This window comes from Allobosea sp., assembly GCF_017308075.1.
GTDB lineage: Bacteria > Pseudomonadota > Alphaproteobacteria > Rhizobiales > Beijerinckiaceae > Allobosea.
On the sequence record NZ_JAFKFX010000027.1, the window covers coordinates 170195 to 226587 of the forward strand.

The 56393-nt window shown below is 68.7% G+C and carries 54 protein-coding genes and 1 riboswitch (1 of these 55 cut by a window edge); of the genes, 15 read left to right on the forward strand and 39 right to left on the reverse strand.

The genetic code is table 11. The features are described from left to right. Positions 1–83 precede the first annotated feature (83 nt). The 12 genes from J0J10_RS08910 to J0J10_RS08965 form a co-directional block, all read right to left on the reverse strand. The gene (locus tag J0J10_RS08910) at positions 84–797 is read right to left on the reverse strand and encodes an ABC transporter ATP-binding protein (protein WP_291646150.1); all 714 of its coding nucleotides are present in this window, start codon (positions 795–797) and stop codon (positions 84–86) included. Further along, a complete protein-coding gene (locus tag J0J10_RS08915; RefSeq protein WP_291646151.1) occupies positions 797–1558 on the reverse strand; it encodes an ABC transporter ATP-binding protein in 762 nt (253 codons plus the stop codon). The genes J0J10_RS08910 and J0J10_RS08915 overlap by 1 nt, the downstream gene beginning before the upstream one ends. Next, a complete protein-coding gene (locus J0J10_RS08920; protein ID WP_465247179.1) occupies positions 1555–3441 on the reverse strand; it encodes an ABC transporter permease in 1887 nt (628 codons plus the stop codon). The genes J0J10_RS08915 and J0J10_RS08920 overlap by 4 nt, the downstream gene beginning before the upstream one ends. Before the next feature lie 102 nt (positions 3442–3543). Continuing rightward, the gene (locus J0J10_RS08925) at positions 3544–4758 is read right to left on the reverse strand and encodes an ABC transporter substrate-binding protein (RefSeq protein WP_291637998.1); all 1215 of its coding nucleotides are present in this window, start codon (positions 4756–4758) and stop codon (positions 3544–3546) included. 255 nt (positions 4759–5013) lie between these two features. After that, positions 5014–5853: a phosphonoacetaldehyde hydrolase gene (gene phnX / locus J0J10_RS08930; RefSeq protein ID WP_291646153.1), complete on the reverse strand. Its 840-nt coding sequence runs from the start codon at positions 5851–5853 to the stop codon at positions 5014–5016. After that, complete coding sequence (locus J0J10_RS08935) at positions 5850–6977, reverse strand: TIGR03364 family FAD-dependent oxidoreductase (protein ID WP_291646154.1); 1128 nt, start codon at positions 6975–6977, stop codon at positions 5850–5852. Before J0J10_RS08935 ends, phnX begins: the two co-directional genes overlap by 4 nt. A 247-nt stretch (positions 6978–7224) precedes the next feature. Further along, positions 7225–7434 carry a cold-shock protein gene (locus J0J10_RS08940; protein ID WP_291638004.1) on the reverse strand — a complete coding sequence of 70 codons (210 nt, stop codon included), beginning with the start codon at positions 7432–7434 and terminating at the stop codon, positions 7225–7227. A 120-nt stretch (positions 7435–7554) separates the two neighbouring features. Continuing rightward, on the reverse strand, positions 7555–8310 hold the full coding sequence (locus J0J10_RS08945) for an SDR family NAD(P)-dependent oxidoreductase (RefSeq protein ID WP_291646155.1): 756 nt from the start codon (positions 8308–8310) through the stop codon (positions 7555–7557). Beyond that, positions 8283–9326, reverse strand: coding sequence for a ketopantoate reductase family protein (locus tag J0J10_RS08950; RefSeq protein ID WP_291646156.1), 1044 nt, complete (start codon positions 9324–9326; stop codon positions 8283–8285). Before J0J10_RS08950 ends, J0J10_RS08945 begins: the two co-directional genes overlap by 28 nt. Before the next feature lie 148 nt (positions 9327–9474). After that, positions 9475–10422, reverse strand: a complete 948-nt coding sequence (locus J0J10_RS08955) for an isoaspartyl peptidase/L-asparaginase family protein (protein ID WP_291646157.1) — start codon at positions 10420–10422, stop codon at positions 9475–9477. Positions 10423–10574: 152 nt separating this feature from the next. Then, positions 10575–12176 carry an ABC transporter substrate-binding protein gene (locus tag J0J10_RS08960; protein WP_291646158.1) on the reverse strand — a complete coding sequence of 534 codons (1602 nt, stop codon included), beginning with the start codon at positions 12174–12176 and terminating at the stop codon, positions 10575–10577. After that, positions 12173–12724, reverse strand: coding sequence for a MarR family winged helix-turn-helix transcriptional regulator (locus J0J10_RS08965; protein WP_291646159.1), 552 nt, complete (start codon positions 12722–12724; stop codon positions 12173–12175). Before J0J10_RS08965 ends, J0J10_RS08960 begins: the two co-directional genes overlap by 4 nt. Before the next feature lie 95 nt (positions 12725–12819). Here J0J10_RS08965 and J0J10_RS08970 point away from each other — a divergent pair, with 95 nt between their 5' ends. The 11 genes from J0J10_RS08970 to thiE all read left to right on the forward strand — a co-directional run bounded on the left by J0J10_RS08970 (position 12820) and on the right by thiE (position 24884). Then, the gene (locus J0J10_RS08970; RefSeq protein WP_291646160.1) at positions 12820–13521 is read left to right on the forward strand and encodes a creatininase family protein; all 702 of its coding nucleotides are present in this window, start codon (positions 12820–12822) and stop codon (positions 13519–13521) included. 151 nt (positions 13522–13672) lie between these two features. Next, entirely contained in the window at positions 13673–14644 is a 972-nt protein-coding gene (locus J0J10_RS08975; RefSeq protein ID WP_291646161.1) for an ABC transporter permease, read from the forward strand. Continuing rightward, positions 14644–15522 carry an ABC transporter permease gene (locus J0J10_RS08980; protein ID WP_291646162.1) on the forward strand — a complete coding sequence of 293 codons (879 nt, stop codon included), beginning with the start codon at positions 14644–14646 and terminating at the stop codon, positions 15520–15522. Before J0J10_RS08975 ends, J0J10_RS08980 begins: the two co-directional genes overlap by 1 nt. A 184-nt stretch (positions 15523–15706) precedes the next feature. Further along, positions 15707–17416 carry a dipeptide ABC transporter ATP-binding protein gene (locus J0J10_RS08985; RefSeq protein ID WP_291646163.1) on the forward strand — a complete coding sequence of 570 codons (1710 nt, stop codon included), beginning with the start codon at positions 15707–15709 and terminating at the stop codon, positions 17414–17416. Positions 17417–17429: 13 nt separating this feature from the next. Next, a complete protein-coding gene (locus tag J0J10_RS08990) occupies positions 17430–18323 on the forward strand; it encodes a polysaccharide deacetylase family protein (protein ID WP_291646164.1) in 894 nt (297 codons plus the stop codon). A 133-nt stretch (positions 18324–18456) separates the two neighbouring features. After that, entirely contained in the window at positions 18457–20505 is a 2049-nt protein-coding gene (locus J0J10_RS08995; protein WP_291646165.1) for an OmpA family protein, read from the forward strand. A gap of 135 nt (positions 20506–20640) precedes the next feature. Continuing rightward, the gene (locus J0J10_RS09000) at positions 20641–20934 is read left to right on the forward strand and encodes a hypothetical protein (protein ID WP_291646166.1); all 294 of its coding nucleotides are present in this window, start codon (positions 20641–20643) and stop codon (positions 20932–20934) included. 75 nt (positions 20935–21009) lie between these two features. Next, on the forward strand, positions 21010–21210 hold the full coding sequence (locus J0J10_RS09005; protein ID WP_291646167.1) for a hypothetical protein: 201 nt from the start codon (positions 21010–21012) through the stop codon (positions 21208–21210). 106 nt (positions 21211–21316) lie between these two features. Continuing rightward, a riboswitch (TPP riboswitch) is annotated at positions 21317–21421 on the forward strand. A gap of 81 nt (positions 21422–21502) precedes the next feature. After that, complete coding sequence (thiC, locus tag J0J10_RS09010) at positions 21503–23380, forward strand: phosphomethylpyrimidine synthase ThiC (RefSeq protein WP_291646168.1); 1878 nt, start codon at positions 21503–21505, stop codon at positions 23378–23380. After that, positions 23377–24126, forward strand: coding sequence for a hydroxyethylthiazole kinase (locus J0J10_RS09015; RefSeq protein WP_291646169.1), 750 nt, complete (start codon positions 23377–23379; stop codon positions 24124–24126). The genes thiC and J0J10_RS09015 overlap by 4 nt, the downstream gene beginning before the upstream one ends. Before the next feature lie 89 nt (positions 24127–24215). After that, on the forward strand, positions 24216–24884 hold the full coding sequence (thiE, locus tag J0J10_RS09020; RefSeq protein WP_291646170.1) for a thiamine phosphate synthase: 669 nt from the start codon (positions 24216–24218) through the stop codon (positions 24882–24884). Positions 24885–24902: 18 nt separating this feature from the next. Here the strand turns inward: thiE and J0J10_RS09025 are convergent, their stop codons facing one another. The 8 genes from J0J10_RS09025 to rimP form a co-directional block, all read right to left on the reverse strand. Continuing rightward, a complete protein-coding gene (locus J0J10_RS09025) occupies positions 24903–26612 on the reverse strand; it encodes a hypothetical protein (RefSeq protein WP_291646171.1) in 1710 nt (569 codons plus the stop codon). A gap of 83 nt (positions 26613–26695) precedes the next feature. Beyond that, entirely contained in the window at positions 26696–27739 is a 1044-nt protein-coding gene (locus J0J10_RS09030; protein ID WP_291646172.1) for a proline racemase family protein, read from the reverse strand. Between the two features lie 91 nt (positions 27740–27830). Beyond that, positions 27831–28808: a tRNA pseudouridine(55) synthase TruB gene (gene truB / locus J0J10_RS09035; RefSeq protein WP_291646173.1), complete on the reverse strand. Its 978-nt coding sequence runs from the start codon at positions 28806–28808 to the stop codon at positions 27831–27833. Then, the gene (rbfA, locus tag J0J10_RS09040; protein ID WP_291646174.1) at positions 28795–29241 is read right to left on the reverse strand and encodes a 30S ribosome-binding factor RbfA; all 447 of its coding nucleotides are present in this window, start codon (positions 29239–29241) and stop codon (positions 28795–28797) included. The genes truB and rbfA overlap by 14 nt, the downstream gene beginning before the upstream one ends. A 147-nt stretch (positions 29242–29388) precedes the next feature. Beyond that, complete coding sequence (infB, locus tag J0J10_RS09045; protein ID WP_291646175.1) at positions 29389–32226, reverse strand: translation initiation factor IF-2; 2838 nt, start codon at positions 32224–32226, stop codon at positions 29389–29391. Then, a complete protein-coding gene (locus J0J10_RS09050) occupies positions 32223–32951 on the reverse strand; it encodes an RNA-binding protein (RefSeq protein ID WP_291642241.1) in 729 nt (242 codons plus the stop codon). Before J0J10_RS09050 ends, infB begins: the two co-directional genes overlap by 4 nt. A 37-nt stretch (positions 32952–32988) precedes the next feature. Continuing rightward, positions 32989–34581 (reverse strand): transcription termination factor NusA, encoded by a 1593-nt coding sequence (gene nusA / locus J0J10_RS09055; protein ID WP_291642239.1) that lies wholly within the window; start codon positions 34579–34581, stop codon positions 32989–32991. Positions 34582–34586: 5 nt separating this feature from the next. After that, positions 34587–35303: a ribosome maturation factor RimP gene (gene rimP, locus J0J10_RS09060; protein ID WP_291642237.1), complete on the reverse strand. Its 717-nt coding sequence runs from the start codon at positions 35301–35303 to the stop codon at positions 34587–34589. A gap of 250 nt (positions 35304–35553) precedes the next feature. Between rimP and J0J10_RS09065 the strand changes: the two genes are divergently transcribed. Beyond that, positions 35554–36642 (forward strand): DUF2336 domain-containing protein, encoded by a 1089-nt coding sequence (locus tag J0J10_RS09065; RefSeq protein WP_291646176.1) that lies wholly within the window; start codon positions 35554–35556, stop codon positions 36640–36642. Here the strand turns inward: J0J10_RS09065 and trmB are convergent. The 15 genes from trmB to murJ form a co-directional block, all read right to left on the reverse strand. Continuing rightward, positions 36617–37309: a tRNA (guanine(46)-N(7))-methyltransferase TrmB gene (trmB, locus tag J0J10_RS09070; RefSeq protein WP_291646177.1), complete on the reverse strand. Its 693-nt coding sequence runs from the start codon at positions 37307–37309 to the stop codon at positions 36617–36619. The genes J0J10_RS09065 and trmB overlap by 26 nt on opposite strands. Positions 37310–37385: 76 nt before the next feature. After that, complete coding sequence (gene metK, locus J0J10_RS09075; protein ID WP_291646178.1) at positions 37386–38591, reverse strand: methionine adenosyltransferase; 1206 nt, start codon at positions 38589–38591, stop codon at positions 37386–37388. 159 nt (positions 38592–38750) lie between these two features. Continuing rightward, on the reverse strand, positions 38751–39161 hold the full coding sequence (locus J0J10_RS09080) for a helix-turn-helix domain-containing protein (RefSeq protein WP_291646235.1): 411 nt from the start codon (positions 39159–39161) through the stop codon (positions 38751–38753). Positions 39162–39280: 119 nt separating this feature from the next. After that, complete coding sequence (gene lnt / locus J0J10_RS09085) at positions 39281–40879, reverse strand: apolipoprotein N-acyltransferase (protein WP_291646179.1); 1599 nt, start codon at positions 40877–40879, stop codon at positions 39281–39283. Then, positions 40876–41856, reverse strand: coding sequence for a hemolysin family protein (locus J0J10_RS09090; protein ID WP_291646180.1), 981 nt, complete (start codon positions 41854–41856; stop codon positions 40876–40878). Before J0J10_RS09090 ends, lnt begins: the two co-directional genes overlap by 4 nt. Further along, positions 41853–42449 (reverse strand): rRNA maturation RNase YbeY, encoded by a 597-nt coding sequence (gene ybeY, locus J0J10_RS09095; protein ID WP_291646181.1) that lies wholly within the window; start codon positions 42447–42449, stop codon positions 41853–41855. The genes J0J10_RS09090 and ybeY overlap by 4 nt, the downstream gene beginning before the upstream one ends. Next, complete coding sequence (locus J0J10_RS09100; protein WP_291646236.1) at positions 42446–43600, reverse strand: PhoH family protein; 1155 nt, start codon at positions 43598–43600, stop codon at positions 42446–42448. Before J0J10_RS09100 ends, ybeY begins: the two co-directional genes overlap by 4 nt. 98 nt (positions 43601–43698) lie before the next feature. Next, the gene (gene miaB / locus J0J10_RS09105; RefSeq protein ID WP_291646182.1) at positions 43699–45051 is read right to left on the reverse strand and encodes a tRNA (N6-isopentenyl adenosine(37)-C2)-methylthiotransferase MiaB; all 1353 of its coding nucleotides are present in this window, start codon (positions 45049–45051) and stop codon (positions 43699–43701) included. Positions 45052–45175: 124 nt separating this feature from the next. Further along, positions 45176–45985 carry a lysophospholipid acyltransferase family protein gene (locus J0J10_RS09110; protein ID WP_291646183.1) on the reverse strand — a complete coding sequence of 270 codons (810 nt, stop codon included), beginning with the start codon at positions 45983–45985 and terminating at the stop codon, positions 45176–45178. Between the two features lie 99 nt (positions 45986–46084). After that, entirely contained in the window at positions 46085–46582 is a 498-nt protein-coding gene (locus tag J0J10_RS09115) for a GNAT family N-acetyltransferase (RefSeq protein WP_291646184.1), read from the reverse strand. Between the two features lie 2 nt (positions 46583–46584). After that, entirely contained in the window at positions 46585–47268 is a 684-nt protein-coding gene (gene tsaB / locus J0J10_RS09120; RefSeq protein ID WP_291646185.1) for a tRNA (adenosine(37)-N6)-threonylcarbamoyltransferase complex dimerization subunit type 1 TsaB, read from the reverse strand. 173 nt (positions 47269–47441) lie between these two features. Next, positions 47442–48008 (reverse strand): NifU family protein, encoded by a 567-nt coding sequence (locus tag J0J10_RS09125; RefSeq protein ID WP_291641082.1) that lies wholly within the window; start codon positions 48006–48008, stop codon positions 47442–47444. Positions 48009–48104: 96 nt separating this feature from the next. Then, the gene (locus tag J0J10_RS09130) at positions 48105–48599 is read right to left on the reverse strand and encodes a universal stress protein (protein WP_291641080.1); all 495 of its coding nucleotides are present in this window, start codon (positions 48597–48599) and stop codon (positions 48105–48107) included. Positions 48600–48743: 144 nt separating this feature from the next. Then, positions 48744–49814, reverse strand: coding sequence for a tryptophan--tRNA ligase (gene trpS, locus J0J10_RS09135; RefSeq protein WP_291641078.1), 1071 nt, complete (start codon positions 49812–49814; stop codon positions 48744–48746). A gap of 52 nt (positions 49815–49866) precedes the next feature. Further along, entirely contained in the window at positions 49867–51462 is a 1596-nt protein-coding gene (gene murJ, locus J0J10_RS09140; RefSeq protein WP_291646186.1) for a murein biosynthesis integral membrane protein MurJ, read from the reverse strand. Between the two features lie 60 nt (positions 51463–51522). Here murJ and J0J10_RS09145 point away from each other — a divergent pair, with 60 nt between their 5' ends. Then, positions 51523–52059 (forward strand): Panacea domain-containing protein, encoded by a 537-nt coding sequence (locus J0J10_RS09145; RefSeq protein WP_291646187.1) that lies wholly within the window; start codon positions 51523–51525, stop codon positions 52057–52059. Positions 52060–52329: 270 nt separating this feature from the next. On the opposite strand, the gene hslU is transcribed toward J0J10_RS09145, so the two are convergent. Genes hslU through hslV form a run of 4 tightly spaced genes read right to left on the reverse strand, consistent with a single transcriptional unit; the run spans position 52330 to position 55416 of the window. Further along, complete coding sequence (gene hslU / locus J0J10_RS09150) at positions 52330–53637, reverse strand: ATP-dependent protease ATPase subunit HslU (RefSeq protein ID WP_291646188.1); 1308 nt, start codon at positions 53635–53637, stop codon at positions 52330–52332. After that, on the reverse strand, positions 53637–53756 hold the full coding sequence (locus tag J0J10_RS27095) for an N-acetyltransferase (RefSeq protein ID WP_465247176.1): 120 nt from the start codon (positions 53754–53756) through the stop codon (positions 53637–53639). Before J0J10_RS27095 ends, hslU begins: the two co-directional genes overlap by 1 nt. After that, positions 53753–54850: a hypothetical protein gene (locus tag J0J10_RS09155; RefSeq protein WP_291646189.1), complete on the reverse strand. Its 1098-nt coding sequence runs from the start codon at positions 54848–54850 to the stop codon at positions 53753–53755. Before J0J10_RS09155 ends, J0J10_RS27095 begins: the two co-directional genes overlap by 4 nt. Next, on the reverse strand, positions 54847–55416 hold the full coding sequence (gene hslV, locus J0J10_RS09160) for an ATP-dependent protease subunit HslV (protein ID WP_291646190.1): 570 nt from the start codon (positions 55414–55416) through the stop codon (positions 54847–54849). The genes J0J10_RS09155 and hslV overlap by 4 nt, the downstream gene beginning before the upstream one ends. Before the next feature lie 308 nt (positions 55417–55724). Here hslV and hisB point away from each other — a divergent pair, with 308 nt between their 5' ends. Beyond that, the gene (hisB, locus tag J0J10_RS09165; RefSeq protein ID WP_291641064.1) at positions 55725–56312 is read left to right on the forward strand and encodes an imidazoleglycerol-phosphate dehydratase HisB; all 588 of its coding nucleotides are present in this window, start codon (positions 55725–55727) and stop codon (positions 56310–56312) included. A gap of 11 nt (positions 56313–56323) precedes the next feature. Beyond that, a protein-coding gene (locus J0J10_RS09170; RefSeq protein WP_291646191.1) for a DUF2628 domain-containing protein crosses the window boundary here: on the forward strand, positions 56324–56393 show its 5' end (the start). The gene runs 416 nt beyond the window's last position; 70 of the gene's 486 nt are visible here — the first part of the coding sequence; it begins with the start codon at positions 56324–56326; its stop codon lies beyond the right edge, outside the window.

Here is a 56393-nt window from a genome sequence, read left to right on the forward strand (position 1 = left end):
TCGGGTCAAGCCCGACCATGACGGGAAGCGTGGTGTGCATGTTTCCAAGGCGCTGCCGCTCAGCGCCCCGGACTGACGAAGCCTCACACCGACAGATACTGCGAGCGCACCGCGTCGTTGGCCTTGAGCTCGGCCATGGTGCCGGTAAAGCGGATCAGGCCCTTCTCGATGATCGTGGCGCGGTCGGCGACCGAGCCGGCGAAATGCAGGTTCTGCTCGGAGATCAGCACCGAGAGCCCCTCGCTCTTCAGCGCCAGGATGGTCTTGGCCATGTCCTCGACGATGACCGGGGCGAGCCCTTCCGAGGGCTCGTCGAGCAGGACGAGGCTGGGATTGCCCATCAGGGTGCGGGCGATGGTCAGCATCTGCTGCTCGCCGCCCGACATCGCCCCGCCCGGCCGGTCACGCATGCGGCCGAGATTGGGGAAGAGCTCGAACAGGCGCTCCGGCGTCCAATAGGGCACGTTATCGCGGCGCGGCCGGCGCCCGACGGCTAGGTTCTCCATGACGCTGAGCTCGGAGAAGACCCGCCGGTCCTCGGGGACATAGCCGAGGCCGAGCCTTGCGATCTCGAAGGGCTCGCGCCCGGCGATCGGCTGCCCGTCGAAGACGACGCGGCCCGATTGCGGCGCAACGAGCCCCATCACCGCCTTCATCGTCGTCGACTTGCCGGCGCCATTGCGGCCCATCAGCGCCAGTACCTCGCCGCGGTCCATCGAGAAGCCGACGCCCTGCAGGATATGGGCGCGGCCGTAATAGGCGTTCAGCCCTTCGATCTCGAGCATGGTGGCGCTCATCAATGGCCTCCCGAAGTCGCGCCGGAGCCAAGATAGACGGCGCGTACCGCCGGGTCGTTGCGGACCTCCTCGGCCTTGCCCTGCGCGATCAACCGGCCGCGGTCGAGCACCAGCACGGCATCGGAATGGGCGAAGACGACGTCCATGTCGTGCTCGGTGAAGAGCACGGCGATGCCGCGCTGCCGGGCGATTTCGGCGGTCAGCGCCATCAGGGCGATGCGCTCGCGTGGCGCCATCCCGGCCGTCGGCTCGTCCATCAGGAGAAGTTTTGGCTGGTTGGCGATGGCGACGGCGAGCTCGACGCGCTTCAGATCGCCATAGGCGAGTACGCCGCAGGCGCGCTCGGCCTGATCGAGCATGCCGACTTGGCTGAGCAGCGCATCGGCTTCGGTGACATGGCGATCCTTGGCCCGGCCGAACAGTTTCCAGATCTCGCCGGCATGCGAGATCAGCGCCATCTGGACGTTCTCGCGCACGCTCATCGAAGCGAAGGTGGCGGTGATCTGGAAGGTGCGGCCGACGCCGAGCCGCCAGACCTCGCGCGGCTTCAGCCCGCTGATGCGGCGGCCGGCGAGGATGACCTCGCCGCGATCGGAAAGCAGCTGGCCGTTCAGCATGTTGAAGCAGGTGGTCTTGCCGGCGCCGTTCGGGCCGATCAGAGCGAGCAGCTTGCCGGCCTCGACCTCAAAGCTGACATCGTCGACGGCGCGGACGCCGCCGAAGGACTTGCCGAGATTGCGGACTTCGAGGACCGGGGTCATCGGGCTGGCTCCGGCGTGGCGGCAGGCGCGGCGCCGCCATCCTCGCGGCGGCGCTCGGCGAGGGCGAGCGTGGTGCCGACCAGCCCGCGCGGGAACAGGATGACGAGCAGTACGATCGAGGCGCCGAGCACGAAGCGCCAGTACATCGTCGCCTTGGCGAGCTGCTCCTGCAGGCCCATGAAGGCGAAGGCGCCGACGATCGGGCCCGAAACCGTCTGGACGCCGCCGAGCAGCACCATCAACAGCGCGTCGACCGAGCGCGGGATCGCCATATAGGTCGGGAAGACCGAGCCCTTGAAGAAGGCGAAGAGCGAGCCGGCAATGCCCGCCGCGAAGGCGGCGATGATGAAGGCGAGCCACTGGATGCGCATCACCGGCAGGCCGATCGCCTCGGCCCTGAGCGGGCTGTCGCGCCCCGCCCGCAGAGCATAGCCGAAGGGCGCGAAGACGAAGACCCGCAGCAGCAGCACGAAGGCGACGCAGATCACCAGCGTGAGATAATAGAAGACCAGCTTCGAGTTCGCCCAGGCAGCCGGCCAGACGCCGAGGATGCCGTTGTCGCCGCCGGTGAGATCGACCCATTGGAAGGCGGTCGCCCAGGCGATCTGGGCGAAGGCCAGCGTCAGCATAGCCAGATAGACGCCCGAGAGCCGGACGCAGAACCAACCGAAGACGAAGCCGGCAATGCCCGCCAGGAAGGGCGCGAAGGCGAGCGCCGGCAGCATCGGCAGAGCGAGCCATTTCACGGCGAGTGCCGCGCCATAGGCGCCGAGGCCGAAATAGGCGGCGTGGCCGAAGGAGGCCATGCCGCCGGGCCCCATCATCAGGTGCAGCGACGCGGCGAAGAGCGCGAAGATCGAGAGCTCGGTCAGGGTCAGCAGCCAGTGATCGGCGACGATGAAGGGCGCAACCAGGAGCAGCGCCAGCGCCAGCAGGCCGAGGCCCTTGGCGGCCGGGCTCGCCGGCAGCAGCAGCGGCTCGACCGGGCCATGGGCATGGGCGCTGCCGACCGGCCGCCTGCCCATCAGCCCATAGGGCTTGACCATCAGCACCACCGCCATGACCAGGAAGACCAGAACGAGCGTGATCTTCGGGAAGATCAGGATGCCGAAGGCGTGGATCACGCCGATCAGCACGGCGGCGAGATAGGCACCGGTGACGCTGCCGAGCCCGCCGACGACGACCACGACGAAGGCCTCGGCGATCATCGACAGGTCCATGTGCAGGTTGACCGCCTCGCGCGGCAGCTGCAGCGCGCCCCCGAGACCTGCCAGCCCCGCGCCGAAGGCGAAGACCGAGGTGAAGAGCAGGCGCTGGTTGACGCCAAGCGCGCCGACCATCTCGCGGTCCTGCGTCGCGGCGCGTACCAAAGTGCCCCAGCGCGTCTTCTGGAACAGGAACCAGAGCAGGGCGAGCATGATCGGCCCGACCACGATCAGGAAGAGCTCATAGGTCGGGAAGCGGCTGCCCATCAGTACGACGAAGCTCTTGAAGCCCGGCGCGCGCGGACCGAGCTTGTCCTCCGCTCCCCAGATCGCGAGTGCGATGTCCTGCACCATCAGCACCAGGCCGAAGGTGGCGAGCAGCTGGAAGAGTTCCGGCGCCTGATAGATCCGGCGCAATACGGTGATCTCGACCAGGGCACCGATCGCCGCGACGATCAACGCGGCGAGCACGACCCCGCCCCAGAAGCCGAGCGCTTCGGAGCCGCCGAAATAGGAGACCAACGTGAAGGCGAGATAGGCGCCCAGCATGTAGAAGGAGCCATGCGCGAAGTTCACGATCCGCGTCACGCCGAAGATGATCGAGAGCCCGCAGGCGACGAGGAACAGCGACGAGGCCGAGGCCAGACCGTTCAGCGTCTGTGCGAAAATCAGGTCGATCATACCGACATCCATCGAACCGGGCGAAAAGGGCGCACTCTTCCAGCGGCCGCAACGCAATGTCGCGGCCGGGATCTAGTCAATATCAGATTGAAGCGGGTTTCAGCCCGCCGGGCGCAGCGCCTTCACCTCGGCATCCGAGGGCAGGTATTTGGCACCGTCGGCATAGCGCCAGTCGACCATCACGCCCTTGCCGTTCTTGACCGCGGTCTTGCCGACATAGGCGCCGAGCGTCGCCTGATGGTCGGAAGCGCGGAACTCGACCGGGCCGAAGGCCGAGGTGAACTTCAGCCCCTTCAGCGCGTCGACGAGCTTCTCATTGTCGGTCGTGCCCGCCTTGGCGAGGCCGGCGGCGATGGCGTTCATGGTGTCGTAGCCGACGACCGAGCCGAGCCGCGGATAGTCATTGTACTTGGCGCGATAGGCTTCGCGGAACTTGACGTGGTCCGGCGTCTGGATGTCGGCCTGGGGATAGCCGGTGACGATCCAGCCGACCGGGGCCTCGGCGCCGAGCGGGTCGAGATATTCCGGCTCGCCGGTCAGCATCGAGGCGACGGCGCGGCCCTCGAACAGCCCGCGCGTATTGCCCTGGCGGACGAAATTGGCGAGATCGGCGGCGAAGGTGACATTGAAGATCGCGTCGGGCTTAGCCGCCTCGAGCGCCTGCACGGTGGCGCCCGCATCGATGCGGCCGAGCGCCGGGAACTGCTCGGCGACGAACTCGACATCGGGCCGCGCCTTCTTGAGCAGCTCCTTGAACCACTTCACCGCCGACTGGCCGTACTCATAGTTCGGCGCGACGGTCGCCCATTTCTTGGCCGGGAGCTTGGCGGCCTCTTCGACCAGCATCGCCGCCTGCATGTAGGTCGAGGGGCGCAGGCGGAAGGTGTAGCGGTTGCCCTTGGCCCAGACGATCGCGTCGGAAAGCGGCTCGGAGGCGACGTAGAGCCGCTTGTTCTGGAGGGCGTAGTCGGCGATGGCGAGGCCGACATTGGAGAGGAAGCCGCCGGAGAGCAGATCGACCTTCTCGGCATTGATCAGCTCGCCAGCGAGGCGCACCGAATCCTCGGGCTTGCCGGCATCGTCGCGGAACAGCGTCTCGATCTTGCGGCCGAGCACGCCACCAGCGGCGTTGACCTGCTCCTGCGCGAGTTCCCAGCCCTGGCGATAGGGCTTCAGAAAGGCTGGCTGGGAGGTGTAGCTGTTGATCTCGCCGATCCTGATCGGCGCACCCTGGGCGCGCAGCAGCGAGGGCGTTGCCAGCGTGGCCGCTCCGATCACGGCTCCGCTGACGAATTGGCGACGGTCAATCTTCATGGCTGTCCCCCACTGGCTGATCGATCTTCTTGCTTGCGGCCCCTCGCCGCGGCTCCCCACCCTAAGCCGGGCGCATCAATGGCGCCAAGCCGGCAAGGAAATTCGTTTGTATACCTACGAACTCTCAGCGCTGCCGTTTTGTTTGTCAATCGTTCTAAATTGGGCATCCGTGCCGCATTCGCGGGCAAAGCGGGGTGAGCACCGGCGAGGGGCGGTCGCCGGTCCGTTCGTGCTCCTGCTTTCGCTGTTCCGGGCTCAGGCCGGCTGTTTCGCCGCGGCGCGCGCCAGCAGGGTCGAATCAATCGCCTCGACCACGCCGACGAGCTCGGCGATGCTGTCGACGACATAGTCGGCGCCGGCGGCCCGCAGCCGCGCCGCCGCCTTGCCGCGCAGGACCTGCTGCTCGAGCAGGGGCAACTCGTTCCACTCCGCCAGCGAGAGGCCGACGCAATTTCCGGAGACGGCTAGGCCGACCGTCCAGCATCCGGCGGCCGCGCCTTCGGCGATGCCCGGCTCGGTGTCGTCGACCTTGACGACGCTGGAGGGTGGATAGACGCCGAGATCGGCGAAGCAGCGATACATCATCAGCGGGCTCGGCCGCCCTTCCGCGAGATCGCCGGCGCAGACGAGATTGTCGGGCCGATAGCCCTGCGCCGCCGCGGCCGGCAGCAGGCGTTCCATGATCTCGCGGGTATAGCCCGTGGTCGAGCCGATCCTGAGCCCACGCCGGCGCAGATTGGCGACAGTCTCGGCAGCGCCGGGGATCAGCTCGACATAGTCGGTGACGACAGCGGCATTCAGCGGCACGAACTCGGCATAGACGGCGTCGATCGCCTGCTCGTCCGGCAGCGCGCCATGAGCGGCGCGCCAGGCCTCGGCGATCGCCGGCTCGGCCAGCAGCGCGGCGATATGGGCGCGCTTCGGCAGGCCCATCGGGCCGCGCGCTTGGGCGATGCTGATGGCGACGCCGAAGCGGGCGAAAACCTCGACGAAGGCGCCCATCGGCGCACGCGAGCCGAAATCGACGACCGTGCCGGCCCAGTCCAGCACCACCGCCTTGACGGCCTTGAACGAAAGCATGGCGACGGCGCTCATCCGAACATCTCCGCAATGGTCTCTTCGCCGATCGCGAAGGAGGTAGAAGCCCCGGTTCCCGAGGTGACGATCACCAGGCGGACACGCTCGGCGATCGCCTCGCGCAGCATCGGCCGGTCGGGCAGGCTGGCATAGGTACCGAGCCAGCGCGTCTCGACAGGCGGGCGCACGCCGAAGACCGCCTCGTATTCGTCGAGGATCAGCGCGTCGACGGCGTCCTGCGCGAACGGATCGGGCGTTGCCGCATAATGGTGGGAATCGCCGACGACGCGGCTGCCATCGGCCGAGGCGACGGTGATCAGGTGGATGCCGTTGGCGAGGTGCTCCGGCTGCTCACGCTCCAGCCGGGCACGCAGGGCGGCGGCCTCGGGCAGCTCGGCATAGCCGAGATAGCGCACCAGCGAGAGATCCGACATGACCGCGCAGGGCAGGTCGGGCCCGGAGGTTGCCGTGCGGACCCGCAGCATCTGCAGCTTGCAGCGGGTCAGTGCGGGATAGGCGCGCCTGAGCTCGTCGGCATGGAGGCCGGTGAAGTCGTCGCCGGGGCATATGATGGCGGCATCGGCACGCAGGGCGCCTTCCGAGGTCTCGATCACCGGCAGGGCGACGCCGCGCACCGTCGCCTGGCGCAGAAAGGAGACGCCCCAGTCGCGCGCGAGATGAGCGGCGAGCAGCGGGATCGCCTCGCGCGATTCGACACGCAGATCATGCGGGCTCCAGAGCGCCGCCTCCTGGCCGGGCGCGAGGAAGGGGAAGCGCTGCGCCAGGGCCTCGCCGCGCAGCACCGCGCAGCCCTCGCCCATCTCGGTGGCAAGGAAGGCCTCGAGCACGGCGGTCGCCTCCGACCGGCGCGAGGCGAGGCAGAGCCCGGCATGGACCAGCGCAATCCCCGCCTTCGGGGCGATTTCGGCCCAGACATCGCGCGAGCGCCGCGCCCGCTGCCAGGTTTCGCCCGCCTGCTGGCCGGTGACGGTGACGAAGCCGAAATTGCGGACGGACGCGCCATTGGCCTGCGCATCGCGATCGATCACGACGACCTTCAGCCCGCGCCTTGCGGCGGCCAAAGCATGTGCGAGGCCGACGATACCGGCGCCGACGATGGCGAGGTCGAAACTGCGATCCACTGGGCTCTCCCTCCCCGGCGCTCTGGCGCGCCATGGCAAGCCCTCCCGCTTAGAGCAGGCGTAATGCAGATCGATGACAGCGATGCGATTGCAAGCGACCAGCGCCGCGGAGGAGCCTGGCCTTGCCTTGCGCTCCTGGCCGCCGCCGATCGGCGACGGAAATGCCTGGAATCATCAGTTCTTGACGAGTTCTATATGGCGGGGAAGCAGACGCCGCTTGTCCGCGACCCTCGATAGGCCGGTGTCTTCAGGCAGTCTTGAGGTTGACGGCCGCCGACTTGCCGGTCTTGCGGTCTGCTTCCAGATCGTAGCTGATCTTCTGGCCTTCGTTCAGGCCGCGCAGGCCGGAGCGCTCGACTGCGCTGATATGCACGAAGACATCGCTGCCGCCGGCATCCGGCGTGATGAATCCGTACCCTTTGGTCTCGTTGAACCACTTCACGGTGCCCGTTGCCACGTGCTCTCCCTTCACTTTCGGCAGGCGGCGAGTGCCACCCGGCGCGCACTCTAGGGCGATACTTGCGCATGTGGCAATCCGGCTCAGCAATGAGCCGGATCATCCCTTTCGGGGAGAAACTCAGGAACGTCCGCCATCGACCGACAGAACCTGGCCGGTTGTCCAGCCCGCCTGCTCCGAGAGGAAGAACAGGCTGGCATGGGCGATGTCGGCCGGCGTGCCGAGCCGGCGGGTATGGATGCCGTCGACCAGCCGCTTCTGGCCTTCCGCGCCATAGGACTGCCATTGCCGCTCGGTCGCCGGGTTGGAGCGGACGAAGCCGGGCGCCACCGAATTGACGGTGATGCCATGCGGGCCGAGTTCCCAGGCGAGCTGCCGGGTCAGCCCGACCAAAGCGTGCTTGGCGCTGGCATAGGCCTGGATGCCGGTCAGGCTCGGCCGCAGGCCCGCGCCCGAGGAAATGTTGACGATGCGGCCGTAAGCAGCCTGCTTCATCGCCGGTGCAACGGCCTGAGACAGGAAGAAGGCGGCGTCGACATTGGCGGCGAAGATGGCGCGCCAGTCGGACTCGGAGATCTCCTCGATCGGCCGTCCGACCTGGCCGCGCACGCCGCCGGCGGCGTTGACCAGAAGGTCGAGCCGGCCCTCGGCCGCAAGCACGGCGGCGACCGTCTCCTGCGCCGCTGCGGGCCCGCCGAGATCGGCGACATGAGCGGCCGCGCCCAGTTCCCTGGCCACGCCAGCGATGCCCTCGCCATCAAGATCGACGAGATGGATACGGGCGCCGGCCTGGGCCAGCGCCTGGGCGATGGCGCGGCCGATGCCCTGCGCGGCGCCGGTGACGAGGGCTACACGGTCATCGAAACGGATCTGCATTGCTCGATCAGCACCTTCAGGGTTTCGAACGCCATCGGCCGGCGGCCTTCCTCGATGTCTTCGATGAGCGTGACCAGCGTCGTGAGCGCTGGCGTCGCGACGCCGACCTCGCGGCCGAGCGCCGAGATGATGCCGATCTGCGGCCGGGCTTCGGTCCTGCGCTTGCGGACGGCAAGGTCGCGCCAGATGCCGGAATGGGTCTTGGCCGTCTTCGCGGTATAGTCGGCGAGCCAGGCAATGGTCTTCTCCTGCGGGCCCTCGGGCGCGCCGGGTGCGAAGACCTTCGGATCGAAGTCGCCGAAGCCGAGCGAGGCGACGCCGCGTGCCGCCGCGACAGCGCCTACCTCGCGCCCGAGCGCCAACCAGACCGGCAGCCGCGCCGGATCGGCGAAGTTCGCCGACATCGAATCGTTGGTGAGGGCGGTGCCGAACAGCATCGCGCCATAGGCGAGCTTGCCCCAGAGATAGCCGTAGATGTTGTCGGTCAGGATCGCGTCCGGCTCGAACAACCTGAGCAAACGGTGCATCTCGCGGGCCCGGTCGGTCATCGCCCCATCGAGCTCGCCGACGACGACGGCGCCGCGATTGCCGTAGAGGATCTCGCCGGGACCATGCCAGTCGGCCCCGAAATTGACGAAGCAGCCCATGGTGCGCGCCTCGCCGACCGCCCTTGCAATGGTGATCTCGTTGAGCCCGTTCTGGGCCGAGAGCACGAAGCCGTCCTCCGCGAGATGCGGCGTCAGTGCCGCGAGCGCGGCCTCCGTCGCCCCGGCCTTCACCGCCAGCACGATGCGGGAATAGCTGCCGGAGAGCTCCTGCGGCGTCGCTGCCGGCACCACCTGCCGAAATTCCTCGACCGGGCCGGTTATCGATAGGCCCGATGTCCGGCAGGCCTCGACATGCTCGGGCGCGATGTCGACCAGCAGCACGGGCACGCCGGCCCGCGCCCAATAGGCGCCGAGCGTGCCACCGATCGCGCCTGCGCCCCAGATCAGGATCGGTTCGGATACCTTCATGACGATGTTCCTGCCGTCATCCCGGCCGCAGCGAAGCGGAGCGCCGGGATCCATCGTAGAGCGCCGGAGCCCTCCGATGGATCCCGGAGCTGCGCGGCGATGCCGCTCGTCCGGGATGACTCCGGAGGGGCAGAGAAGCGATGCGGCATCACGCCTGCCCCACCATGTCGACATCGGCATGGGTCGCGACATGGACGAGGCCGTCAGGCGTGACCCAGCCGCGATACATGCCGCCGCTGTTATAGGGTGCGACGATCTCGCCATCGGCCCCGATGGCGACGAGGCCTGCCCCGATCTTGTGCGCCGTCAGCTCGGCCATGGCGCGCTCGGCTGCTTCCTGGAGCGAGAGCCCGGCATAGCCGATCAGCGACGCGATCTCGTGGCCGACGCAATAGCGGATGAAATACTCGCCCTTGCCGGTCCCGGAGACGGCGCAGCGCCCGTCGCGCGCATAGGTACCCGCGCCGATGATCGGGGAATCGCCGACGCGGCCCGGCGGCTTGTTGGTATAGCCGCCGGTCGAGGTCGCGGCGGCGAGATGACCGGCCTGGTCGCGGGCGACGGCGCCGACCGTACCGTGCTTCTCGGCCTCGCTCGCTCCGGCCATGGTGCCGACGAGCTCGCGGATCTTCATCGAGGCGAGGTTCTTGCGCCGGCGCTCGGTCGAGAAATGCTCATTGGTGACGATGTCGAGCCCCTCGGCCTGGGCGAAGGCGTCGCCGGCCGGGCCGGTCAGCAGCAGCGGGTCGCCGCGGCGCATCAGCGCCTTGGCGGCGGTGACGGGATTGCGGATGCGCTTGACGGCACAAAGCGCCCCGGCGGCCAGCGTCGCGCCGTCCATGATCGAAGCGTCGAGCTCATGCTCGCCATCGGCATTGAGGGCGGCGCCATGGCCGGCATTGAAATGGGCAGAATCCTCCATCACCACGACCGCCGCTTCGACCGCATCGACGGCGCTACCGCCCTTGGCCAGTATCGCCCAGCCGGCACGCAGCGACTTGGCGAGATGGGCCTTGGCCTCGGCCCATTCGGCGTCGGTCATTTCGGATTTGGGCAAGGTGCCGCAGCCGCCATGGATGGCGAGAGCGATGGTCATTTTTGCTTATCCTGACTTCAGTCACATCGTGGTGAGGGTGCGCCGCGACGCATGGCCGGGCTCGTCCCGACCATCCACGTCTTCGTCCGGGCAGTCCGATGTTCAGGACATGGATGCTCGCCACAAGGGCGAGCATCCATGTCCTGGTTCCCTTACTTCGCCGGCTTGATGTCCATGGCCAGCGTGTCCTCGTCGACGCGCGGGCGGATGGTCACCTTGGCCTTCTGCATCGCCCAGGCCGAGCCGACGGCGACGATCGGCAGGCGCGGCCGGTCCTTGGCGACGATGGCGTTGGCCTGCGCCAGGAGGTCGTTGCGCTTGGCTTCGTCCATCTCGATCGCGGCATCCTCGATCAGCTTGTCGAGCTCCGCGTTCTTGTAGCCGAGCACGTTGAAGGCGCCGAGCTTCTTGGCGGGGTCATTGGAGTGCACCACCGAGGAGAGCGTGTAGTTCGCCTCGCCGGTCAGCGTGCCCCAGCCGGACATGGACAGCGAGAACTCGCCGCGCAGCCGGGCCGGGAAGAAGACGGCGCCGGGCTGGGCGTTGGCGTTCACCTCGATACCGATCCGCGCCAGCATCTGGGCGATCGAGGTGCCGACCTGCCGGTCGCCGGGCAGGCGATCGCTGGTGAAGGAGAAGCCGACCTTGAAGCCGTTCGGGTAGCCGGCCTCCTCCATCAGCTTCTTGGCCTTGGCGAGATCGGGCTTCAGCGGCGGCAGGCTCTTGTTGTAGCCGGCGATATCCGGCGTCACCAGCTGGTTGACCGGTGCCCCCAGCCCTTCCATCGCGATCTCGGCGAGGGCCGGCCGGTCGATGGCGAGGTCGATGGCCTCGCGGACCCTGGCGTCCTGCATCGGGTTCTTCGGGAGGGGCGAGCCGTCCTTGGCGCTGACCTGCGGGGACTTGTCCCGCATGTCGAGCTCCATGTTGAAGACATAGACGGTGTCGATGGTCGCGACCGAAAGCTTGGCATCGCGCTTCAGCGTCGGCACGTCGGAGGCCGGGGCGCGCACGATGATGTCGACCTGGCCGGCCTTGAGCTGGGCGACGCGGGCGGCATCGTTCGGCAGTTCCTTGCGCAGCACCCGGGCCCAAGGTTGCTTCTCGCCCCAGTAGCCGTCGAAACGGTCGAGCACGAGCTGGTCCTTCGGCGTCCAGGAGACGAATTTATAGGGACCGGTGCCAATCGCCGCCTTGCCGCCGTTGAAGGCTTCGTTGGCATTGTCCTTGGTCAGGCCGGCGGCCGCCTTGTGCGAGACGATGAAGAGCCGGATGAAATCGTTCGGCAGATTCGGCGCCGGTCCGTCGGTGACGATGTGGACGGTGAGCGGGTCGACGATCTTCACTTCCTTGACGCGGCGGACATAGATCGTCGTCGGGTTCGGTCCGGCCACGACCGGGATGCGCTCGATCGAGAACTTGACGTCCTCGGCGGTGAAGTCGGAGCCGTCATGGAACTTCACGCCGGGCCGCAGCTTGAACTCCCAGACGGCGGGCTCGATCGCCTTCCAGCTCGTCGCCAGCCTCGGCTCGATCTGCAGCTTGTCGCCTGACCACGTCAGCGTGTCGAAGACATGCTTCAGCGCCTCGGCATGGGTACCGGTCGCGGTGAAATGCGGATCGATCGATTCCGGGCCGGCGCGCACGCCGATGGTCAGGTTCTGGGCGAGAGCGGGGCCGGCGAGCCCGATGCCGCACAGGGCAACGAAGGTGGCTCGCCGCCAGAGCGGGAAGATGCGCAAGGTCTCGGTCATGACGGGTTACCTTCGGGTTCGAGGTCGACAGGCCAGGTCGGAGAGGCGATCACCATCTTGTCCAGGAGCTCGCAGAGCTGCTTCTGCTCGGCCTCGCTCAACACGCCCAGCATCGCAGCCTGCTGCTGCACCATCCGCGGCATGGTCTCGTCGAAGATCGCCCTGCCGGCAGGGGTGAGGGCCAGCACATAGCTGCGCAGGTCGTCGGGATCGCTCTCGCGCTTGAGCAGACGGCGCTCGAGCAGCTTCTGGATGGCGCGCGACAGCGTGTTCTTCGGCAGCCCGGCAGAGGCGACGATGTTCTTGGCGGCGACGCCGCCCTTCAGGCCGACCGCGTAGAGCGCGACGAATTCCGGCCGGACCAGCCCGTAGCGCGTCTCGATCCAGCGATAGACCGGATCATTGAAGCGGAAGGCGATGAAATTCAGCCGGAAGGAGAGCCAGCAGGGATTGCCCCAGAGCTTGGTGACGATCAACGGGTCGAGATTGCGCAGAGCGGCCTCGCGCTCGCTGTCCAGCTTCGACAAGGCGGTCGGCGCGAGGCGCATTGCGACACTCCCTGACTTGGTTCCATATGGAACTTGACGACCCCGGATGCGGCTGTCAAGGATGACGTGGTTTCGTCGAAACGCAAGGATCGGTCATGCTGGTTTCCCGGATGAACTGGATGCAGATCGAGGAACAGGCGAAGCGCGACGACCGTTGCGTGGTGCCGCTCGGCTGCGTCGAGCAGCATGCCTATTTGAGCCTCGCCACCGATGCGATCCTCGCCGAGCGCGTCGCGAACGAGGCCGCCGAACCACTCGGGATTCCGGTCTTTCCGGTGCTGGCCTACGGCATGACGCCGGGCTTCACCGCCTATCCAGGCACGGTCTCGCTGCGGATGAGCACCTATCTCGCCGTGATCGAGGACCTGCTCGAAGGCGTCTACCGCTCCGGCTTCCGCCGTATCGTGCTGGTCAACGGCCATGGCGGCAATTCGCCGGCGATGACGCTCGCCACGGAATGGATGGGCAGGCGCCCCGACGCCAGCGTCAAGATGCACAACTGGTGGGCCGGCCCGCTGTTCCAGGCCGCCGTCCGGCAGATCGACCCGGCCGCGTCGCATGCCTCCTGGATGGAGAATTTTCCCTGGACCCGCCTCGAGGGCGTGGCCATGCCGGACATCGTCAAGCCGCCGTTCGATGCCGCCCTCTACCAGGCAGCCAATCCCCAGCGAAAGCGCGAGATCCTCGGCGACGGCAATTTCCACGGCCGCTACCAGCGCCCCGACGCGGAGATGCTCAGGGTCTGGACGGCCGGAGTCGAGGAGACGCGGGCGGCGATGGCGGAGAGCTGGCCGTGACGAGCGGTCCCTCCTCGGACCTTGTCCTGAGAAGCGATCGCAGATCGCGTCTCGAAGGATGCTCCGGTGCACCCTGGACCGTCCTTCGGGACGCCGCTTTGCGGCTCCGCAGGACAAGGTCCGAGGGCATTTTCCGAAGAACGCCGCGCCGATGCTGACGCACGTCCTCGAGCGGATCCTGCAGGCGCTCGCCGTCATGCTCGTCATGTCGGCGCTGGTCTTCATCGGCGTCTATGCGATCGGCAATCCGATCGACGTGCTGATCGGCCCCGATGTCAGCCAGGATATCCGCCTCGAGACGATCGCCCGCTACGGGCTCGATAAGCCGCTCTGGGAACAGTATTTCACCTTTCTCGGCCGCGTGCTGCACGGCGATTTCGGCCGCTCCTTCGTCTTCGGCATGCCGGTGCTGGAGCTGATCCTGTCGCGCCTGCCGGCGACGCTGGAGCTGACGATCGCCGCCGTGGTCGGCGCGGCACTGATCGGCGTCCCGGCCGGCATCTATGCCGGCTACCGGCCGGACAGCGCGCTCGCCAAGACGATCATGGCGATCTCGATCCTCGGCTTCTCGGTGCCGACCTTCTGGATCGGCCTCGTGCTGATCATGACCTTCGCCGTCGAATTGCAGATCCTGCCGGCCGGCGGACGCGGCGACACCGCCGCGCTGCTCGGTGTCGAATGGAGCTTCCTGACCGCGAACGGGCTCAGCCACATGCTGCTGCCGGCCGCCAATCTCGCCTTCTTCAAGCTCGCCTTGATGACGCGCCTCGCGCGCGCCGGCACCCGGGAGGTCATGCTGAGCGACACGGTGAAGTTCGCCCGCGCCGCCGGCCTGTCGGAATGGACCGTGCTGCGCCGGCATGTGCTGCGGCTGATCTCGATCCCGCTCGTCACGGTGTTCGGGCTCGAATTCGCCTCGACGCTCGCCTTCGCCGTGGTCACCGAGACGATCTTCTCCTGGCCGGGCATCGGCAAGCTGATCATCGACTCCATCCAGTCGCTCGACCGGCCGGTGATGGTCGCCTATCTGATGCTGGTCGCCTTCGTCTTCATCATGATCAACTTCCTGGTCGACCTGGCCTATTTCGCGCTCGATCCGCGGCTGCGGAAGGGGCGCGGCTGATGCGCAAGGATTCGCCCGCCAGACGCTTCTGGGCCGAGTTCCGCGAGAGCAGGATCGCGGTCGCGGCGCTCGCCCTCGTCGTGGCGCTGGTCGGCGTCGCCCTGCTCGCGCCGCTGATCGCGCCGCAGGACCCCTACGACCTCGCCAAGCTCGCATTGATGGATGCCCGCCGGCCGCCCGGCTTTGTCGGTTCCGGCGGTTATGTCCACTGGCTCGGCACCGATGCGCAGGGGCGCGACCTGTTCTCCGCCATCCTCTACGGCCTGCGCATCTCGCTGCAGATGGGCCTGGTCGCCGGCGCCATCGCCTTCGTCGTCGGCGTCGGGCTCGGCATCAGCGCGGCCTATCTCGGGGGACGGCGCGAAGCCTTCATCATGCGGGTGATCGACCTGCAGCTCGCCTTCCCGGCGATCCTGCTCGCGCTGGTGATCTCGGCCCTGCTCGGCCAGGGCAAGGCGCAATTGATCGCCGCGCTCGCCGCCGCGCAATACGCCTATTTCGCCCGCACCGCCCATGGCGCGGCCTCGGCCGAGCGCGGCAAGGACTATGTCGAGGCGGCACTCTCGACGCCGCTGCCGGCGCGGCAGGTGGTCTGGCGCCATATCCTGCCGAACTGCCTGCCGCCGCTGATCGTGGTCGCGACCGTGCAGGTCGCCAACGCGATCGCACTCGAGGCGACACTGTCCTTCCTCGGCGTCGGCCTGCCGGTGACCGAGCCCTCGCTCGGCGCGCTGATCGCCAATGGCTTCCAGTACATGCTGTCGGGCCGCTACTGGATCTCGATCTATCCCGGCCTCGCCCTGATCCTGCTGATCGTCGCGATCAATCTCGTCGGCGACCAGATCCGCGACCAGGTCAATCCGAGGCTGAAGCGATGAGGGTGCTCTCGCCGGGACTGGCCGCCACCGTGCCCCCTCTCCCCTTGCGGGAGAGGGCTGGGGTGAGGGGTCGCGCGACGCCGGCAGGTTGGCGCCAAGAGCGAAGGACGACATTCAGCAATGTCGCGCGACCCCTCATCCGCCTGCCGGCACCTTCTCCCGCAGGGGGAGAAGGGAGCAAACCATGACCGACGCAGCTCTCCTAGAGGTCACCGACCTCAGCACGCATTTCTTCACCCGCGCCGGGGTGGTGAAGGCGGTCGACGGCGTCTCCTTCTCGCTGCGGCGCGGCGAGGTGATGGGGCTCGTCGGTGAATCCGGCTCGGGCAAGAGCGTCACCGGCTTCTCGATCATCGGCCTGATCGACCCGCCCGGCCGCGTCGCCGGCGGCTCGGTGAAGCTCGAAGGGCGCGAGCTCACCGGCCTGCTGCAGGACGAGCTCCGGGCGCTGCGCGGCAAGACCGTCTCGATGGTCTTCCAGGACCCGCTGATGACGCTGAACCCGGTCCTGACCATCGGCGAGCAGATCCGGCTGGCGCTGGAGGCGCATCGGAAGATCACGGCAACCGAGGCGCGCCGGCGCGCGATCGAGGGTCTCGCACAGGTGCGCATCCCCGATCCGGAGGCGACGGTCGATTTCTACCCGCACCAGCTCTCGGGCGGCATGCGCCAGCGCGTCGCCATCGCGATCGCGCTGCTGCACGGGCCAAAACTGATCATCTGCGACGAGCCGACCACCGCTCTCGACGTCTCGATCCAGGCCGAGATCCTGGCCGAGATGAAGGAGCTCGTCGCCGAGCTCGGCACCGCGCTGATCTGGATCAGCCACGACCTCGCCACCGTCGCCTCGATCGCCCAGCATGTCGCGGTGATGCGGCTCGGCAAGATCGTCGAGGAAGGCCCGATGCTCGACGTACTGACGCGGCCGCAGCATCCCTATACCCGCGCCCTGCTCGATGCCCTGCCCTCGCGGACTGAGCCGGGCACATACCTGCTGCGCGGCGAAGTACCCGACGCCGCGCCGCCGCCACGCCTGACGGCGGCGAAGGCGGAGCCGGCCGGTGACGAAGCAGCGCCCTATTTCGTGCTCGACGACGTCAGCAAGCGCTTCGAGACCCGCACCGGTAGCCTGCGGGCGCTGGCTGAGAAGTTGGGGCTGGCAAAGCCGGCGGTCTCGGTGCTGGCGGTCGATTCCGTCAGCCTGACCGTGCCGCGCGGCGAGGCGCTCGGCCTGGTCGGCGAATCCGGCTCCGGCAAGTCGACGCTGGGGCGGATGGCGGCGGGCATCTACGCGCCGAGCGCCGGCACGGTGCGCCTCTCCGGCCAGCCGGTGATGAGCACCGGCGAGACGCCGCGCAAGCTGACCACCCGCGTCCAGACGATCTTCCAGGACCCGTTCGCCTCGCTCGACCCGCGCATGCGCATCGGCGACAGCATCAGCGAGGGCCCGCGCGCCCATGGTCTGGTCGACAGGGCGCAGACCGACGCATATGTCCGCGACTGGCTCGGCGCCGTCGGGCTCGATCCTGCCGTCGCCGGCCGCTATCCGCACCAGTTCTCCGGCGGCCAGCGCCAGCGCGTCGCGATCGCCCGTGCGCTCGCCATGCAGCCGGACCTCGTGATCTGCGACGAGCCGGTCGCCTCGCTCGACGTCTCGATCCAGGCCCAGATCCTCAACCTCTTGATGCGGCTGCGCAGCGAGCTCGGCCTGACGCTGATCTTCATCTCCCATGACCTCTCAGTGGTGCGCCATCTCTGCGAGCGGGTGGCGGTGATGTATCGCGGCCGGATCGTCGAGGAAGGCCCGGCGGCAGAGGTCTATGACCGGCCGCGACACGACTACACCAAGCGCCTGCTCGCCGCCGTGCCGGTGCTGCCGGCAGCGGCCTCGTGACTGGAGCATGACGATGGACGATCTCGAACCCTGGCAGTGGCCCGAAGAGACCTGGCGCGGCAAGGTCGAGCGCGTGCGCGCCGGCCGTAATCTGAAACCTAAGAGCTGGCCGGGCGGGGCGCGCTGCGCGGTCGCGCTCTCCTTCGACGTCGACCATGAGACCAATGAGTTGCGCGACGGCGGCAAATCGGTCGGACGGCTGTCCTGGGGGCAATACGGCAACCGCGCCGGCATGCCGCGCATCCTGTCCATGCTGGCGAGGGAAGAGATCAAGGCGAGCTTCTTCGTGCCGGCCGTCACCGCCCTGCTCTATCCCGACGAGCAGCGCCGGGTCGTCGCGGAAGGCCATGAGATCGGCCTGCATGGCTGGATCCACGAGGTCAACACGGCAGTGCCGCCCGACAAGGAGCGCGAGCTGCATCTGCGTTCGGCCGATACGCTGGAGAGGATCACCGGCGTCAGGCCGGTCGGCATGCGCACCCCGTCCTGGGATTTTTCCGAGGTGACGCTCGCGGTCGAGCGCGAGCTCGGCCTGCTCTACGATTCCTCGCTCTTCGCCGATGACGACCCCTATGAGCTGATCGAGAACGGCGAGCCGACCGGGATGGTCGAGCTGCCGGTCGAGTGGATCCGCGACGACGCGGTCTATTTCAACATGAACCGCTTCCAGGCGCTGCGGCCCTATACGCCGCCGGAAGCCGTGTTCGACATCTTCCGCCGCGAATTCGACGGCGCCTACCAGGATGGCGGGCTGTTCCTGCTGACGATGCACCCGCATGTCATCACCTATCGCTCGCGCTTCTGGATCCTCGAGGAGCTGGTGCGGCACGCCAAGGGCAAGGGCGATGTCTGGTTCGCGACCCATGCCGAGATCGCGGCCTATGTGAAGGCGCAGGCGGGCCTCTGAAACCCGCAAAAACGGGCGTAGCCTGACCTTTGGGCAGCGGAACCGTGCCCGATTTCAGCCGTTTTCGGTTCATCCGGAATTCAGGGCACGGCAGCGCTGATGTCCGGAAGAACAACTGGAAACGGACGTCACCATGCGCCTCAAGAACCTGCTCCTGCTCGGCACCCTGATCCCCGCCATCGCTCTATCGCAGGGCAGTTTCGCCGCGCCATCGCTCCAGCTCGCCCAGGCCCAGCCGGGCGATGACGACCGTCCCGATCCGCGGCGCCAGCGGCCGAGCGGGCAGGAACGTCCTCCACAAGGCGGGCAGGAACGCCCCGGTGCCCGCCCGGCGCCGGGTCAGCCGCCGGCGGCCGGTCCCGCCCAGCCCGAGCGCCCGGCCGGGGTGAACCCGAACGTGCCGCGCCCGCCTTCCGCCCCGCAGGCGGTGCCTCCGGCCGGCCGGGCCATGCCGAGCGAACCCGAGCAGCCGCGTCGCCCCGTGCCGCCTGCCGGCGCAGCCCCAGGCCAGATCGCACCGTCCGCCCCACAGGGGGCTCCGCGTACTCCCTCGGCCGTACCCGGCGCGCCGCAACGTCCGGCTCCCGGCCAGATCGCGCCGCAGCCTTCGCCGGGGCGGCCAGGCGCACCGGCTGCCCAGCCCGGCAGCCCGGTTGCACCATCGGGCGAGGGCGGCCAGCGCCGGCCCGCTCCGGCGCAGACCGCGCCAGGCCAGCCCCCCGTGGCACCGGCAGCACCCAATCGCCCCGCACCGGGTCAGGTGGCTCCGGGCGGCGGCCAGCCGACCGCCGTGCCGCCGGCCGGACGGGCGCCCGCGGCCCCGCCGCAACCGGGCGCGGCTCCGTCACAGCAAGCGCCGGGCTTGAACCGCCAGCCCGGCTCCGGACAGGCGGCTCCCGCACCGGGCACGCTGCCACGGGCCATCCAATCGCAACCCGGCACGGCGCCTGCCCCGACGGCGCCGGCCCAGCCGCCCTCCGGGCTCAACCGCCAGCCTGCGCCCATACCGGCGCCCGTTGCCCCCGCGCAGCCCGGAACCGGCCAGGGCGCAGCCGGCGGCACCGCCCAGCCCAGCCCGGCTCAGCCCGCGCCCGCTCCGAACGCCGGCCGCGCGCCAGGCGCCCCGCCGCAGCCGGGAGCCGCGCCTTCGCAAGCTGCACCTGCCCCCGGCCAGCTGCCGCCGCCCGAGCGTCAGGGCCGGCGCGGCGGCATCGGCCTCGGCGGGGCGGCCGCGATCGGGCTCGGCGCGGCCGCGATCGGCGGCATCATGGCGACGCAGGGTGCCGACCGGATCGACGATGTCCGCAGCCGGCGGCAGGAGACGCGCGAGGGTGACGTCACCATCATCCGCGAACCCGGCCGGACGCTCATCCGCGGCGATGACGATCGCGTCATCATCCGGCGAGACGAGAACCAGCGCTTCCGCGATCTCGGCCTCGACACCCGCAGCGAGCGCCGTGGCGAAGAGACGGTCACGGTCTATGAGCGCCGGGACGGCACGCAGATCGTGACGGTGACGGATGGCGACGGCCGGCTGCTGCGGCGCTCGCGGCGCGAGCGTGACGGCACCGAGATCATCATCATCGACAATATGCGCCGCGACGGGCCGCGCCCGCGCTTCGCCGAGGAGATCGTCGAATTGCCGCCGCCGCCGCTGCGCATCCCGCGCGAGCGCTATGTCGTCGATGCCGGCCACGCCGATGAACGGCTGATCTACGAAACGATCACCGCCCCGCCGGTCGCCCCAGTGCCGCGCCGCTACACACTAGACGAGGTACGCTACTCGCCGGATCTGCGCGCCCATATGCGCAGCGTCGACGTCGACACGATCAACTTCGATTCCGGTTCCTGGACGGTCGGCACCGATCAGGCCCAGCGCCTGCGGGTGCTGGCGCAGGCGGTGATGCAGGCGGTCGAGCGCATGCCGAACGAGGTCTTCCTGGTCGAGGGCCATACCGACGCCGTCGGCTCCGATATCGACAACCTCTCGCTCTCGGACCGCAGGGCCCAGTCGGTCGCCGAGATCCTGACGCGCGATTTCGGCGTGCCGGCCGAGAACCTGACGACCCAGGGCTATGGCGAGCAATATCTCAAGGTCCAGACGCAAGGCGACTCGCGCGAGAACCGGCGCGTGACGCTGCGCCGGATCACGCCGCTGCTCACCGGCCAGAACGCGCGGTGAGGGCACGGCCCGGGCGCTTCCCTCGCGGACGCCCGGGCCTTCGCCTGAAATTGGTATGGAACCTTCGCCGCCGCTGCGCGTTCGATCGTCGGGCCGGATTCCGCAGACGACCGGCCAAGCGCGCAGGAGGGCTCCATGCGCAGATCATTCTGGTTCCTGACGGGTCTCGTGCTCATCGGGCTGATCGCCGCCGAAGCGGCAGCCGGACAAGAACAATCCAGCCCCCGGACGCCGACGGCACAGCGCGAGCGTGCGCCCGGCGTGCCGATGGCGCCTAATGCCGAGGAAGTCCAGCAGCGCGAGCCCGCGCCGGAACGCGCCGAGGTCCAGCGGGAGCGCGAGCAGATGTCACGCGACCGCCAAGGCGCGCCTGCGCCAAACCGCAATCTGCCGATGCCCCGGGGCGTGCCGTCAATCATCGCACCCTGATCGCTCGCGAGCGCCGCCGAGGATTCAGATTTGCGTAAGGGCTCGCCGCCTATGGTCGCGGCGAGGAGTTTTCCCATGAGCGAAATGTCGGCCGCGATCGCCCAGAGTCTGGTCAGCATGCGCTCGGCCGCGACGCAGCAGACCATGCAGCTCGAAATGCTCAAGCAGAACGCAAAGGCCGATCAGGCTGTGGTCGCGATGCTGCAGCAGGCGGCCGAGCAGCAGCAGGCCACGCTGCCGACCGGGCAGGGCGGCAATCTCGACGTCACCGTCTGAGCCGAGCCGATCGCAAGCGGCAGCACCGGTCTTCGCCCATGCCGCCATCACATGGCCGCCGGCCCAAGGCCGGCTTGCTTCCTCTCTCGAGCGCCTCTAACCTCCGTCTCGTTCCGAGGGGTGCTCGCAAGAGCTGAGATGGCGTCCGACGCCGAACCCGTCGAACCTGATCCGGGTCATACCGGCGGAGGGACTGGAACGCGGCCTACGCCCTATTTCCGTAGCCGCTTAACAGCGACTGGACCGTCCAGACACCCGGATCTCCTGAACCTTGGACCAAGGGGGAGATCCCATGAACGCCCACACCAAGCCCCAGAAGAATTCAGTCAAGGCCGCGCCGCAAAGCGTGACGACCGGGCCGATCATCGGCTCGCGCAAGATCTATGTCGCGGCGCCCGAGCATCCCGAAATGCGCGTGCCCTTCCGCGAGGTGGTGCTGACCACCGATGCCGAGCCGCCGGTGCGCATCTACGATCCGTCCGGCCCCTATACCGAGAGCGATGTGCAGATCGACCTCAATGCCGGCCTGACGCAGCCGCGCCGCGCCTGGCTCGATGCGCACGGCTTTGCGACCGTGCCCGGCCGCGCCGTCACCGCCGCCGACAACGGCAACATCTCGGAGGAGCATCTGGTCCCGGCCTGCCCGGCGCAGCGCCCGATCCTCGAGGCCAAGCCCGGCCAGATGGCGACCCAGTACGAATTCGCCAAGGCCGGCATCATCACCCCCGAGATGATCTATGTCGCCCATCGCGAGAATCTCGGCCGCGCCGCCATGCTGGAAGGCGCGAAGGAGCGCCATGCCGATGGCGAGAGCTTCGGCGCCTCGGTGCCCGAATTCGTCACGCCGGAATTCGTCCGCGAGGAGATCGCCCGCGGGCGCGCCATCATCCCGGCCAATATCAACCATCCGGAACTGGAGCCGATGGCGATCGGCCGCAACTTCCTGGTCAAGATCAACGCCAATATCGGCAATTCGGCCGTGACCTCCGGCGCGGCCGAGGAGGTCGAGAAGCTGGTCTGGGCGATCCGCTGGGGCGCCGACACGGTGATGGACCTCTCCACCGGCCGCAACATCCACAACATCCGCTCCTGGATACTCAGAAACTCGCCGGTTCCGATCGGCACGGTGCCGATCTACCAGGCGCTGGAGAAGGTCGGCGGCGATCCGATCAAGCTCGACTGGGAGGTGTTCAAGGACACGCTGATCGAGCAGGCCGAGCAGGGCGTCGACTATTTCACCATCCATGCCGGCGTGCGCCTGCCTTATGTTCCGCTGACCGCCAGCCGCGTGACCGGCATCGTCTCGCGCGGCGGCTCGATCATGGCGCGCTGGTGCCTGGCGCATCACAAGGAGAGCTTCCTTTACGAGCGCTTCGACGAGATTTGCGAGATCATGCGCAAATACGACGTCTCGTTCTCGCTCGGCGACGGCCTGCGTCCGGGCTCGATCGCCGACGCCAATGACCGCGCCCAGTTCGCCGAGCTGGAGACGCTGGGCGAGCTCACCAAGGTCGCCTGGGACAAGGGCTGCCAGGTGATGATCGAGGGCCCCGGCCATGTGCCGATGCACAAGATCAAGGAGAACATGGACAAGCAGCTGCGCGAATGCGGCGAAGCCCCGTTCTACACTTTGGGACCGCTGACCACCGACATCGCGCCCGGCTATGACCACATCACCTCCGGCATCGGCGCGGCGATGATCGGCTGGTTCGGCTGCGCCATGCTCTGCTATGTCACGCCGAAGGAGCATCTCGGCCTGCCCGATCGCGACGACGTCAAGACCGGCGTGATCACCTACCGGATCGCCGCCCATGCCGCCGACCTCGCCAAAGGTCACCCCGCGGCGAAGCTGCGCGACGATGCCCTGTCGCGTGCCCGCTTCGACTTCCGCTGGGAGGACCAGTTCAACCTGGCGCTCGACCCGGACACGGCGCGGTCTTTCCATGACGAGACGCTGCCGAAGGACGCCCACAAGGTCGCGCATTTCTGCTCGATGTGCGGGCCGAAGTTCTGCTCGATGAAGATCACCCAGGACCTGCGTGCCGAGGTGCTGGCGATGGGCGAGAACGAGCGGGCTGCGCTCGAGGCGATGGCGAGCGAGGGCATGGCGGCGAAGTCGGAGGAGTTCCTGAAGAAGGGAGCTCAGCTCTATTTGCCGGCGGCCGAATGAGCGCGGTCATGGCGATGGACCGGCTCGACGCTGCGCGCGTCGCCTCGGTCCTCGCTCGCGTGGCGGAAAGCCGCCCGCGGGTGCAGTGCCTGACCAACACGGTGGCGCAGAACATCACGGCGAACATGCTGCTCGCCTTCGGCGCGATCCCGTCCATGGCGATCCATGTCGACGAGGTCGCGGCGATGGCCGAGGGCGCCGGCGCGATCCTGATCAATATCGGCACGATCAACGCCGAGAGCGAGCTCGCGATCCCGAAGCTGCTGGAGGTGGCGCGCGATCGCGGCAAGCCCCTGGTCTTCGACCCGGTCTTCGTCGAGCTCTCGCCGCTGCGCCTGCACGTCGCCCGCGAGGTGCTGCGCATGCCGAACCTCGTCGTGCGCGGCAACGCCACCGAGATGACGGCGCTCGCCTTCGATCTTGCCGCTGCCGAAGGGGTGACACGCGTCACCACCGGCAAGGTCGACCGGATCGAGAGCGGCGCGGCGCGTTTCTCGGTCGCCCATGGCCATAAGCTGATGACCAAGGTCACCGGCGTCGGCTGCGCGGCGGGGGCGCTGATCGCGGCCTGCTGCGCCGTCGAAGCGGACCCGGCCGTCGCCGCGGCGGCGGCCTTGACGGCCTATGGAATAGCCGGCGAAATCGCGGCGGAACGCGCGCGCGGACCCGGTAGCTTCGCGGTCGAGCTCGTCGACGCCCTCGCCGGTATCGACGAGGCGACGCTGGCGCAACATCTGGCGGGGTGATACCCGCCGCGGGCGCCGGACGCGCAGGGAGGCAAGCTTGTTTCCCAGCGCCGCACGGCGCCCGGCATCACCAGGACAGGAAGACCGCCATGACCGTCGACATCAGCCTCTACGGCATCGTCGACCCGCAGATCGCCCGCGGCCGCTCGCTGGCCGACATGGCGCGCGAGGCCGTCGAGGGCGGCGCGACGTTGATTCAGCTGCGCGCCAAGAACGAGACGACGCGCGAGATGGTGCGCGAGGCCCGCGCCATCCGCTCGGCCCTGCACGGCACGCTGGTGCCGCTGCTGATCAACGACCGGGTCGATGTCGCGCTCGCCGCGGGCGCCGACGGCGTCCATCTCGGCGCCGACGACATGAAGCTCAGCGACGCCCGCCGCCTGCTCGGCCCGCGCGCCATCATCGGGGCGACGCTGAACAAGGTCGAGGACCTGCCGGAACTGGCGACGGCGAAGATCGACTATGCCTGCGCCGGGGCCGTGTTCTCCACGCAGCACAAGGACGATGCCAAGGTGCCGCTCGGCATCGAGGGCTATTCTGCGCTACGGCGCGCTGCGGCGCAGGCACTCGGCGATCTCCCGGTCGGCGCCATCGCCGGGATCGATGCCGGCAATGCCGGCTCGGTCATCGCTGCCGGCGCCGATGGCGTCGCGGTGATCGGCGCGCTGTTCGCAGCCGAGGACATCACGGCGGCCGCCCGCGCCCTCCGGGCCGCGATTGACGCGGCGCTGACGCGGCGGCTGGCGGCGCCGGTCTGACCGGCAGGGGCTCGCCCCTCAGCCCCTCAGATACATGTCCCAGCAGGGCGAGAGCGCGATCCTGGCCCGCCCTTCCAACGCCCTCGCGAAGTGCGCGAGGATCATGCCGCGCGCCGTGGTCTGCGGGCATTTCGGTGCCATGATCGCATCGATCTCGCGCAGATCCTCCAGCGCCTGGGCCGCGACCTTCGGATTGCTGCGGAACGGATCGATGCCGATCGGGACATGGCGCGGCGGCCTGCGGTCCAGCCCGCGATTGAACAGATCGACGAAATCGAGCGTGAAGAAGCCGTTGAGCTGACGCCTGTTGGTGCTCTCCCAGGCGCGGATCGCCTCGACGCCCTGCTCGGCCTCAAGCAGCCAGGTCGCCTGATAGTCGATGGCGGAATAGAGGATGAAGGAGGGGAGCTGGCCCTTGGCAGCGAGGTCGGCATAGGCCGGCTGGTTCCGCGCGTAGTGCTCCAGCATCAGCGGCGCGCGCTCGGCGATCTCGCGCTTGACGCTGACCCGGCCGATCCGGCCGAGATCGTCGACGCGCAGCGCCTGATAGCTCGGTGCGCCGAGCATGGCGCGGGCGCCGCGCTCGATGAAGATCAGCGCCGAGGGCAGGGACGCGGCCAGGAGCAGCACCAGCACCAGCGGGCGAAGCCGGTCCGCCCGCCCCCGCCACTCCAGCAGGATCGCCAGCAGCAATGGCCAGAGCGCGATGAATTCGAGACTGCCGGTGTTCTGCGTCTCGAAGAAGACGAGCGCGAACAGGGTGACCGCGAGCCAGCCGGTGGTCGAGACTGCAAGCCTGCGCAGGAACGAGCCCAACGCCGCCGGCCGGTCGCGCCAGGCCGCCCAGACCAGCACGCCGAGCAGGACGAGCACCGAGCTGACGACGTTGAACTTGACCGAGGCCACGGTCAGGAAGCGCGGCAGCAGCGCCCCGGTGTTGAGCGAGAGCAGGATCAGGATGTCCTCGACATAGGCCCTGACCAGCCCGGTGCCGAGGTCGACCAGGGCGAGGATGGCGATGACGGCGGCGGCGGCGAGCGCCGCATCCCTGAAGCGCATCCGGCCGGTCAGCACGGCATAGCCGACCAGAATGGCGCCGCTGACGGCACCGGTGACCTTGACCAGGAACAGCGCCAGCATCAGCGCCGCGACCAGCACGGTCAGCAGCAGCGGGCCGCGCACGAAGAACAGCGCCGCCACCAGCAGATAGAGCAGCAGGCAGATATGGCGGTTGTAATGACCGAAGCCGTCGAGGCCCGGCAGCGGATAGAGTTCGTGCAGATTGATCGGCAGCGAGCCGAAGAGCAGGAAGGGCAGCAGCAGGGCGAGCGCCTGTCCGCGCGAGCGCTGCGCGACATGGAAGGCCACGATGGCGAGCAGCGGCAGGGCAACCGGCAGCACGCCCCAGTTGGCGAGCAGGATCGGGTGGGCCTTCGGAAAGGCGAGATCGAGACCTGCGACGAGATAATAGCCGAGCGGGCCGACCGGCGCGAAGAAGTCGATGCTCGGGATCTGGCCCTCATGGATGCGCTGGGCGGCGTCGAAATAGACGGCGGTGTCCCAGTAGTTGGAGCCGAGCGGCAGGCGCAGCGGCAGGAGCAGCCCGGCGAGGACGAAGGCGAGGAAGAGTGCGAGCCAGAAGAGAGGGCTGAGGGCGAGGCGGCGCAGGCTCCAGCCTTCGGTACCGCCGGCGCATCCTTGCTGCGCGTTCGCCGTTCCCATCACCATGCCACCCTCCTGGTCGCGCGGAGACTGGCAGAAAAACCTTACCGGGAGCCTGCGGGAACCGGCGAATGACGGCGAAAGCCGTCCTAGCCCCGCGCCGGAGCGCCTGGAATCTCGGCGAAGCGCCGCGGCAGGGCAAAGCCATGACGCAGCGGATCGTCGGCCTCGATGACGAAGCTGCCTTCGCCGGCAAGATGGCTCGTGCCCGCGACCGCGACGGTGACGGCACCGGCCGCGGGAAATTCGGCCGGGCCGACCACCGTGCCGGTAAAGGCTCCGCCGGTGATGCTGAGGAAGCTGCGGCTCCTTCCGGCCGGGATCAGGCCCTTGGCATGGTCGAGCGCCATGCGCGCGGTCACGCCGGAACCGGTCGGCGAGCGGTCGATCTGGCGTTCGGCGAAGACGCAGAGATTGAAGCTCTCGGCCTCCGGCCCGGCCTCGTCCGTGACGATGGTGCCATAGAGGAAGCCGAGATCGGGCTCGGTCGGATGGGTGATCGCCCGTGCCGTCCGCACGGTGTCGGTCAGCAGCCCCGCCGCCGCGACGATTTCCGCGACGGGACTCGCGAACAGGTCGAGCCCGAAATGCGAGGCCGGCAAAATGCAGTAATAGGCGCCGCCATAGGCGATGTCGGTGACGACCGTTCCGAAGCCGGGCAGCGCGACCGGAAGAGCGCGCGCTTCCACGAAGGCCGGAACGCTCTCGAAACTCACCTTGCCGACCTTGCAGCCACCTTGGCCGCCCTCGACCTCGCAGGCGAGGCGTAAAAGGCCGCAGGGCGCCTCGATCGAAAAGCGCGTCACCGGCTCGACCGCCGGCACCAGCCCATGCTCGATCGCATAGCGGCCGAGCGCGATGGTGGCGTGGCCGCACATCGTCGAATAGCCCTCATTATGGGTGAAGAGCACGCCGAAAGCCGCCTCGGGATGGCTCGCCGCCACAGGGATGACGCCGTACATGCCGTCATGGCCGCGCGGCTCCAGCATCATCGCCCGGCGCAGATGGTCGTGGCGCTCACGGGCCTGGCGGCGCTTCTCCAGAAGGCTCGCGCCGGTCAGCTCGGGATAACCCGAGGTGACGATCCGGACCGGCTCGCCGCAGGTATGGTAGTCGACATAGGCGAGGCGCATGGCTGGTCTCCCGATGGCGGCCCACCGCCATCACCGCCCAGCCTAGCCGGATCGCGCGCCGCCGCCAGAGGCGCAGCGGCGCTTCAGCGCCTCAGAGATTGAAGACCCGGTGCGGCACGAACTCGCCCTGCTCGATCGCGCCGGTGGCGATCAGCACGCCGCCACAGGTGGTGTAGACCGCCTGTGCCTCGATCGGGGCGTCGCGCCCGCGCAGCAGGATGCTCTGACCGCGCTTCAGCCTGAGCGCCGCATCGCGATGGATGACGATCTCCGGGATCAGCGACAGGGCGGTCGCGACCGGCCGCAGGGCACTCGCCGCCGCTTCCGGCCCCTCGCGCAGGGTTTCGACGGAGACCGCATCCTCGACCGCGAACGGCCCGACGCGGGTGCGCCTGAGATGGGCGACATGGCCGAGGCAGCCGAGCGCCAGCCCGAGGTCGCGCGCAATGGCGCGGACATAGGTGCCCTTGCCGCATTCGGCCTCGAATGTCGTCGTCTCCGGCGAATGCGAGACGATGCGCAGCGCGGTGATCTCGACCGGGCGCGCCTCAAGCGTCACCTCCTCGCCGTCGCGGGCGAGGTCATAGGCACGCTCGCCGGCGATCTTGATCGCCGAGAATTTCGGCGGCACCTGCTGGATCGTGCCGGTGAAGCGGGGCAACAGCGCCAGGATCGCGTCTTCCTGCGGCCGTGCCTCGGAGGTCGCGACGACCTTGCCCTCGGTGTCGTCGGTATCGGTCTGCGAGCCCCAGGCAACGGTGAACTGATAGGCCTTGCGGCCGTCCATCACGAAGGGGACGGTCTTGGTCGCCTCGCCGAGCGCGATCGGCAAAAGGCCGGAGGCGAGCGGGTCGAGCGTGCCGGCATGGCCGGCCTTCTTGGCCGAGAAGGCACGCTTGACCACGCTGACCGCATGGGTCGAGGTCATGCCGACCGGCTTGTCGAGCACGACCCAGCCATGGACGTCGCGGCGTTTCGGACGCGGCGCGAATTCCCTGCCGCCGGTTTCCTTGCCACCCGTTTCCTTGCCGGCCTCGGGGGCAGCGCCGTTCTCGTCACTCATCATCATGGGGCTTGTCTTGATCGGTCTCGTCGCGGCCGATCCGGAGCGGCTTGCGATCGGTGTCGCGGCGGACGGCATCGGAATCGAGCAGCGCATCGATCCGTGCCGCCTCGTCGAAGCTCTCATCCTGGCGGAAGCGGACGTCCGGGGCGTATTTCAGGTTCACCCGATGGGCGATCTCGCCGCGGATATAGCGCTTATGGGCGTCGAGCGCCTTCAGCACGGGCCCGACATCCTCGCCGCCGAGCGGCATGATGTAGCAGGTCGCGAGCTTGAGATCGGGCGAGAGCCGGACCTCGGGCACGGTGATGACATGCTTGGCCAGCACATCGTCATGAATGTCGCCGCGCGCCAGCATCTCGGCGAGCGCGTGGCGGATCAGCTCGCCGACACGGAGTTGGCGCTGCGAGGGACCGGAGATTTTTACAGGTTTTGCCATGGTTTCTCGTTCTCCGGGATCGGACCGGATCAAAAGTCATGGCCGGGCTTGACCCGGCCATCTCTTGAAAGACGGGCGCCAGGCGGCGCGCTTTCGTCACGAGATGGCCGGGTCGAGCCCGGCCATGACGCGGCGGCAAACGAACGCTCAGAGCGTCCGCTTGATCTCCTCGACGCGATAGCACTCGATCACGTCGCCCTGGCGCATGTCCTGATAGTTCTCGAAGGACATGCCGCATTCCTGGCCGGCCACCACTTCCTTGGCGTCGTCCTTGAAGCGCTTGAGCTGCGAGAGCTTGCCCTCGTGGACCACGACGCCGTCGCGGATCAGGCGGACATTGGCGCCACGCTCGATCGTGCCGTCGGTGACGCGGCAGCCGGCGATCTTGCCGACCTTCGAGACGTTGAAGATCTCGAGGATCTGGGCGTTGCCGAGCATGGTCTCGCGCAGGGTCGGCGCCAGCAGGCCCGACATCGCATCCTTAACGTCATCCATCAGGTTGTAGATGATGTTGTAGTAGCGGATCTCGACGCCTGCCCGCTCGGCCGCCTCGCGCGCTTCCTTATGGGCGCGCACGTTGAAGCCGACCACGACCGCACCCGAGGCCTGCGCCAGGGTGACGTCGGATTCGGTGATCGCGCCGACGCCGGCAGACAGCACGCGGGCGCGCACCTCGTCATTGCCGACCTTTTCGAGCGAACCGACGATGGCCTCCACCGAGCCCTGCACGTCGCCCTTGACGACGAGCGGGAACTCCTTGCGGCCGGCGCCTTCCTTGAGCTCGCGCATCATCTCGGCGAGCGAGCGGCCGGCACCCGACCCGGCGCCGCGGACGGCGAGGCGATCGCGCTTCTGGCGCTCGCGATAATCGGTGATCTCGCGGGCGCGCGCCTCGGACTCGACCACCGCGACGCGGTCGCCGGCCTCGGGCGTGCCGTTGAAGCCGAGCACCTCGACCGGCAATGAAGGCGGAGCCTCCTTGATCTGGGCGCCGGTGTCGCCGATCAGCGCCCTGACACGGCCCCATTCGGAGCCGGCGACGATGATGTCGCCGGTGCGCAGCGTGCCGCGCTGGACGAGCACGGTCGCGACCGGGCCGCGGCCGCGGTCGAGCTTGGCTTCGATCACCGTGCCTTCGGCGGCACGATCCGGATTGGCCTTGAGGTCGAGCAGCTCGGCCTGCAGTGCGATCGCCTCGAGCAGCGAGTCGAGCCCCTGGCCGGTCTTGGCCGACAGCTCGATCTCCAGCGTCTCGCCGCCGAGCGACTCGACCTGGATCTCGTATTGCAGCAGCTCGGAACGCACCCGATCCGGGTTGGCGTCGGGCTTGTCGATCTTGTTGATCGCCACGATCAGCGGCACCTTCGCCGCCTTGGCGTGATGGATGGCCTCGACCGTCTGCGGCATGACGCCGTCATCGGCGGCGACCACGAGCACGACCAGATCCGTCACCTTGGCGCCGCGGGCGCGCATCGCCGTGAAGGCGGCGTGACCGGGGGTGTCGATGAAGGTCACCTTGGCGCCCGAAGGCGTCGTCACCTGATAGGCGCCGATATGTTGGGTGATGCCGCCGGCCTCGCCGGTGACGACATGGGTCTTGCGGATCGCGTCGAGCAGCGAGGTCTTGCCGTGGTCGACATGGCCCATGATGGTGACCACCGGCGGGCGCGAAACCAGCGCCTCATCGGTGTCCGGCGTGTCGAACAGGCCTTCCTCGACGTCGGATTCAGCGACGCGCTTGACGGTGTGGCCCATTTCCTCGGCGACGAGCTGGGCGGTGTCGGCGTCGATCACATCGGTGATCTTGTGCATCGCGCCCTGCTTCATCAGCAGGCGGATGACGTCGACGCCCCGCTCGGTCATGCGGTTGGCGAGTTCCTGGATGGTGATCGTCTCGGGGATGATCACCTCGCGCATCACGCGCTCCTTGGCGACGTCCGAGGCGCGGTGGCCGGTCATGCGCTGCACGCGGCGACGGAAAGCCGCGACCGAACGCGTGCGCTCGTCATCCCCGCCAGTGGCGGTGGACAGCGTCAGGCGGCCACGCGGCTTCTCGCCGGCCTTCGGGGTCTTGGGAGCCGGAGCCGGAGCGCCACGCGGCGCGCCACCGGGGCTACCGCCCGGGCGACGGAAGGCGGGACGCGCCTCGCCCTCTTCGGGGCGGCTGCGCGGCGCACCGGCGGAAGCGGGCGCCTGGCGCGCGGGCCGGGCGACGAGCGGCTCTGCCGTCGCATTGGCGTCGGGCCGCGGCGGACGCGGCGTATCGGGGCGGGGCGGGCGATAGTCGAGGCGCGGCGGACGGGCGCCGACATCGCGCATCGGGGTACGCGGCGTTCCGTAATCACGCTGGCCGGACGGCGCCGGGCGCGGCGCGGCGGCCTGCGGAGCGGCAGGTGCGGGCGCGGCCGGCGGCGAAACCGGGGCGGCGGCCTGCGGGGCGGGAGCGGCCGGGGCGGCCGGACGCGGCGCGGCCACTTCCTCGCGCTGGCGTATGGCGCTGTCGGCGCGGCGCTTGCGCTCCTCCTCCTGGCGGCGACGCTCCTCCTCCTCGCGCTGGCGCGCCTGGGCGGCCTCGCGCTCGGCGCGCTCGCGCTCCTCGCGGGCGGCACGCTGGCGGGCCTCCTCCTCGGCGCGGGCACGCGCCTGGGCCTCGCTGGCGCGGGCATCGGAAAGAGCGCGCAGACGCGCATCCTTCTCGTCATCGGACAAGGTGCGCAGGAGCATGCCCCCTGCCGGACGGGCCGGAGCAGGCTGCGGGCGCGGCGCGACAGGCGCGGCCGGCGGCTGCGGGGCGCGGGCGACCGGCGCCGGAGCGGCGGGCTCATGGCCGCCGACGCGGCGCTTCACTTCGACAACGACCTGCTTCGAACGCCCATGCGAGAAGCTCTGCCGAACCGTGCTCTGTTCGACAGGCCGCTTCAGCGACAACGTCTTGGGAGGCGTCACGCTCAAGGTCTTGTCGCCCGGGTTCTTCGTGTCAGTCATTCCGCTTTCGGTCCTGCCGGTTCGGTCTTCGTTTGATCTGCAGCGTCGGATTCCGCCGGGTCGATAATCGGCGTCCCGCCAGCATCGTCCGTCCGAAAGCGGACGAGCCGACGCCAGCGCGAGAGGAAGCCCTCGGTCGCCGGTCCCGGAACAAGGGCTGCATGTATCACATGCTCACGCCCTAACGCCAGTTCCAGTTCTGCCGCCGCGAAAATCGCGACGACCGGGATGTTGCGCGGCTTCAGCCCGGCCTCGGCGCGGATCGCGGCGGCCCGCCGCAGCGCCTGGCCGATCTTGCGCTTGCCGTCCTCAGCACCATCGCTCGCGGCGATGATCGCCGCTGCCTGGCCCGAACCGGCGAGCGCCTCGACCTTGCCGAAGCCGCTCGAAACCAGGCCGGCCTTGTTGGCCATGGCCAGGGCCTGGATCGCATCGCGCACCATCAGCGCGTCGACCTCGTCGGCCAGCGTCGCCGAAACCGCGACCTTCTGCTTCAACGAGCGCTCGAAGGCCTTGCGCTTCACCGCCTGGCCGACCGCAGCGGCGCTCAGCCCGACCCAGACGCCACGCCCCGGCAACTTACGCCGGAGATCGGGCACCAATATGTCGCCGGGGCCGACGACGAAACGGATCAGGTCCTCGGGAGCGCGCGCCTGGCGCGTCACCACGCAGGTCCGTTCCTGGGCCTTGTCCGCTCGGGCTTCGCGCTCGACCCGCGGCGCCATGGCGCGGTCTCCGGCTTTCGTCCTCAGGCTCTTGTCCTCAGGCCTGCGCCTCTTCCTCGGCGTCGGTTTCGGCAGCCGGCTCCGGCGCCTCGACCCAGCCCGCCTTGATGCGGGCGGCCATCACCATCGCCTCGGCGTCCTGACGCGACAGATCGAAACCGTCGAGATAGCCGGAATGGCGGGTGGTCTCGCCATCCTTGCGCTCGGTCCAGCCGACGAGGTCGTCAGTGGCGCAGCCGGCAAGGTCCTCGACGCTCTTCACGTCGTTCTCGCCGAGCGCGACCATCATCGCGGTGGTGACGCCCTCGACCTCGCGCAGCTCGTCCTCGACGCCGAGCGCCCGACGCTTCTCGTCGAACTCGGCCTCGATGGCGGCGAGATAGTCCTGGGCGCGCGTCTGGATCTCGGCGGCGGTATCCTCGTCGAAGCCCTCGATGGAAGAGAGCTCGGACGGCTCGACATAAGCGACCTCCTCGACCGAGCGGAAGCCTTCCGAGGCGAGCAGCTGGCCGACCGTCTCGTCGACATTGAGCGCGTTCATGAAGATCTCCGTGCGCTGCACGAACTCCTTCTGGCGGCGCTCGGATTCCTCGGCCTCGGTCAGGATGTCGATATCCCAGCCGGTGAGCTGCGAGGCGAGACGGACGTTCTGGCCACGGCGGCCGATGGCGAGCGAGAGCTGCTCGTCAGGCACCACGACCTCGATCTTGTCGGCCTCCTCGTCGAGCACGACCTTGGCGACTTCCGCCGGCTGCAGCGCGTTGACGACGAAGGTCGCGACATCGGGCGACCACGGGATGATGTCGATCTTCTCGCCCTGCAGCTCGCCGACCACGGCCTGCACGCGCGAGCCGCGCATGCCGACGCAGGCACCGACCGGGTCGATCGAGGAATCGCGCGAGATCACGGCGATCTTGGCGCGCGAACCTGGGTCGCGGGCGACGGCTTTGACTTCGACAATCCCGTCATAGATCTCCGGCACTTCCTGGCCGAAGAGCTTGGCCATGAACTGCGGATGGGTGCGCGACAGGAAGATCTGCGGGCCGCGCGGCTCGCGGCGCACATCGTAGACATAGGCGCGGGCGCGGTCGCCGACCTTGAAGGTCTCGCGCGGGATCATCTCGTCGCGGCGGATGATCGCCTCGCCGCGGCCGAGATCGACGAAGACATTGCCGTATTCAACGCGCTTGACGGCGCCGTTGACGATCTCGCCGATGCGATCCTTGTATTCGTCATACTGACGATCGCGCTCGGCCTCGCGCACCTTCTGCACGATGACCTGCTTGGCCGACTGGGCGGCGATGCGGCCAAAATCGAAGGGCGGCAGCGGATCGGCGATGACGTCGCCGACCTGGGCGGCCGGGTTGTGACGCTTGGCCTCGTCGACGGTGATCTCGGTGGCGCCGTTCTCGACGAGGTCGACGACCTGGAGATGACGCGCCAGGCGCAGCTCGCCGGACTTGGTGTTGATCTCGGCATGGACATCGGTCTCGGCGCCGTAGCGCGAGCGCGCCGCCTTGGCGATAGCGTCCTGCATCGCGTCGATCACGATCTGACGGTCGATCGACTTCTCGCGGGCGACGGCGTCTGCGATCTGCAGCAGTTCGAGCCTGTTGGCGCTGACAGCCATTGCACTCACTCCTCTTCTTCTCGGTTCTGCTCGGAAGACGGCTTCTTGCCCTTGGCCGGCTTGCGGGCCTTGGGGTCGCGCGGCCCCAGCGACTTGCCGCGCCCGGGCACGGGCATCGCGATCTCGTCGGCCGGAGGCATTTCCGGCGGCAGGCCGGATTTGCCGCGCCGGAGCGATTCGGTGACCAGCGCATCGGTCAGCACCAGCCGCGCCTCGTCGATCATCCGCATGGGGATCGCGACGTCGCGCTCCTCCTCGGATTTCGCATCGTCGCGGCTGAGCAGGACCTCGGCACCGGCGACACCGCGCAGGATGCCGCGGAAGCGCTTGCGTCCGGCGACGGGCTCGACGGTCTCGATCTTGGCGAGATGGCCGGCCCAACGCTCGAAATCAGCCGGGCGGACCAGCGGCCTGTCGATGCCGGGCGACGAAACCTCGAGATGATACGCCGCCTGAATGGGGTCGTCGACATCGAGAGCCGGCGAAACCGCCTGGCTGACAGCTTCGCAGCCCTCGACGGTCATGGTGCCGTCCGGCTTTTCGGCCATGATCTGCAAGGTGCAGCCGTTCTGGGCGGTGATGCGGACACGCACCAGCCGATAGCCGATATCGGCTATCGCCGGCTCCACGATCGCGGCGACACGCGCCGCGACGCCGGTCTCGACGACGATCCGCTGTTCCTGATCCTGCATGTCCTGCTCGCCCATTGCCCGGCTCGCCATCACCTCGCCTGCGGCGCCGATGGCGGCCGCTGCGCCCGGACGGCTTCGGCCAACAAAAAAGAGCGGGCCGGTGGGCCCGCTCTTGATCGCCGGCTTACACCGAAACCAGAGCTGTTGGCGCCCTATCTAGTCCTGTTCGGCGCATCTTGCAAGTTGCATGGCGGCACGGCGCGGTTTCGATCGTTCCGCTAACCGGCTGGTCATTCTTGTCTGCTAGCCTTTCGCCCGTCCTGGTGAAGAGGTTGCGTTGATGAGTCCCGTCGGAGCGCTGCTGCGCGACCTCGAAACAACGATGGCGCGCGGGTCCAGCGAGGAGCGCGCCGCCATCCTGGCAAAGCTGACCGAGCTGTTCCTGAGCACGGCCGCCGGCATGGCCGAGGACCAGATCAGCGTCTTCGATGTTGTCATCGGCCGTCTCGCGCGCGCAATCGAGCTGCGCGCGCGCATCGAATTGTCGGAGCGCCTTTCGGAGGTGCCGAACGCGCCGAGCGGCGTCGTGCGCCAGCTCGCCCTCGACGAGATCGCGGTCGCCCGGCCGGTGCTGGTCGCCTCGCCGCGCCTCAGCGACAACGACCTCGTCGCGATCTCGGCCGCCAAGGGCCGCGACCACATGCTCGCCATCACCGAGCGGCCGGATCTCGGCGAACCGGTGACCGATTTCCTGATCCTGCGCGGCGGCCGCGTCGTCACCCATGCGGTCGCGGCGAACCCGAGCGCGCGCTTCTCACGCCATGGCATGGGCGTGCTGGTGATGCGCGCCGCCCAGGACGACGCCCTGCAGGCGACGCTGGGCACCCGCGCCGACGTGCCGGCCGACCTCACCGATCAGCTCCTGACCGCGGCCAAGAACTCCGCCCGGCGGCGGCTCGAAGCCTCGCTGGAACCCGCCATGGCCGGCGTCGTCGCCGGCGCCGTCGAGCGCAGCGCCGAAACCGTGTCGTCGGAAAGCGAGATCGGCGACGATCTCGGCAAGTTCGGCGCGGCACTCGCCGACATCAAGGCCCTCAACGAGACCGGCAAGCTCGACGAAGCCATGGTCGCGCACTATGCCGCGTCCGGCGCCGCGGAACATGCGATCTGCGGCGTCGCGGTGCTCGCCGGGCTCTCCCTGCCCGCGACCGAGCAGATCGTCTTCGGGCCGGATCGCGACGCCGTGCTGCTGGTGGCGCGCGGCATGGGCTGGTCCTGGGAGACCACCAAGACGCTGATCCAACTGCGCAAGGGCGACGGCAAGTCAGCGCCGGTCCTCGAGCGGGCGCAGATCAGCTTCCGCAACCTGACCCCGACGACGGCCCAGCGCGTGCTCGGCTTCCTCAGGATGCGCGACGGAACGCCGTGAGATAGCTGGGCACCCGCCCCTCCCTCACCGCCTTGGCCTCGTAGCGGGTGCGGATCCAGCCCGGATAGGGTCGGCGCCAGTCGTCGGCGCTCTCGTCGGCCCAGTCGAAATCGGGCGAGGCGAGCAGCCGGGCCAGCGTCCAGCCGACATAGTCGTCGATATCGCTGGCGAAGCGGAAGCGGCCGCCCGGCCGCAAGGCGCGCGCCAGCAGGCCAAGCGTGCGCTCCGAGACGAAGCGACGCTTGCGCTGGCGCCGCTTCGGCCAGGGATCGGGATAGAGCAGGTCGACCGCGTCCAGGCTGCCGGCCGGCAGGCGCGGCAGCATCAGGGCGGCATCGCCATCCCAGAGCCTGACATTGCGCAGCCCCTCGCGCTCGATCACCGCCAGGAACTTCGCCATGCCGTTGATGAAGGGCTCGCAGCCGATGAAGCCGATCTGCGGGTTCTCGCGCATGCGGTGCAGCAGATGCTCGCCGCCGCCGAAGCCGATCTCGAGGCGAACGGCCTCGACGGGAACCGGAAACAGGCTGGCAAGGTCAACGATCTCGCCCTCCGGCAGGCGCAGGCGCGGCAGCACGTCGGCGATCCGGCCGGCCTGGCCCTCGCGCAGGCCCTTGCCCTTGCGCCGGCCGAAAAAGGCCCGGTCTGGATCGTGCTGATCTGTCATCGCCGCCGTCCTGACGAAAGAAAATGGCCGGGGCACCCTGCCCCGGCCATGGTGATCGAGAATGCCGAAGCGCAGATCAGGCCAGCGCCTTCTTCAGCGCGTCGACGAGATCGGTCTTCTCCCAGGAGAAGCTGCCGTCGCGGCCCGGCTTGCGGCCGAAATGGCCGTAGGCGGCCGATTTGGCGTAGATCGGCTTGTTGAGGCCGAGATGGGTGCGGATACCGCGCGGGGTCAGGTCCATGACCTCGCCGAGGACGGCTTCGAGCTTGGCCTCGTCGACCTTGCCGGTGCCGTGCAGGTCGACATAGATCGAAAGCGGCTTGGCGACGCCGATGGCATAGGAGAGCTGGATCGTGCAGCGCTCGGCGAGCTTGGCGGCGACGACGTTCTTGGCGAGATAGCGCGCGGCGTAAGCGGCCGAACGGTCGACCTTGGTCGGGTCCTTGCCCGAGAAGGCGCCGCCGCCATGCGGCGCAGCGCCGCCATAGGTGTCGACGATGATCTTGCGGCCGGTCAGGCCGGCATCGCCGTCAGGGCCACCGATGACGAACTTGCCGGTCGGGTTGACGTGCCAGACGGTGTCCTTCGAGATCCAGCCATCGGGCAGGGTCTGACGGATATAGGGCTCGACGATCTTGCGGACATCGGCCGAGGAGAGCTTCTCGTCGAGATGCTGGGTCGAGAGCACGATCTGGGTGACGCCGACCGGCTTGCCGTTCTCGTACTTGACGGTGACCTGGCTCTTGGCGTCGGGGCCGAGCTTGGCGGCGGCGCCTTCACCGGAATGGCGGGCCTTGGCCAGGACCTCGAGGATCTTGTGGGCGTAATAGATCGGCGCCGGCATCAGCTCCGGGGTCTCGCGGCAGGCATAGCCGAACATGATGCCCTGGTCGCCTGCGCCTTCGTCCTTGTTGCCGGAGGCGTCGACGCCCTGGGCGATGTCGGCCGACTGGGCGTGCAGCAGCACGTCGATCTTGCACTTCTTCCAGTGGAAGCCGTCCTGCTCGTAGCCGATCGCGCGGATCGCCTTGCGCGCTGCCGACTTGACCTTGCTCTTCATCGCCTTCTCGTCGAGCGAGGTGCGGACCTCGCCGGCGATCACGACGCGATTGGTGGTGGCGAGCGTCTCGCAGGCGACGCGGACCTGGGCCGCGTCCATGCCGGCCTTGGCCGCTTCCTTGAAGAACAGATCGACGACCTCGTCGGAGACCCGGTCACAGACCTTGTCCGGATGGCCTTCGCCGACCGACTCGCTGGTGAAGAGATAGTTCTGGCGTGACACAGGCGGTATCCTCGTTGGCGGAATCGTCCAGGCAGCCGCAGGCGCGCCTGCAGGATTGCAAAAACGCGCAGCGTCTTTGCAGCGGAAACGTTCGCCGTCAAGGCCGGATAGTGATTTGAGAAATGATTCGTTCGACAAGGCGAACGAAGCGAGCCCGATTCAGGCGTTTTCCTCGCCTTCTTCGGCCAGGGCCTCGACGAGATCGACGATGCGCCGGCGAACCCGGCTGCTCTTGATCTTGATGAAGGCCTTGGTCAGCTGGACGCCCTCGCTGGTGGCGAGGAAGTCCGAGACATAGGTCGTCGCGGACATGTCCGCGAAGCCGCCTTCGGGCATGTCGCCGCTCGGCGCCCCCTCGAAGAAGAAGGACACCGGCACATCGAGCATCTTGGCGATCTGCTGCAGGCGGCTGGCGCTGATCCGGTTGGCGCCCTTCTCATATTTCTGCACCTGCTGGAAAGTCAGTCCGAGGGCCTCGCCGAGCTTCTCCTGGCTGACGCCGGCAAGCATGCGGCGCATGCGCACGCGGCTGCCGACATGGCGATCGATCGGGTTGGGGACTTTCTTCAACATCGGTGCTGCCGGCCTCGCGTTCCGTCATTCCTCGTACCGCCCGGTGTGAGCGGCACGTAGCGACCACGACCGTACCTCATAGCAGGTGTCGATCGACGGGAAGGTTCCAAACGGGATCACTTGCGCCGTGGCCATAGCCCAAACAGCAGGGAGGTTACAATCAGGCATGCAAAAAAAACATCCCCGAAGCGCGAATAGGGTGTCGGCGGCCCGGCCCGCGGCAGACTCGCATCGAGCACACCGGACTCGCCCAGCGCCAAGGCGGCGCGAACCCGGCCATGGCCGTCGAGCACGGCCGATATCCCGGTATTGGCGACGCGGACCAGCGGCAGCCCTTCCTCGATCGCCCGCAGCCGCGCCTGCGCCAGGTGCTGATAGGGACCACTGGTCCGGCCGAACCAACCGTCATTGGTCAGATTGAGGATATAGCCCGGCCTCGGCCCGCTCGGCATCGCGGCGCCCGGAAAGACGACCTCGTAGCAGATCAGGGCGGCCGCCGGCGGCAGCCCGCGCACCTGGAGTGGCGTGCGCCGCGTGCCGGAGGCGAAGCCGCCGGGCACCGAGACGAACTCGGACAGGCCGACGGCCCGGATCAGGCGCTCGAGAAAGGGCGGCAGATATTCGCCGAAGGGCACGAGGTGCACCTTGTCGTAGCTGCCGGCGATCACACCTTCGTCATCGACGACCTGGATCGAATTGTAGATCGGCGGCCGGCTCTCGCCGGGCAGCACCTCGCCGGCGCGCGCCGCGCCAGTAATCAGGGTCGCACCGGGCGGCAGCAGGGCCGCTATCCGCGCCAGCGCCTGCGGCGTCCGCCCCAGCAGAAAGGGAAAAGCCGATTCCGGCCAGATCAGATGGGTGACGTCCTGCACGCCCAGCGTCTTCGGTCCGGTCGCCCGATCGCTCAGCGCGAGATAGCGCGCCAGGATCATCTCGCTGTTGCTCGGGCTGAACTTGGCGTCCTGCGGCAGGTTCGGCTGCATCAGGCGCAGCTTCACGCCCGCAACCGCGGCCGTCGGCCCGGCAGGCACGCGCCAGGCGCCGAAAGCGGCCATGGCGGCGAGCGCGACGACGGCGAGCCCGGTCGGCTGCCAGCGCGCCCTTGCGGTCTCGCCCGTTCCGAGCGCCGCCGGCGCGGCCCCGATCGCCACCGCGAGAAGCGTCAGCCCGTAGAGCCCGACCAGCGAGGCGCTCTGCGCCAGCCATTCCGGCCCCGCCAGCATCATGCCGTAGACGTTCCAGGGAAAGCCGGTGAGCACATGGCCGCGCAGCCACTCGCTCAGCGCCAACATCGCCGCGAGCACGAGGATGCGCCCTGCTCCCGACGGCCAGAACAGCCGGGCGAAACCGAAGCCGAGCGCCGGGAAAAGCGCCAGGAAGGCCGGCAGCGCCACGACGCCGAGCGGCATCGCCCAGGCGAATTTGTCGGCTTCGACCAGAAAGGCGGCGCCGAGCCACCAGAGCCCGGCGAGATGGTAGCCGAAGCCCCACCACCAGCCGGCGAGCGCGGCGGCACGGAAGCGGCCAGCCCGGCTGTCGGCGACCGCACCATCGATCAGCCAGACCGCCACGGTCATCGGCACGACGAGAAGCGGCCAGAGATCGAGCGGCGCCAGGGCGAGAGCGCCGCTCGCGCCTGCCGCGAGGGCGATCAGGCGCTTCGGCCAGCCCCAGGCGAGGATGACGCGATCGGCCAGAGCCGCCAGTGCCGTCATGACGCGTCCGGTGCGGCGGCCTCGCCGGCCGCGACCTCGCTACGGCGATGGATGCGCAGGCGCTTGACGCGGCGGGGATCGGCGTCGAGCACCTCGAATTCGAGGCCTTCCGGCCCCTTGATCAGTTCGCCGCGTGCCGGCACGCGCCCGGCCAGGGTCACGATCAGCCCGCCGAGCGTATCGACCTCCTCAGCGACCTCTGCCCGCGAGAGATCGATGCCGGTGGCTTCGTTCAACTCCTCCAGCGTCGCGCGCGCATCGGCGATGAAGCGGTTCTCGCCGGCCGGCGCGATGGTCGGCGCCTCGTCATGATCGTGCTCGTCCTCGATGTCGCCGACGACGATCTCGATCAGGTCCTCGATCGAGACCAGCCCGTCGGTGCCGCCGTACTCGTCGATCACCAGCGCGATATGGGTCCGCGTCGCCTGCATCCGGACGAGGAGGTCGACCGCCGGCATCGAGGGTGGGACGTAGAGCACCGGGCGCAGGATGTTCGCCTGCGCCAGCGTCGCCGAGAGATCGACGGCACCGAGATCGGGAACCGCCTCGCCCTCGCCACCCCGGCCGGGCTTCGCGCACGCCGCGAGAAAGTCGAGGAAATCGCGGATATGGATCATGCCGCGCGGATCGTCGAGTGTCTCGCCATAGACCGGAAGGCGGGAATGACCGGCGCTGCGGAACAGGGCGAGCAGCCCCGCCAGCGTGGCATCGAGGGAAACCGCGATGATGTCGGCGCGCGGCACCATGACATCGTCGACCCGGCGCTCGCGCAAGCTGAGCACATTGGAGAGCATCGCCCGTTCCTGCGGGCTGATGTCGGCGATCCCGCCGCTTCCCTGCGCCAGGGCCTCGGTGATCTCCTCGCGGACGGAGCCGCCATGGCGCAGGCCGAGCCGATCGAGGAACTGGCCGAGCCAATGGGTCAGGCCGCGGCCGGCGGGCTCGGAGGTGGTGCTAGGTCGAGGGTCGTCGCTCATGGCGCGGGTGAAGACTGCTTCTTGGAGGCGGCCGCTCCGGGAGGCGGCCTGGTGGGTTCCGGATCGCTTCCGGCATAGGGGTCAGCGATGCCGAGCCGGGCGAGCGCCGCGGTCTCCATCGCCTCCATCCGCTGCGCCTCGGCCTCGGTCTCGTGGTCCTCGCCGAGCAGATGCAACAGGCCATGGATGACGAGATGGCTGAGATGATCGCCGAGGCTCTTGCCCTCGGCCTGCGCCTCGCGCGTCAGCGTCTCGAGGGCGAGCACGATATCGCCGAGCACCGGGCTCGCGGCGACACGCTCCGGCGGCACGGCCGGGAAGGAGAGGACATTGGTCGGCTTGTCGAAGCCGCGCCATTCGCGATTGACGGCGCGGATGCGCTTGTCGTCGGTCAGGAGCAGGCTGAGCTCGGCGCCTGCGAGCGGCGTCAGGCGCGCTTCCGCGAGACCGGCGGCGATCGCCGCCTCGATGCGCGGCCGCAGGTCGCCGAGCTCACGCCAGCGCCGCGATTGCAGGCGCAGTTCGAGCGTCAGCCCACCGGCCGGCAACTCGGATCGCGGCGCGGCGCGCCGCGATCGAGGTCGATCGTTCATCGCGGTCTCTCCCGCGACAGCATGCGCTTCAACCCGTCGGCATCGCCCTCCACCGGGCCGGCATCGGCCGGCTGGAGATTGGCGAGCCGGGCCTCACGCTCGTCGCGTTCCTTCCTGGCGGCATCCTCATAGGCCATGACGATGCGGCGCACGAGTTCGTGGCGGACGACGTCGCCCTCCTCGAAGCGGGCATGGCCGACGCCCTCGACGCCCGAGAGCAGCCTGACCGCCTCGACCAGGCCGGAGCGCTGGCCCGGCGGCAGGTCGATCTGCGAGGGGTCGCCGGTGATGATCATGCGCGAGCCCTCGCCGAGGCGGGTCAGGAACATCTTCATCTGCACGGAGGTCGCGTTCTGGGCCTCGTCGAGCAGCACGACCGCATTGGTCAGGGTGCGGCCGCGCATGAAGGCAAGCGGCGCGATCTCGATCATGCCGGTCTGCAAAGCGCGTTCGACATGGCGCGCCTCCATGAAATCGTTGAGTGCGTCGTAGATCGGCCTGAGGTACGGGTCGACCTTCTCGCGCATGTCGCCCGGCAGGAAGCCGAGGCGCTCGCCGGCCTCGACCGCCGGCCGCGACAGCACCATGCGCTCGACGACGCCCTGCTCGATCAGCGAGACCGCATGGCCGACCGCGAGCCAGGTCTTGCCGGTGCCGGCCGGCCCCTCGGCGAGGACGAGCTCATGGCGCTTGAGCTGGCGCAGATAGGCGTCCTGCGCCGCATTGCGGGCGCGCACAGGGCCGCGCTTGCGGGTGACGATGGCGTCGAAGGCCGATTTTCCGGCATTGTCCGCCGGGAAGAGCGAGCGCTGCACATTGCTCTCCTCGATCGCGCCGTCGACCTCGCCGAGATTGACCGCGGCGCCGATCTTGGCGCGGGCATAGAGGGTGCGCAGCACGCGGCTGGCCTGCTCGGCGGTGTCCGGCGGCCCCTTGATGGTGATGTGGTTGCCATTGGGGCTGACGACGACGCCCAGCCGGCGCTCGAGATGTGCCAGGTTCTGGTCGTATTGCCCGAAGACCAGGCTGGCGACCTGGTTGTCGTCGAAGGACAGCACCACTTCCGTGCCGGACAGGCCGGCGCGCGCCGGCACCTCCTCGCGGAGCGCCAGCGGGTCGCGGCGAAGGCCGCGTTCGGGTCTCGGGTTCATCGGATCGGCCTGGGCCAAAGGTGTCTTCTCCTGGAGCGGGGGTCGTGGGCAGGCAGAGGCACGCGACGAGACCCGACTCGACTTCTAGGCATACGCACTCAGGCAGCGAGCTCCCGTGAGACGGCCCGGCCGAACAGCGAGTTCGAGCCGGCCCGCTCGATCGTCACCATGACGCGCTCGCCGATGCGATGCGTCGCGGTTTCGATCTGGACCGCCTGGAGATAGGGGGTCTTGCCGGCAAGCTGGCCGGGATGGCGCCCGACCCGCTCGAGCAGCACCTCGACGGTGCGCCCGACCATGGCGTGGTTGAACTCCTGGCGATGGCGCTCGACCAGGGCCTGCAGGCGCTGCAGGCGCTCGTCCATCACCGCCGGCTCGACCTGTGTCTCCAGTTCCGCGGCCGGGGTGCCGGGGCGCGGCGAATACTTGAAGGTATAGGCCGAGGCGAAGCGGATATCCTCGACGAGCTTCAGCGTCGCCTCGAAATCGGCATCGCTCTCGCCGGGGAAGCCGACGATGAAGTCCGAGGACAGGGCGATGTCGGGCCGGGCCGCGCGCACCTTGTCGATCAGCCGGCGATATTCGTCGGCGGTGTGCTTGCGGTTCATCGCGGCGAGGATGCGGTCGGAGCCGGCCTGCACCGGCAGATGCAGGAAGGGCATCACCTGCGGCAGGTCGCGATGGGCGGCGATCAGCTCATCGTCCATGTCGCGCGGATGGCTCGTGGTGTAGCGGATGCGGGCGATGCCGGGGACCTCGGCGAGGCGGCGCATCAGCCGCGCCAGCCCCCAGATTTGCCCGTCCTGCGCTTCGCCATGATAGGCGTTGACGTTCTGGCCGAGCAGGGTGACGTCCTGCACCCCGGCACCAGCCAGCCGCTCGACCTCGGCGACCACCTGCGCGACCGGGCGCGAGAACTCGGCGCCGCGCGTATAGGGCACGACGCAGAAGGCGCAGAACTTGTCGCAGCCTTCCTGCACGGTGACGAAGGCCGAGATGCCGCGCGCCAGGATCGCCGCGGGCTTGGGCGCCGGCAGATGGCCGAACTTGTCGTCCGGCGGCAGGTCGGTGTCGACGACGCGGCCGGCGCGCGCCTGGCGCAGCAATTCGGGCAGGCGATGATAGGCCTGCGGGCCGACGACAAGGTCGACCGCGGGCTGCCGGCGCTGGATCTCGGCCCCCTCGGCCTGGGCGACGCAGCCGGCGACGACCAGCGTGGTCTCGCGGCCATCGGCCTTGCGGTCCTGCTTCAACTCGCGCAGCTTGCCGAGCTCGGTATAGACCTTGTGCGCCGCGCGCTCGCGGATATGGCAGGTGTTGAGCAGGATCAGATCGGCGTCGTCGGGCGTCGCGGTCTCCTCGTAGCCCTCGCCGCCCAGGACATCCGCCATGCGCTGCCCGTCATAGACGTTCATCTGGCAGCCATAGGACTTGATGTGGACTTTCTTCATCAATGCCGATCCGACCTCAATCCCGTCTCCTTAACCCAGCCGGCCGCGATTTGGGAATCATACTGCCGCGGGAGGCGGGCACGCAATATCCGGGCCGCTCCCGACGAATCGCCTGGAGGCTTGCTCAAGCGCGTGACCGGCCGGTGACGGCCTCCTGCCGGGCCCGGCGGATGGCGACCTCGGCGAGCCGCGTCGCCTCCTTGCGCGAGAGCTTGCGGCCCATCCGGATCGGCTCGCCCCAGGCGAGCTCGACATCGACCGCCCCGGCCGCCAGGATCGACTTCAGATGCGGCGCGAGCTCGGTGTCGCCATGCCAGGCTAGGGCCGAGCGTATCGCCCGCCCGCCGGGCAGGCCGTGATAGCCGAGATAGGTGATGCAGAGCGGGTAGATCGTCACCTCGCCCTCCGCCTCGCTCTCGCCGCGCACCGCCTCATGGGCAGCGCCGAGCAGCGAGGAACGCAAGGGCAGGACGCGGGTACCGTCGCCGGTCGTGCCCTCGGCGAAGAGCACCACAGCCTGCCCGTCCGAGAGCCTCTGCCCCATCTCCACGGCGACGCCGGCGGTAGCACCGCGGCGCTTCCGGTCGATGAAGACGGTGCGCTGCAGGGTCGAGAGCCAGCCGATCACCGGCCAGGTCGCGACCTCGGCCTTGGCGACGAAGGAGAGCGGACGCGCCGCGCCGAGCACGGGGATGTCGAGCCATGAGACATGGTTGGCGACGATCAGCCCGCCCTCACCGGGGCCAGGAGGCGTGCCGCGAATCACCGCGCGGACGCCGAGCCCCCGACAGACCAGCCGATGGAACAGGCGCGTGAACAGGAAGCCATGGCCAGCCCCCAGCCGCATCGAGACCAGTTGCGGCGGGATCAGGACGAGCGTTCCGAGGCTGATCAGCGCCATGCGCAGCATCGCACCGGGACCCAGGCCGTTCATTCTCTGCACCAAGCTCCGCTCACAGGGTTCCGGCTATAATCGCCGCCCGCCCGCCCGTCCATGGCGTGCAATCGCGCAGGACAGGTCGGCCAGAGCAGCTCAGCCAAGATCGAGCCGCATCACCAGCGCGGCCGCGCGGCTGCCGTCGAGCTTCGGGTAATAGCCCTCGCGCCGGCCAACCTCGGCGAAGCCGAACTGGCGGTATAGGCCGACCGCGGCCGCATTGGTCTCCTCGACTTCGAGGAAGAGCCGGGCGACGCCCCGCGCCGCGAGCCTTGCGAGATGCCCCGCCAGCAGCGCCTGGGCGAGACCGCCACGCCGGCTTCCCTTGGCGACGACGATGCTGAGGATCTCGGCCTCGTCGGCGGCGATCCGCGACATCACGAAGCCCGAGGGATCGACGGCGCTGCCGGAGAAGACGCCATCGGCGAGAACCGAGGGATCGGCCAGAAGCGCCGCGCATTCGCCGGGATCCCAGAGCCGGGCGAAGCCGCCCTGATGATGCAAGGCGGCGACCTGGCGCGCCTGGGCCGTATCGAGCCGGCCCGTCCGGGCCGGGGCCGCACGGCGGTGGCGGAGGCGGTCGAGCCAGTCCATGCTCAGCGCCGCGGCAGGCGGGCGCGATCCTGCGGCGTCGTCTCCGGCTCTTTGAGGTAGAGCGGGCGCGGCGGGGCGCTCTGCGGATCGGCGATCAGGCCGAGCCGCGCGACCCAGATCACGTCGGGCGCCCTGGCGTCGTCGACGACGACGGCATCGAGCCCGATCGCCCAGGCCTCGTTGGCGACGGCCAGCGCCGCCGAGCCGACGAGCGAGACCGGGCCTGCGCCGATGGCGCGGGCTGCATCGCGATGGTTGACCTGGCGGATCGAGACCAGCTGCTTGCCCTGCGCGTTCAGCGCCTGGAACCAGACCTGGCCGTGCCTGGCATCGAGCGCGGCGGCGATCACCCGGCCGCCCTCGCGCCCGATCAGCGGAGCGGCGGTCGCCGCCAGGGTCGAGACACCGACTGCCGGAATGCCGGCGGCGAAGGCGATGGCGCGGGCCGCGCTGATGCCGACCCGCAAGCCGGTATAGCTGCCGGGGCCGATGGTCACGGCGACGCGATCGAGCGAGGAGAAGCCTCCCTCGACCTTGCCCATCACGCGCTCGATCATCGGCATGAGCGCTTCGGCATGGCCGCGCTCCATCGCCACCTGCTCGATGGCGACGGGCTGGGTGGCACCGGCCTCGAGCACGCAGGCGGAGCAGGCGCCGAGCGCGGTGTCGATGGCGAGGACGCGCATTAGTTGCCTACCCGGCATGAAAAATGGCCGGTCGTCCCGGGCGACCGAAGGAAGACCCGGGACCCATGCCGGAACATCACCGATGAAGGCTCAGGCATGGATCCCGGCTCTGCGTTGCGCTCCGGCCGGGATGACCGCCGGAGAATGTTGAATGAACCGAGGCGGGGCGGCGCTCAGACCGCCTCGACCTCGCGAACCTGCGGCAGGAAGTGCCGCAGCAGGTTCTGGATGCCGTGCTTCAGCGTCGCGGTCGAGGAGGGACAGCCCGAGCAGGAGCCCTTCATCGCCAGATAGACCGTGCCGTCCTTGAAGCCGCGGAAGGTGATGTCGCCGCCATCGCCGGCCACGGCCGGGCGGATGCGGGTCTCGAGCAGCTCCTTGATCGTCTCGACGGTCTGCGCGTCCTCGTCGGCGAAGAACTCCTCCTCGCTCTCCTCCGGACCGGCATCCGCAGCGCCGTCCGCCATCAGCGGGGCGCCCGACATGTAGTGCTCCATGATCGCGCCGAGGATGGCGGGCTTGAGATGCGGCCATTCGCCCTCCGCCTTGGTCACGGTGATGAAGTCGGAGCCGAAGAACACCGCCGAGACGCCCTTGACGCCGAACAGGCGCGCGGCGAGCGGCGAGCGATCGGCCTGTGCCGGGTCGCGCAATTCGACCGGCCCTCCGGGCGAGACGCTGCGGCCGGGCAGGAATTTCAGGGTCGCGGGATTGGGCGTGGCTTCGGTCTGGATAAACATGGATCTTACCTCCGGCACCGACGGGTCAAGGCCGCCGTTCCTGTTCCCGATATAGGCCCATTGCTGGAATCATTCCAGCCGCGCCGGCCTGCCGGATCAGGCGAGTGCGTCGATTTCCTCGTCGGCGAGATGGCCGGGAACGATGGCCACCGGAATCGGGAAGGTCCCGGCGCTCTTGCCGGCGAGCGCGCTGACCAGCGGCCCCGGCCCGTTGCTGCCTGTGCCTGCAGCCAGCACCAGCAGCGAGATGTCCTCGTCGGCCTCGATCAGCTTGACCACCTCGTCGGCCTTGATGCCGGTACGCACCACCTTCTCGGGCTCGAGCCCGGCGAGCGAGCGCACCGTGGCGGCCGCAGCGGCGATCAGCGCCTCGGCTTCCGCCTCGGCCTCGGCCCGCATCACCTCGCCGACGCCGAGCCAGTTCTCCTCGGCCGGAGGCGTGACCACGCCGAGCAGCACGATCGTCGCACCGACGCGGGCGCAGCGCCTGGCCGCGAAGCGCACCGCCTTGGCGCATTCCGGGCTGTCGTCCACCACCGCCAGGAATTTCGGGCGATGGCCCGTCTCATAGGACCGCCGTCTCTTGACCATTGCCGCCGCCTGTCGCCGCTTCCCGAGCCTGATATCGTGGCAGGCGCCGCAAGGTCAGCGCAAGCCCCGGCCCGCGCTGACCGCCCGGACCGCACTTTGCCCGGCCGCCTATGGCCGGGCAGGATAATCGTCTGATCTCAAAGACTAAGACGCCTGGCGCCGGCGCACGAAGCCAACGATGTCCTTGACGTCGCGCATGATCGGCGCGGCGATCGCATCGGCACGGTCGGCGCCATCGCTGAGGATGGCGTCGACATGGCCGGGATCGGCGAGCAGCCGGCGCATCTCGGCGGCGATCGGGCCAAGCTTGGCCACGGAAAGATCGACCAGGGCGCCCTTGAAGCCCGAGAATTGGCCACCGCCGAACTGGCTGAGGACCTGCGCGCGGGTGGCGCCGGAGAGGCCGGCATAGATGCCGACGAGGTTCTCGGCCTCGGGCCGGCCCTCGAGTCCCTTCTCCTCGGAAGGCAGGGCCTCGGGATCGGTCTTCGCCTTGCGGATCTTCTGGGCGATGGTGTCGGCATCGTCGGTCAGGTTGATGCGCGAGAAATCCGAGGCGTCGGATTTCGACATCTTCTTGGTGCCGTCGCGCAGGCTCATCACCCGGGTCGCCGGACCCTGGATCATCGGCTCGGGCAGCGGGAAGAAGCCGAGATCGCCGGTCCCGGTGCCGAGCTTCTCGATCTGCTCGGCGAAGTCGTTGTTGAACTTCTGGGCGATGTCGCGGGTCAGCTCGAGATGCTGCTTCTGGTCCTCGCCGACCGGGACATGGGTCGCCTTGTAGAGCAGGATGTCGGCGGCCATCAGCACGGGATAGTCGTAGAGCCCGACCGAGACGTTCTCGCGGTCCTTGCCGGCCTTCTCCTTGAACTGGGTCATGCGGTTGAGCCAGCCGAGCCGGGCGACCGTGTTGAAGACCCAGGCGAGCTCGGCATGGCCGGTGACCTGGCTCTGGTTGAAGATGATGCTGCGCTTGGGGTCGACGCCGGCGGCGATATAGGCGGCGGCGACCTCGCGGGTGGCGCGGGTCAGCTCGACCGGGCCGCCCCAGACCTCCATGGACGGCGTGATCGCGTGCATGTCGACGACGCAATAGATGCAGTCATGCGTTTCCTGCATCGCCACCCAGTTCACGAGGGCGCCGAGATAATTGCCGAGATGGAGCGTCGAGGTCGGCTGCATGCCGGAGAAGACGCGGGGAAGGAAAGCAGCCATCGGGCGCTCCGTCGTCATTGGCGTTATCGGGCCCGGGCCGAAGGTTTTCGGCTCAGGAACGCGGCGTTCTGACGGAAGCGCCGCGAAGGCGCAAGAGCAGCGGCCCGAAAGCCCCGAGCATCCAGCCCGCGAGGCCATAGACCAGGGCCCCGCCGAGACAAAGCACAGCCAGCGCCGCGGCGCGCGACAAGGCCGGCTGGCCATGGGCGAGCCAGGGCTGCAGAGGCGGCAACAGGACCGCGAGCGCCGCCGCCATCAGCGCCGCCGCGAGCAGAATGGCGAGGATGGCGCGAATCGTCGCAGCATCGGGCCGCCACAGCCGCTCCCGCAGCAGGCAGCCCGTCAGCAGCAGCGCCTGGACGAGGAAGGCGAGGCTCGCGGCCAGCGCGCCGATCATCGCGGCGTCGCGCCAGCCGAGCAGGGCATAGCCGGCGCCGGCCGCGACGAGTACGGCGGCGAACCCCGCGAGCAGTGGCAGGCGCGGCCGGCGCCGGACGAAATAGGCCTGGCCGAAGACCTTGGCGACGAGCGCGAAGGGCAGGCCTAAGGCGAAGGCTGAAAGCGCGGCGGCGGTGCGCGCCCGGTCGGCGGCGCCGAAGCGGCCCTGCTCGAACAGCACCGAGACGATCGGCTCCGCCAGCAGGAACAGGGCGGTCGCGGCAGGGATGGCGAGGGCGAGGCCGAGCGCCAAAGCGCGGCCGAGCAGCGCATCATGCGCCGCCTGTGCCTGCTCGCCCGCCATGGCCGAGAGCACGACCGTGCCCATCGCCACGCCGAAGAAGGAGAGCGGCAGCTGGAAGATGCGATCGGCATAATAGAGCGCGGCGACCGAGCCCGCTTCCGTGGAGGCGATCTGGGTCGAGACCAGCAGGATGAGCTGCGCCGCCGATGCCGCGAGCAGGGTCGCGCCGCCGGTCCTGACCAGGCGCGTCATGTCGCGCGACCAGCGCAGGCTTGGGCGCGGCAAGCCGATCCGACGCAGAGGAGCGAGGATCAGAGCGAGGTGCGCCAGCCCGGTCAGGCTGAGGCCGGCGGCGAGCAGGGTCGCGCTCTCAGCACTCGACCCGCCGCGGAAGAGCTCGACGAACAGGGCGACAAGCAGGATCGCGTTCATCAGCGCCGGCGCCAGCGCCGCGACCGTGAAGCGGCCCTCGGCATTGAGCAGCGCCGCGAGCAGAGCCGCGAGCGTCGTCAGCAGCACGAAGGGCAGCATCAGGCGAGTGTAGAAGGCGGCGAGCGCCAGCGTGTCGGGCTCCCCGGCAAAGCCGCCGGCGAGGCCGAGGACCACCCAGGGCGCGAACAGCTCGGCCAGGGCGACGAAGAGTAGCAGCAGCAGGCAAAGATGGCTCGCCGCCTCGCCGGCGAAGCGCCGCGCCGCCGCCTCGCCGTGCTCGGCCTTGATCGCAAGATAGAGCGGCACGAAGGGCGCGTTCAGCCCGCCCTCGCCGAGCACGCGGCGGACCAGATTGGGCAGGCGCAGCGCCGCGAGAAAGGCATCCGCCACCGGCCCGGTGCCGAGCAGGCGGGCGATCAGCACGTCGCGGGCGAAACCGAGCAGGCGCGACAGGATCGTCGCCGCGCCGACGACGAGGGAATCGCGGGCGAGACGGGGGGAGCTTGGCTCGGGCGGCGCGGAAGCGGACGTCACAACTTAGCCGTTGCCCTTTTGTTCAGTTGCTGATTCACTTCAACTAGACCGGAGGGTGCCATGAAGCCAGAATTCGATCGGGAGAAATTCAAGGCTGTCGTCCACTACCTCTGCCGGCATGCAGGCGATGATTTCGGCAAGATAAAGCTCCACAAGGCGCTATACTTCGCGGATATGCTGCACTTTATCGACAAGGGGCAGCCGTTGACCGGCGTCGACTATATCAAGCAAAAATTCGGACCGACCGCTCGGCACCTGACCTGGGGGCTCGACGAGCTCGCCAGCGATGGAGCGATCCGCGTGTCGCAGGAAAACTACTTCGGCTTGCCCAAATACGCGTTTCACACGCTACGCGAACCATCGACGAACCGTTTGTCGGACGAAGACCGCGCCCTGCTGGATGAAGTCCTGAGGTTCGTCGGCGACTACAGCGCCACGGCAATTTCTGAGCTGAGCCACAATGAGGCATGGCACGCCTTCGAGATCGGTGCCGTCATCCCCTATGAGACGGCCTATTGGCTCGTGCCGACCGAGATTACCGATGATGATATGGCCTGGGCCGCAGCGCAGATGCGAGAGCACGCGCACGCTGGCTGAGCGATATGCGGCAAGTCATCTGGTCCGACCTAGCCGAGCAGGGGCTGGCGCGCTGCATACCGGCAGATAGGCTCGATGGCGTTCGCACCGCTATTGAATTACGGCTTGCGCACGACGGTGCAATGCCACTCAGGCGCCATCCTGCCTTCCCTACGCGCCAAATCTACGTCTTCGCCTTGTTCATCGGCGTCGGTGATCTGCGTGGCGTCGTCGAATTCAACGGCGACGCCACGATCTGGCATATCGGCATCAGGCCACCAAACTCTCGCGCTACAGAATGAACCGGCTGAGATCGGCATTCCTGGCGAGGTCGCCGATCCTCGCCTCGACATAGGCGGCGTCGATCTCGACCTTCTCGCCGCCGCGATCGGTGGCGGTGAAGGAGATCTCGTCGAGGATGCGTTCGATCACGGTCTGGAGCCGGCGCGCGCCGATGTTCTCGACCGAGGCGTTCACCGCGACCGCGATCCGGGCAATCGCGTCGATCGCATCGGGCGAGAAGGAAATCTCGACCTGCTCGGTCGCCAGCATCGCCACCGACTGCTTGATCAGGCTGGCCTCGGTCTCGGTCAGGATGCGCTTGAAGTCCTCGACGTCGAGCGGCGAGAGCTCGACGCGGATCGGCAGGCGGCCCTGCAGCTCCGGCAGCAGGTCGGAGGGCTTCGAGACGTGGAAGGCGCCCGAGGCGATAAACAGGATATGGTCGCTCTTCACCGGCCCGTGCTTGGTCGCGACGGTGGTGCCCTCGATCAGCGGCAGCAGGTCGCGCTGCACGCCCTCGCGCGAGACATCGGCGCCGGAGCGACCCTCCCGGGCGCAGATCTTGTCGATCTCGTCGAGGAAGACGATGCCGTTGTTCTCGACCTCGCGGATCGCCTGCTGAACGATCGCGTCCTGATCGATCAGCTTGTCGCTCTCCTCGGCGAGCAGCGGTCCATAGGCGTCCTTGACCTGGACACGGCGGGGCTTGCCCTTCTGGCCGAAGGCCTTGCCGAACATGTCCGAAAGGTTGATCGCACCGATCGAGGCGCCGGGCATGCCGGGGACCTCGAACATGGGCTGGCCGGAACCGCCCGAGGCGACCTCGATCTCGATCTCCTTGTCGTCGAGCTCGTTGGCGCGCAGTTTGCGGCGGAAGGCGTCGCGCGTCGTCGTGCTCGCCGTCGCCCCGACGAGCGCATCGAGCACGCGCTCCTCGGCGGCGACATGCGCCTTGGCCTGGACGTCCTTGCGCCTGAGGTCGCGGACCAGCCCGATCGCGACCTCGACGAGGTCGCGCACTATCGATTCGACGTCGCGGCCGACATAGCCAACCTCGGTGAACTTGGTCGCCTCGACCTTGAGGAAGGGCGCGTTGGCCAGCTTGGCGAGGCGTCTTGCGATCTCGGTCTTGCCGCAGCCGGTCGGTCCGATCATCAGGATGTTCTTGGGCGCGACTTCCTCGCGCAGCGGGCCTTCGAGCTGCTGCCGGCGCCAGCGATTGCGCAGCGCGATGGCGACGGCGCGCTTGGCGTCGTTCTGGCCGACGATGTAGCGATCGAGCTCGGAGACGATCTCGCGGGGGGAAAACGACGTCATCAAACAGGTTCCTGGACCATGATCAGCGCGCGACCGTCGCCGGTATCGCGTTCTTGGAGAGCGGTGAAGCCGGCCTTCTCATAGGCACGGATCGCGGCGAGATTATCCGACCTGCTCATGGCGAGCTCTGCAGGAAGACCGGCGGCAAGCGATCTGCCAGCGCGCCGAGTGGAAGCCGCGGGACGATCAGCGTTCTCAGGGAGCGCCAGCCGGCGGAAAGCCCGAGCACCACGACCGCCAGGCCGAGAAGGGTCAGCGGTAGGCCGAGCCCACCCTCGACGCGCTGGGCCAGCAGATAGGCGATGGCGATGCCGGCATAGCTCAGCCCGGAGACGATCAGGGCTCGGCGGTCGATCACCAGCGCGACCAGCCCGAGCAGGACGAACAGCGCGAGCACGACCAGCGCCTTGCCGGTGCCGATGTCACCGATGCCACCGGTCGCGAGCTGGATCGTCGGGTGAACGATCAGCGGCGCGGCGAGCAGATGCAGCCAGAAGGCGCCGTCGGAGCGACGCGTCAGCCGACGCGGATCGCTCATATCGGCGCGCATGGCGAAGAGGAAGATGCCGACGCCGACCACGAAGGCCAAGGCGGTCAGATGATTCTCGATCAACCGGGGATCGACGAGGGTCAGCAGCCCGGCGAGCACGACGACGCAGCCGGCCGCGGTGATCGCGGCATCGATCGGCACGCGAAACCGCCAATGGTGCAGGCCCGCCGCGAGCGCACCGGCGAGACCACCGCCGATCAGCAGCCAGCCTTGCCGTGCCTCGCCGCGGATCGCCGCCTGCTGGACCAGCAGGTCGGCGGCAAGCAAGGCCAGGAAACCGGCGGCGGCCGCGAACATCAGGGCGAGCGCAATCGACGGCAAAGCGAGCCGCATGCGGCGCGAGAACCATTCCGCCAGCCCCCAGGCGACGACGAGGCCGGTCAGGGCGAAAGCCTCGCCGAGGCCGAGCAGTTGCGTCAGCCCGAGCAGCGCCGAGGCGAGGAGTCCGACCCCGATGGTGACGAAGACGTCGTTGAAGCCGCCGATCAGCCGGAAGCGCTCGTCATCGGGATCGACCGGGCGAACCTCCTCTGCCGAGGCATCGCCGGCAGGGGCAGGCGCGGCCTCGCGGCGCAGGCGCGCCAGATGCGCGATGCGCACCACCTGGGCCTGGTCGATGATGCCCTCTGCGACCGCGGCCTGCAGATCCTCCTCGCGGATCATGCCAATTCCAGGCTCTCGATGACGAGGGAATGGTTGGTGTAGACGCAGATGTCGCCAGCGATCTTCATCGCCTTGCGGACGATCATCTCGGCATCGGGCTCGACATCGACTAAGGCACGGGCGGCGGCCAGCGCGTAATTGCCGCCGGAGCCGATCGCCATCACCGAACCGTGCTCGCTCGCCTCGGGTTCCAGCACGTCGCCGGTGCCGGAGATCAGTAGCGAAACCTCCTTGTCGGCGACGAGCAGCATTGCCTCCAGCCGGCGCAGATAACGGTCGGTGCGCCAGTCCTTGGCGAGCTCGACGCAGGCGCGCAGCAGCTGCGTCGGATATTGCTCGAGCTTGGCCTCGAGCCGTTCGAACAGGGTGAAGGCGTCGGCGGTAGCGCCGGCGAAACCGGCGATCACCGCGCCCTTGGCGAGGCGACGCACCTTCCTGGCATTGCCCTTCATGATCGTCGGGCCGAGCGAGACCTGGCCGTCGCCGCCGATCACGACGCGGCCGCCCTTGCGCACCATCAGGATGGTGGTGGCGTGCATGCTGGGAATGCTGGAGGTCTCTGACATCGCGATTCAGTCTCGGTCGGAACGGGTGCCGCCAACATGTTCAGGCGAAGGCCCCGTATCAAGGGCAAGGGCAGGAATCGAGGTCGGGGCGGCTATACCGGCCAAGCCGCGCCAACCTCCGCGTCATCCTGGTCGTAGCGAAGCGGAGCGCCGGGATCCATCGGCGAACACCGAGCTTTACGATGGATCCGAGGACGGCCTACGGCCGCCCAGGATGACACAGGGGGCCGGCATCGAGCGCAGGGCATTGGCCATGGCGCTCCGCGCCTGCTAAAGCGACGCCAAATCCGCAAGAGACAGAGGTCAGCATGCGTTCGGGCGAGGTCAAGCGCCGTACCAACGAAACCGACATCGCGGTGAAGCTCGTGCTCGACGGCACCGGCAAGGCCGAGATTTCAAGCGGCGTCGGCTTCTTCGACCATATGCTCGACCTGTTCGCGCGGCATTCGCTGATCGACACCACGGTCACGGTGAAGGGCGACACCCATATCGACGACCACCACTCGGTCGAGGATGCCGGCATCGCGCTCGGCGAGGCCCTGAAACAGGCGCTCGGCGACAAGAAGGGCATCCGTCGCTATGCCGACGTGCATCTGCCGATGGACGAGACGCTGACCCGCGTCGCGGTCGACGTCTCGGGCCGGCCCTTCCTGGTCTTCCGCACCGAGTTCAAGGCGCAGAAGATCGGCAGCTTCGACACCGAGCTGGTGCGCGAGTTCTTCCAGGCCTTCGCCATGAATGCCGGCATCACCCTGCATGTCGAGACGCTCTATGGCGACAACGCCCACCATATCGCCGAGAGCTGCTTCAAGGGGCTAGCGCGGGCGCTGCGCCAGGCGCTGGAAGTCGACCCGCGCGAGGGCGGCCGCGTGCCCTCGACCAAGGGTGCGCTGTAAGGGGCGATGCCATGGCGTTCTATCAGGTCCTGATTCCGCCGCCCGGTGCCGGCGGGTTGCGCGAGGAAATCGAGCAGGCAC

Coding starts and splice junctions, on each gene's coding strand:
- J0J10_RS08925 (WP_291637998.1), bottom strand. CDS start 4,758: ATGAAGATTGACCGTCGCCAATTCGTCAGCGGAGCCGTGATCGGAGCG.
- thiE (WP_291646170.1), top strand. CDS start 24,216: ATGACCGTCGACATCAGCCTCTACGGCATCGTCGACCCGCAGATCGCC.
- hslV (WP_291646190.1), bottom strand. CDS start 55,416: ATGTCAGAGACCTCCAGCATTCCCAGCATGCACGCCACCACCATCCTG.
- J0J10_RS08915 (WP_291646151.1), bottom strand. CDS start 1,558: ATGACCCCGGTCCTCGAAGTCCGCAATCTCGGCAAGTCCTTCGGCGGC.
- J0J10_RS09130 (WP_291641080.1), bottom strand. CDS start 48,599: ATGGTCAAGAGACGGCGGTCCTATGAGACGGGCCATCGCCCGAAATTC.
- truB (WP_291646173.1), bottom strand. CDS start 28,808: ATGATGATGAGTGACGAGAACGGCGCTGCCCCCGAGGCCGGCAAGGAA.
- J0J10_RS08910 (WP_291646150.1), bottom strand. CDS start 797: ATGAGCGCCACCATGCTCGAGATCGAAGGGCTGAACGCCTATTACGGC.
- J0J10_RS09005 (WP_291646167.1), top strand. CDS start 21,010: ATGAGCGAAATGTCGGCCGCGATCGCCCAGAGTCTGGTCAGCATGCGC.
- tsaB (WP_291646185.1), bottom strand. CDS start 47,268: ATGCGCGTCCTCGCCATCGACACCGCGCTCGGCGCCTGCTCCGCCTGC.
- J0J10_RS09125 (WP_291641082.1), bottom strand. CDS start 48,008: ATGTTTATCCAGACCGAAGCCACGCCCAATCCCGCGACCCTGAAATTC.
- rbfA (WP_291646174.1), bottom strand. CDS start 29,241: ATGGCAAAACCTGTAAAAATCTCCGGTCCCTCGCAGCGCCAACTCCGT.
- J0J10_RS09025 (WP_291646171.1), bottom strand. CDS start 26,612: ATGGTGATGGGAACGGCGAACGCGCAGCAAGGATGCGCCGGCGGTACC.
- J0J10_RS09145 (WP_291646187.1), top strand. CDS start 51,523: ATGAAGCCAGAATTCGATCGGGAGAAATTCAAGGCTGTCGTCCACTAC.
- J0J10_RS09090 (WP_291646180.1), bottom strand. CDS start 41,856: ATGAGCGACGACCCTCGACCTAGCACCACCTCCGAGCCCGCCGGCCGC.
- nusA (WP_291642239.1), bottom strand. CDS start 34,581: ATGGCTGTCAGCGCCAACAGGCTCGAACTGCTGCAGATCGCAGACGCC.
- J0J10_RS09050 (WP_291642241.1), bottom strand. CDS start 32,951: ATGGCGCCGCGGGTCGAGCGCGAAGCCCGAGCGGACAAGGCCCAGGAA.
- J0J10_RS09110 (WP_291646183.1), bottom strand. CDS start 45,985: ATGAACGGCCTGGGTCCCGGTGCGATGCTGCGCATGGCGCTGATCAGC.
- trpS (WP_291641078.1), bottom strand. CDS start 49,814: ATGGCTGCTTTCCTTCCCCGCGTCTTCTCCGGCATGCAGCCGACCTCG.
- J0J10_RS08955 (WP_291646157.1), bottom strand. CDS start 10,422: ATGACCATCGCTCTCGCCATCCATGGCGGCTGCGGCACCTTGCCCAAA.
- J0J10_RS08950 (WP_291646156.1), bottom strand. CDS start 9,326: ATGAAGGTATCCGAACCGATCCTGATCTGGGGCGCAGGCGCGATCGGT.
- J0J10_RS08990 (WP_291646164.1), top strand. CDS start 17,430: ATGGACGATCTCGAACCCTGGCAGTGGCCCGAAGAGACCTGGCGCGGC.
- J0J10_RS08985 (WP_291646163.1), top strand. CDS start 15,707: ATGACCGACGCAGCTCTCCTAGAGGTCACCGACCTCAGCACGCATTTC.
- miaB (WP_291646182.1), bottom strand. CDS start 45,051: ATGAAGAAAGTCCACATCAAGTCCTATGGCTGCCAGATGAACGTCTAT.
- ybeY (WP_291646181.1), bottom strand. CDS start 42,449: ATGAACGATCGACCTCGATCGCGGCGCGCCGCGCCGCGATCCGAGTTG.
- J0J10_RS09015 (WP_291646169.1), top strand. CDS start 23,377: ATGAGCGCGGTCATGGCGATGGACCGGCTCGACGCTGCGCGCGTCGCC.
- J0J10_RS08960 (WP_291646158.1), bottom strand. CDS start 12,176: ATGACCGAGACCTTGCGCATCTTCCCGCTCTGGCGGCGAGCCACCTTC.
- J0J10_RS09030 (WP_291646172.1), bottom strand. CDS start 27,739: ATGCGCCTCGCCTATGTCGACTACCATACCTGCGGCGAGCCGGTCCGG.
- J0J10_RS08970 (WP_291646160.1), top strand. CDS start 12,820: ATGCTGGTTTCCCGGATGAACTGGATGCAGATCGAGGAACAGGCGAAG.
- J0J10_RS08995 (WP_291646165.1), top strand. CDS start 18,457: ATGCGCCTCAAGAACCTGCTCCTGCTCGGCACCCTGATCCCCGCCATC.
- J0J10_RS08975 (WP_291646161.1), top strand. CDS start 13,673: ATGCTGACGCACGTCCTCGAGCGGATCCTGCAGGCGCTCGCCGTCATG.
- trmB (WP_291646177.1), bottom strand. CDS start 37,309: ATGACAGATCAGCACGATCCAGACCGGGCCTTTTTCGGCCGGCGCAAG.
- hslU (WP_291646188.1), bottom strand. CDS start 53,637: ATGACGTCGTTTTCCCCCCGCGAGATCGTCTCCGAGCTCGATCGCTAC.
- J0J10_RS09100 (WP_291646236.1), bottom strand. CDS start 43,600: ATGAACCCGAGACCCGAACGCGGCCTTCGCCGCGACCCGCTGGCGCTC.
- phnX (WP_291646153.1), bottom strand. CDS start 5,853: ATGAGCGCCGTCGCCATGCTTTCGTTCAAGGCCGTCAAGGCGGTGGTG.
- J0J10_RS08980 (WP_291646162.1), top strand. CDS start 14,644: ATGCGCAAGGATTCGCCCGCCAGACGCTTCTGGGCCGAGTTCCGCGAG.
- rimP (WP_291642237.1), bottom strand. CDS start 35,303: ATGGCGAGCCGGGCAATGGGCGAGCAGGACATGCAGGATCAGGAACAG.
- J0J10_RS09000 (WP_291646166.1), top strand. CDS start 20,641: ATGCGCAGATCATTCTGGTTCCTGACGGGTCTCGTGCTCATCGGGCTG.
- J0J10_RS09115 (WP_291646184.1), bottom strand. CDS start 46,582: ATGGACTGGCTCGACCGCCTCCGCCACCGCCGTGCGGCCCCGGCCCGG.
- J0J10_RS27095 (WP_465247176.1), bottom strand. CDS start 53,756: ATGAGCAGGTCGGATAATCTCGCCGCGATCCGTGCCTATGAGAAGGCC.
- hisB (WP_291641064.1), top strand. CDS start 55,725: ATGCGTTCGGGCGAGGTCAAGCGCCGTACCAACGAAACCGACATCGCG.
- lnt (WP_291646179.1), bottom strand. CDS start 40,879: ATGACGGCACTGGCGGCTCTGGCCGATCGCGTCATCCTCGCCTGGGGC.
- J0J10_RS09065 (WP_291646176.1), top strand. CDS start 35,554: ATGAGTCCCGTCGGAGCGCTGCTGCGCGACCTCGAAACAACGATGGCG.
- J0J10_RS08965 (WP_291646159.1), bottom strand. CDS start 12,724: ATGCGCCTCGCGCCGACCGCCTTGTCGAAGCTGGACAGCGAGCGCGAG.
- J0J10_RS08945 (WP_291646155.1), bottom strand. CDS start 8,310: ATGCAGATCCGTTTCGATGACCGTGTAGCCCTCGTCACCGGCGCCGCG.
- infB (WP_291646175.1), bottom strand. CDS start 32,226: ATGACTGACACGAAGAACCCGGGCGACAAGACCTTGAGCGTGACGCCT.
- thiC (WP_291646168.1), top strand. CDS start 21,503: ATGAACGCCCACACCAAGCCCCAGAAGAATTCAGTCAAGGCCGCGCCG.
- J0J10_RS09155 (WP_291646189.1), bottom strand. CDS start 54,850: ATGATCCGCGAGGAGGATCTGCAGGCCGCGGTCGCAGAGGGCATCATC.